A 55,605-nucleotide genomic window follows, 5' to 3' on the forward strand; every position below is an offset into this window, starting at 1 on the left:
CCGGCCTGTGCGGGACCGTCGGCGGCATGGATGCCGCCGAGGAGCCTACAGGGACGTATTCACGGCGTGTCCCGCACAGGCCGGGCTACCGGCTTCCCCCCACGGAAGCTTCCGTGCTTGAAACATGTATTCCCGTCGTGTCCCGCACAGGTTGGGGCCGTCGGTTTCTGCCTTCGTTTCACCCGCAGAAGCTTCCGCACTTGAAGGGATGTTTTCGCGCCGTGTCCCGCACAGGCTGAGCCACCGACTTCCCGGCAGAGGTCCTCTCGCATTTGTGGCGAATTTTTCTTTCCCGGCTTCGAGGTTCGGCTTCCCGGCGGTGCAGCATTCGCGGGGATGGCCATGATTCGGGGTTTCCCTAGCCGGGTTCGAACAGTTCCGGCTGTGCGGCCAGGTCGTCGGGGCCGGCGAATCCGGTCAGGCCCACGCCGACGAGGCGATAGCGCGTGCGCGAGGGCAGGCCGACGCGCTCGCGCAGGGCGCAAGCGATCTCGGCCAGCGCCTGCGCCGAGGCCGGCGGCTGCGGCGGCGTCAGGCTGCGGGTCAGGATGCGGAAATCGCCGGTCTTGAGCTTGAGCACCACGGTGCGCGCGATGCGCTCGGGATGCTGCATGCGCTCGCGCTGGTAGCCGGCCCAGTTGTGCTCGGCGAGGCGGCGGATGTGCGGCTCGGTTTCGGCCAGCAGCAGGTCGTGCTCGAAGGTGTCCTCGCTGGAGATCTGCAGCGTCGGGCGTCCGGACACGACCGGATGCTCGTCGATGCCGTACGCGAGCTCGTGCAGGCGCCGGCCCCAGCGGCCGAAGCGATGTTCCAGGTCCTCCGCCGCGAAACCGCGCAGGTCGGCGACCACGGCGACGCCGAGCGCGGCGAGCCTGCGTTCCATCACCTTGCCCACGCCCGGCAGCCGACCGACCGGCAGCGGCGCCAGGAACGCCTCGACCTGGTGCGGGCGGACCACGAACAGACCGTCGGGTTTGCGGAAATCCGACGCGATCTTGGCCACGAACTTGTTCGGCGCCACGCCCGCGGAGGCGGTCAGCCGGGTTTCCTCGCGGATCGCCGCGCGGATCGCCTTGGCGGCGGCGGTCGCGGAGGGCAGGCCGCTGGCGTTGGCGCTGACGTCCAGGTAGGCCTCGTCCAGCGACAGCGGTTCGATCAGGTCGGTATGGCGCGCGAAAATCGCGTGCACCTGGCGCGACACCGCCTTGTAGCGCACGAAGTCCGGCGGCACGAACACCGCCTGCGGGCACAGCCGTTCGGCGCGCAGCGCCGGCATCGCCGAGCGCACCCCGAACCGGCGCGCCTCGTAGGAGGCCGCGCATACCACCGAGCGCTTGCCGCGCCAGGCGACGACGACCGGGCGCCCGCGCAGCGCGGGATCGTCGCGCTGCTCCACCGATGCGTAGAACGCATCCATGTCGACGTGGATGATCTTGCGCTGCGGCGGAGTCACGCCACGATTCTAGCGGTCGGGCGGCGCACCGGACCGACCGCGCCGCATCGGCGCGCCCAGGACGGCATCGATCGTCGAGGGCCGTGGAACGACGCAGGCGGCGGCCATGTCGCCGGTGCGTTGCGCGACGACGGGCCCCGTGCCGCCGCGCCGGGCGCCGGCCGCGGCGCTCAGACCACGCCAGTCCCGTAGAACACGCCGATCACCACGAACACCGCCAGGGTCTTGATCAGGGTGATCGCGAACACGTCCTTGTAGGCCTGGCGGTGGGTCAGGCCGGTGACCGCCAGCAGGGTGATCACCGCGCCGTTGTGCGGCAGCGTGTCCATGCCGCCGGAGGCCATCGCCGCGACCCGGTGGAAGACTTCCAGCGGGATCCCGGCGGCGTGCGCATTGGCGATGAAGGTCTCCGACATCGCCGCCAGCGCGATGCTCATGCCGCCCGACGCCGAGCCGGTGATGCCGGCCAGCGCGGTCACGGTGACGGCCTCGTTGACCAGCGGGTTGGGGATCGCGCCGAGCGCGTTGGCCACGACCAGGAAGCCGGGCAGGGCGGCGATCACCGCGCCGAAGCCGTATTCGGACGCGGTGTTCATGGACGCCAGCAACGCGCCGCCGATCGCGGTCCGGGTGCCTTCGGCGAAGCTCCGCGTCACCGGCTTCCACGCGAACGCCAGCACGCAGGCGATGCCGAGCAGCAGCGCGCCCTCGACCGCCCAGATCGCGGCGACCTTGGACACCTCCTGCACCACCGGCGCGGCGTTGCCGACCACCGCCGGCGCGAACGCATGGCTGCTGCCGTAGAAGGCCGGGATCGCGTCGGTGAGCAGTTTGTTGGCCACGCCCACCAGCAGCAGTGGCGCGATCGCGACGGCCGGGTGCGCGAGCCGGCTGCCGGCGAACGGCGCCGGTTCGTTGACCAGCGCGGCCGGGTCGCCGTAGCCCTCGCCCTTGCGCAGCGCGACGCGGCGCCGCCAGTCGAGGTAGCTCATGCCCAGGATCAGGATGAACACCGCGCCGATCGTGCCCAGCCAGGGCGCCGCCCAGGCGTTGGTGCCGAAGAACGCCGCCGGGATGATGTTCTGGATCTGCGGCGTGCCCGGCAACGCGTCCATGGTGAAGGTGAAGGCGCCCAGCGCGATCGTGCCCGGGATCAGGCGCTTGGGGATGTCGCTCTGGCGGAACAGCTCGGCGGCGAACGGGTACACCGCGAACACCACCACGAACAGCGACACCCCGCCGTAGGTCAGCAGCGCGCACACCGCCACGATCGACAGCATCGCCCGCGAGGCGCCGAACAGGCGGATGGTCGCGGCCACGATCGACTTGGAGAAACCCGACAGCTCGATCACCTTGCCGAACACCGCGCCCAGCAGGAACACCGGGAAATACAGCTTCAGGAAGCCGACCATCTTGTCCATGAACAGGCCGGTGAACATCGGCGCGACCAGCGACGGGTCGGTCAACAGCACCGCGCCCAGCGCCGCGACCGGCGCGAACAGGATCACGCTGTGGCCGCGGTAGGCCACGTACATCAGGAAGCACAGCGCGGCCAGCACGATCACGAATGCCATCGGTTCGTTCCCCGGCCGCGACCGGCCTGTCCCGGGCTGGAAGTGTCGGCAACGCCGCCCGCACGGCCCATTGTCCGAAGGTACGATGCCGCGCCGCCGGCGCCCGCCCTAGGCTTGCGCCCCATCTGCGGCGCATGCCGTGCCTGCGATGTCCAAGGGGAGAGTCGATGAAGCGCAAGTATTTGAGCCTGGCGATCGGTGGCGTGCTGATGTCGTCGGTGCTGGCCTCGCCGCTGGCCGTGGCGCAGGACGCTCCGGCGGCCGCGATCACGCAGGACCAGACGCCCGCCCCTGCGGCACAGACCGAGGACAAGGCGCAGACGACGACGCTCGGCGCCGTCACCGTCACCGCGCGCCGCCGCGAGGAGTCGATCCAGGACGTGCCGGTGGCGGTCAGCGCGTTCGGCGAGGACCAGCTCAAGGACCTGCAGGCCAGCGACATCTCCGGCCTGCAGGGCGCCGTGCCCAACATGAACATCGTCCAGGGCCGCGGCTCGTCCAACAGCGTCAACGTCTTCATCCGCGGCATCGGCCAGCCCGACGCGCTGCAGACCTTCGACCCCGGCGTGGGCATGTACGTCGATGACGTCTATTACTCGCGCATCAACGGCGCGATGCTGTCGCTGTTCGACGTCGCCCAGGTGGAAGTGCTGCGCGGCCCGCAGGGCACGCTGTACGGCAAGAACTCCACCGGCGGCGCGATCAAGATCGCCACCAAGGATCCGTTCGATTATTCCGGCGGTTCGGTCGAAGCCACGGTCGGCAACTTCGGCCGCGTCGAGGGCCGCTTCTATTACGGCGACCGTTTCAGCGAGACGGTGGCGGGCAGCATCGCCGCGGCCTGGATCGGCAACGACGGCCACGTGCGCGACCCGGCCACCGGCCGGCGCTACAACGACGACGACACCCGCGCGGTGCGCGCCAAGCTGGCGTTCCGCCCCAGCGAGACGTTCGACGCCACCCTGTCGCTCGATTACACCCGCCAGGACGCGGCGCTGACCCTGGGCCATCCGACCGCCCCGTTCCTGATCACCGACCTCGTCACTGGCGCGTACTTCACCCCGGCGCCGTCGGCCGATTACGACTTCGAGACCCGTACCTCGTTTTCGCCGGACAAGGGCCAGGAGATGACCCACAAGGGCGCCTCGCTCAACATGGCGTGGACGCTCAACGACGCCTGGCTGCTGAAGAGCATCAGCGCCTGGCGCAAGCTCGACAGCGAGTCCTACATCGACATCGATGCCTCCGAATACGAACTCGGCGACGTGTTCGTCGGCTTCCACCAGGAACAGTGGAGCCAGGAGCTGCAGCTGCAGTACGACAACGGCAGCAACGTCAGGGCGATCTTCGGCGCCTACTACCTGGACGAGAAGGTGCCCTCGCACCAGGAAGCCTACGCCGACAGCCTGTTCACCAACGGCGGCGTCGCCGTGGACTTCCTGCGCACCATCGACGACGACCTGCACACCACCAGCAGCGCCCTGTTCGCCAGCGCCGACTGGGATTTCGCCCCGACCTGGACGCTCTCGGCCGGCGTGCGCCACACCCGCGAAAAGAAGGAATACTCGCGCACGACCAGCATCTTCTGGGATTCCACCTCGCTGTTCCTCGGCTTCATCCCGTTCCCGGCGCTCAACCAGGATCCGCAGGCGGTGATCGACGGCGCGCACAAGACCTGGAGCGCGACCACGCCGTCGATCAGCCTGAAGAAGGCCTTCAGCGACAACGTCACCGCCTACGCCTCGGCCAGCCGCGGCTTCAAGTCCGGCGGCTTCAACGGCCGCTCCAACACCCAGGCCGAGTCCGACAACCCCGAGTTCGATCCCGAGTTCGTCTGGACCTACGAGCTGGGCCTGAAGATGCAGTCGGCCAACCGGCGCCTGTCGGCCAACATCGCCGCCTTCCACAGCGAGTACGAGGACTTCCAGGCGCGCGTCTCCGAGGTGCTGGAATCCGGCGGCATCCCGTCGTTCAACTTCCCGGTGCTCAACGCCGCCAAGATGACCATCGACGGCATCGAGTTCGAAGTCCTGGCGCAACTGGGCGAGCGCACCACGCTGTCGGCGCAGCTGGGCTGGATGGACGCCGGCTACGACAAGTTCGTCGATCTGCGCACCTCGGACCCGACGCGGGTGGACTACAACCCGAACCTGCACGACCACGTGCCGTTCTCGCCCGAGTTCACCGGCCGCATCGCGCTGCAGCACGGCTTCTCGCTGGGCGACAACGGCACCCTGACGATCGGCGGCGACGCCTCCTACCGCAGCAAGACCTGGCTGTCGGTGGACAACCGCGAGAACCTGAGCCAGGGCGCCTACACCCTGCTCGGCCTGTACGGCGTGTGGGACTCGCCCGACTACGCCTGGCAGGTCCGCGCCGGCGTGCGCAACCTGACCGACGAGACCTACAAGACCGAAGGCCAGGAGTTCTCCAGCGTCGGCAACATCCAGACCGCCTACTACGGCATGCCGCGCAACTACTACCTGTCGGTGCGCTACAACTTCTGACGCCGCGGCAGCGTGCGAACCGTGCGGAAGATGGCGGCGGGCCCGGTCCCGTCGCCTTCTTTTTTGCCGGTAGGATTGGCCCATGAGCCGGGGGCCTGACCGATGCTGAGCGTTGCCGTGGTCGTGGCCGCGGCGACGCTGTGGCTGGGGCTGCTGTTCGCGGCCGGCCTCTACGGCGAACGCCGGCCGCAGGTGCTGGCCACGCACTGGCGCCATGTCTATGCGCTGTCGCTGGCGGTGCACTGCACCTCCTGGACTTTCTACGGCACGGTGACGCAGGCGGCGCGCTACGGCTGGCCGCTGCCGCCGACCTTCCTCGGCGCGATCGTGCTGTACGTGCTGGCGGCCGCATTCATGCTGCGGCTGGTGCAGCTGGCGCGCGAGACCAACGCCACCTCGATCGCCGACCTGATCGCCACTCGCCTGGGCAAGGACGCCTGGCTGGCGGCGACCGTCACCCTGGTCGCCGCGCTCGGCCTGATCCCGTACATCGCGCTGCAGCTCAAGGCGATGGCGATGAGCTTCGCGATGCTGACCACGCGCGGGGCGGGCGACGCCGCGCCCGCCTGGCAGGACAGCGCGCTGTACGTGGCGCTGGCGATGGCGGCGTTCGCGATGCTGTTCGGCACCCGCCGCGCCAGCGCCGCCGAGCACAACCGCGGGCTGGTGCTGGCGATGGCGGTGGAGTCGCTGTTCAAGCTGGCGGCGATGCTGGCGCTGGGCGCGTTCGTCTGGTTCGGGCTGGACGCGCTGCCGGCGGTGGCCGCGCGCGTGCCGGCGCCGCCCACGGCCGGCGGCTTCGCCCCGCTGGTGCTGCTGGGCGCGTTCGCAATGTTCATCCTGCCGCACCAGTTCCACATCGCCGTGGTCGAGTGCCGCGACGAGCGCCACGTGCGCACCGCGCGCTGGCAGTTCCCCCTGTACCTGCTGCTGATCGCGCTGCCGGTGCTGCCGCTGGCGCGCGCGGGCGAGGCGCTGCTGGGCGACAGCGTGCCGTCGGACCTGTACGTGCTGGCGCTGCCCTTGTCGCAGGGGCAGCACGGGCTGGCGCTGTTCGCGTTCCTCGGCGGACTGAGCGCGGCCACCGGCATGGTCGTGGTGAGCACGCTGACGCTGAGCCTGATGATCGGCAACCACTGGTTCGCGCCGGGGCTGCTGCGCGGGGCCTGGGCGCGCAACGACGGCAGCGACCTGCGCGGCAGCGTGCTGGCGCTGCGGCGTGCCGGCATCGTGGCGATCATGCTGCTGGCCTGGGGCTACAGCCGCGTGGTCGCCGGCAGCGAGGCGCTGGCCGACGTCGGCGCGGTGTCGTTCTCGGCGCTGGCGACGCTGGTGCCGGCGCTGGGCTTCGCGGTCTGGCGGCCGCAGACGCCGCCGCGCGCGGCGGTCGCCGGGGTGCTGGCGGGATTCGCGGTGTGGTGCTGGGTGCTGCTGCTGCCGATGGCGCTGGAACTGCGCGGGACGGCGCCGGACTGGCTGCTGCACGGGCCGTGGGGCTGGAGCTGGCTGTCGGCCGACGGCCTGTTCGGCCTGACCGGCTGGAGCCGGGTGGGGCGCGCGGTCGGCGCCAGCCTGTTCGTCGGCACCGCGAGCACGGTGCTGGTCGCGCTGTGGCGGCGCGAGGCCCCGCGGCGCGCGCGTCGCGGCCTGGATGCGCAGACCCTGCGCGACGCCGGCCAGCGTTTCCTGCCGCGCGAGCGGGTCGACGAGCTGCTTCGCGGGGCGCCGCCCGCCGGTGCGGTGCCGGTGTCGACCGAGGCGCGGATCGAGCGCGAACTGGCCGCGGTGCTGGGCTCGGCCTCGGCGCGGGTGCTGCTGGATGCGGCCCGGCGCGAGGCCGGGCACCTGGACACGGTGGCGGCGATCGTCGGCGAGGCCTCGCGCGACCTGCGCTTCAACCAGCGCGTGCTGGAAGCCGCGCTGGAGAACATGAGCCAGGGCATCAGCGTGGTCGATGCGCAGCTGCGGCTGGTGGCGTGGAACCGCCGCTATGTCGAACTGTTCGGTTATCCCGAGGCGATGCTCAAGGTCGGCATGCCGATCGCCGACCTGGCCCGGCACGCGCTGCAACGCATGCCGCCGCAGGGCGACATCGAGCAGGCGCTGCAGCGGCGCCTGGCGCACATGCGCGCCGGCACCGCGCACCTGACCGAACGCGTGTTCCCCGACGGCAGCATCGTCGAAATCCGCGGCAACCCGATGCCCGGCGGCGGCTTCGTCGCCACCTTCACCGACGTCACCGCGTTCCGCAGCACCGAAGCCGAGCTGCTGCAGGCCAAGGGAACCCTGGAGCAGCGCGTGGAAGAGCGCACCGCCGCCGCCGAGGCCGCGCGCCGCGAAGCCGAGCGCGCCAACGACGCCAAGGGCCGCTTCCTCGCCGCCATCGGCCATGACCTGCTGCAGCCGCTGCATGCCGCGCACCTGTTCACCGACGCGCTGGCCGGGCAGGTGCCGGAGACCGCGCGCGAGTCCGTGCGCCAGGTGCGCGGCGCGCTGGATTCGACCACCGGATTGCTGACCGACCTGCTCGACCTGTCGCGGCTGGAAGCCGGCGGGCTGGATCCGCAGCCGCGCGACTTCGCCCTGGCCGAAGTGCTGGAACCGCTGGCCTCGGAGTTCCGCGTGCTGGCGGCCGAGCGTGGCTTGAAGTTCGACTACCTGCCCACGCGCGCGTGGGTGCACAGCGACCCGCAGCTGTTGCGGCGCGTGCTGCAGAACTTCCTTGCCAATGCGGTGCGCTATACCGCCAGCGGCCGCGTGCTGCTGGGCGTGCGCCGCGCGGGCGACGCGGTGCGCATCGAGGTCCACGACACCGGCCCCGGCATCGACCCGCAGGTGCAGGCATCGCTGTTCGAGGAGTTCCGTCGCGGCGAGGGCGCGGCGGGGCAGGGCCTGGGCCTGGGGTTGGCGATTGCCGATCGCATGGCGCGGCTGCTGCATGCGCCCCTTGGCCTAGACAGCCGCCCCGGTGCCGGCACGGTGTTCGCGCTGACGCTGCCGCGCGCCGCCGCCCAGGCCGTGCCGCTGGCGACCACGCAGCCGCGCCACGGCCTGGCCGGTACGCGCGTGCTGGTGCTGGACAACGAACCCGTCGCCCGCGCCGGGCTGCGCCAGCTGCTCGAAGGCATGGGCTGCATCGTCGTGGATGCCGGCGATGGCGAGGGTGCGCGGCGACAACTGCAGGCCATGCCGGCCGACCTATGGCTGCTCGACTACCACCTCGACGACGGCGACACCGGCGTGCAGGTGCGCGCGCGATTGGCGAGCGAGTTTGGTGCCCGACCGGCAGTGATCCTCAGTGCTGATGCGGGGGTCGAGGTGCGTGCTGCGGTGCACGAGGCTGGCCTGCCGCTGCTGATGAAGCCGTTGAAGCCACTAGCACTGAAGTCGGTGCTGGATCGGTTGTTGGTGGCGCGGGGGATGGGGTAGGGCTACTTTCGACCCAAAAGCCGACCGCCGGTTTCATTCACAATAGCCCTTGGGGTAAGACATCGAGTGCCGCACGGCAGGCGCACTTTTCCACAGAACCTCGGGCATGAAAGCCAAATTTCCAGCGGGATCGAGGGGTTCTGTGAAGCACCCAAACCAGTTACGGCTGGCGGGAAGTCCGCCGCGGCTGGTGGGGCAGTACTTCAACCGGGTATTACTTCGGCCGCGCGACCTGACTTGCTTAAGCGTCGTGTGGGCGCGACAGTGTCCCAAAGGCTATGTGCTCGCAACAACTGCGCGGTGGAAGCTTCACGGAGATAAAAGGGGTGGGTCTTGTCGATTGTCCTGAACGCATTTCCGCTGAAAGTCCCTGAGTTAGAGATTGAAGTCCTCCAGATTCCGTACGGCAAGGAAACCTTGGAGGACCTTCGAGACCGTTACAGAGCGACACATGCCTTCCGCAGGCAGGGTGACAACATTCTGATTTTTTCGGGGGACGGCACGTTCCCGACCTCTGGCAGGCCGCAGACAATCGCGCTTAAGGAGAACTTCGGCATCTTCTGCTCGCTGGTCAAGGACGGGCTGATTCGGCATCTCGCCGGGCTGGGCCGTAACCCGTCTGGTTTCAATCCTATCGAGTTGGTGAGCGCCAAGTCGGAAGACAATCTTCTGGTCTCGATTCTTGGGGACGCGTACCCGTTCAAGGTCTGCGCCAAGTACTCAATTGACACCCGTACAATCCAAGGCCGTCCATGCCTTGTTATTGATTGCACAACGCGCCGCGTGCTCAAAGAGAACGGCCTGTTCTTTCTGAATGCCGGATTCGATCTCATGGGCCGCTATGTCGTCATTGAGCAAGAGGATGGATACAGAAGGCTCTTGGGCTCGGTGAGCAGCTGCAAGGGTGGAACGCTCGATGTTGCGCAGCCCGACGGCCAAGTCGTTCAGACCGAAGCGAAAGACGTTTATCTGGAGGCTAGTCGGACAAACTTCGACGACTACATTTTTCACACGCACGGAGCGCAAAAAGACGTTATCGTCGAGCGTATCCGGCAATCCGTTTCCGCATTCAATCGAGGCGAGAATAAGAAGGCGCGCATCGACACGCTCAAGAAGTACATCCAGTCGAGGGCTATCCCCCTGATCGGCGGAACGCGCATTGAGATCGAGGATTCACCCAATATCCAGAAGCATTGCGGGCAAATGCAGAAGCCGGTGTTCATCTTCAACGACAGTGTCGAAGCAGATTGGGCCGAGAAGGGTCTGACACAGAGTGGCCCCTATACGAAGCGCACCTTCGATAGGAACGATCCGTCGATCTGCGTGATCTGCGCCCAGCATGACAAGGGGCGTGTCGAGCAATTCGTTCGCAAGCTACTGAAGGGCATCTCCAGCAGCAAGTACTTCAGCAACGGCCTTGAAGGCAAATTCACGCTCGGAACCAGCCGCGTGGAGGTGTTCGCGACAGCCACCGATAGCGTGGAGGGATACAGGAACGCAATCGAGGCCGCGATCCGGAAGAAGGCGGATGATGGCGGGCGCTGGGACTTGGCCCTCGTGCAAGTCCGACAGTCCTTCAAGAAGCTCAAAGTCACGGAGAATCCGTATTATCTCGGTAAGAGCCTTTTCTTCCTGCATCAAGTTCCGGTGCAGGATTTCACGATAGAGCTTCTTGCTCAGCCCGATTATTCGCTTGGGTACTCGCTCAACAATATGGCCTTGGCCTGCTACGCGAAGATGGGTGGCGTCCCTTGGCTTTTAAAATCCTCACCGACTCTATCGCACGAACTCGTGATCGGTATCGGTAGTGCGAATATCGGACAGGAGCGGGGTGTCGATAATCAGCGGATTATGGGCATCACCACCGTCTTCTCCGGCGACGGCAGCTACATCGTCTCGAACACCTCGAAGGCTGTCGTACCGGAAGCTTACTGCGAAGCGTTGACCACCGTTCTCGGAGAGACGATAGAAAAGATTCAGAAGCGGATGAACTGGCAGAAAGGCGACACGATCCGCCTGATCTTTCATGCGCAGGTCAAGAAGTTCAACAAAGAAGAGATCGAAGCCGTTCGCGCTGTGATCGACAAGTACCATGAATATCAGATCGAGTACGCCTTCCTGAAAATCTCGGAGGATCACGGGCTGCATATGTTCGACTCCGCGACGGCCGGCGTGAAGAAGGGGCGACTGGCTCCGCCGCGTGGGAAGACGTTCAAGCTTTCCAAGCACCAGATGCTTGTCTACCTGATTGGCCAGCGCGAACTGCGTCAAGACACAGACGGACATCCGCGCGGCGTGATCCTTGATGTTCACAAGGACTCGAGCTTCAAAGACATCACGTATTTGAGCGCCCAGCTATACAGCTTCGCATCGCATTCCTGGCGCAGCTACTTCCCCAACCCGATGCCGGTAACTGTCAGCTATTCTGACCTGATCGCCCGGAATCTTGGATGGCTGAACCAGCTTCCGGGCTGGAACGACTCGGTGATGATCGGAAAGATCGGGCAATCCCAATGGTTCCTGTAGAGAAGGAAAACGCGTACCAATTGCGCGAGTATTTGCATCGCAAGGTGAGCGAGAGTGCGCATGCTGATCCTTTCAAATCTTCTTTTCTGTGTTTTCTGGGGTTGTCGAGGGATGGTGTTTCCTCCTTCGATTTTGCGATGCTCTCCTTGTATCAGCGGTGCTCAATTGCAGGTCTCGGCGTCCTGGACGAAACCGTTTCGACCCTGGATGTCTCTCGCCTGCTCGGCCAAGCCGCCAAGATCGACTCCACACCGCGCCCATGGGTCTCCGACATGTTCGGGGTCATGGCGGTGAAATGGCTGGTCGGACAGATGAACAACGCACGCATCGCCCGCGAGTTCGAGAATTGGATTTCAGGGTTTTTGGCTCAGCAGATCAGCAGCGATCATCTCAATCTCTTCGAGAAGGATATCGCTGCGTATATCCGCAGCAGCGATTCCGCGGTCTACGCGAGCGCATGTGTTCCGCTCTTTCTTCATTATCGGCGGATACGGCGAATCGACGATCACCAGCTCCGCCTTTCTCTAATCGGCTGTTTTATGGCTGAGTTCCGAGCGCAGGCGCAAGCGCAAGAAGACAATTCGACGGCACTGTTGAGCCTGATGGTTTACGTCTTCGACCAGGTCAATCAGGACGTGGCCGTAGTGCCGCCGAAAGGCTGGAGTCTCAACGATCTTTTAGGATTTCTGGAGCATATCCCCGTCGGCCTCAAGCGGTGGACATGGGAAGACGCGGGGCGCACGAGAGGCGCGGAACCCGTCAAGTGGCAGGTAGAAAACGAATACCATGTCCAGAACTTGCTCTATGTCTTGCTTGCGCCGATCTTCAACGACATCGCGGACGAAGTGAACCTTCAGCCTGTCGGGCAGAAGAACCCGCGCATTGATCTCTACCTACCCTCGCTGCATACGATCATCGAGGTCAAATACCGGAAAGACGAGAAGAAGTCCTTTCAGGCTCTCATTGGCGAGATCGCCGAAGATGCGTCTCTCTATCGTGCCGACACGAATTACAAGGGCGCGCGGATCGTCATCTTCCTGTGGGACTGCACACGCGCGACACAGGAGCATGCAAAATTCAAGGAAGGTGTCTCCAAAATCGATGGAATTGATGGGTGCGTTATAACTAGCGCACCCTCCACAATGAGTTGGTAGGCGCCGTGCGCTAGTGGCGGGGCTGCGTATTCCTAATGGCCGCAAGGGGACATCCCCTGGATGGCGGCTTCTGGCCGATTCCGGCCCTTGCAGCGCCCGGCTATAACTGCCTAGCCGGATCACTCAACTCCAGCTCCCGCAACACCACGCTGGCCTGCGTCCGGTTCCGCACCCCGAGCCGCTCGAAGATCGCCGTCAGGTGCGCCTTGACCGTCCGCTCCTGCACGCCGAGCCGGTCGGCGATCTGCTTGTTGAGCAGGCCTTCGGCCACCAGCGCCAGCACCCGGAACTGTTGCGGCGACAAACTCGCCAAGCGCGCCGCCAGCTCCGCATCGCCGGGCAGGGACCGGGCGCCATCGACTGCATTGCGCAGCGACGGCGGCAGCCATTGCTGCAGCCCCAGCACGGCGCGGATCGCCTCGCGCAGGTCTTCCAGCCCGGTGCTCTTGGGCAGGTAACCGGCGGCGCCGTGGTCCAGCGCGCGGCGGATCACCCGCGGGTCGTCGTTCGCGGACACCACCACCACGGCCACGCCGGGATGTTGCGCGCGGATCGCGGCCAGGCCGGCAAGGCCGTGGTTGCCGGGCATGTGCAGGTCCAGCAGCACCAGGTCGATGCCGGGTTCGGCCTCGAGCGCGGCGAGCACGCCGTCCAGCGAATCGGCTTCGCGCACCTGCAGGTCGGCGACCGCATCGGCGGCGGCGCCGCGCAGCGCGGCGCGGAACAGCGGATGGTCGTCGGCGATCAGCAGGGTCGGCATGGCAGCGGCCGGTTACGCGGGCGGGCCGGACGGCACGGCGCGACCGTCGCCCCGTCCCCTCATTGAACCGTCCAGCCGCCGTCCACTTCCAGGGTGTGGCCGGTGATGTTGCGCGCCGGCGGCGAGATCAGGAATGCGGCGATCCCGGCCAGTTCGTCGAAGCCGATGAACACGCCCTTGGGCATCGGCTTGAGCATCACCTCGCTGACCACCTGCGCCTCCGGGATGCCGCGGGTGCGCGCCTGGTCGGCGATCTGCTTGTCCACCAGCGGGGTCTTCACGTAGGTCGGGCAGATGGTGTTGATGGTGATGTCGGTGTCGGCGGTTTCCAGCGCGATCACCTTGGAGAACCCGAGCAGGCCGTGCTTGGCGGCGACATAGGCGCTCTTGTACGGGCTGGCCACCAGCGAGTGGATCGAGCCGATGTTGACGATGCGGCCGAAGCCGCGCTCGCGCATCCCCGGCAGCAGCGCGCGGGTGAGGCGGGCGACGCCGACCAGCATCACCTGCACCAGGAAGTCCCACTTGGCGATCGGGAATTCCTCCAGCGGCGCGACGTGCTGCAGGCCGGCGTTGTTGACCAGCACCTCGACCGGGCGCGAGACCGCGGCCAGGGCGGCGGCAACGCTGTCGTCTGAGGTGACATCCAGCACCAGCGCTTCGGCCGAACCGCCGGTGCCGCGGATCTGCGCGGCGACCGCTTGCGCGGCCTCGCGGTTGACGTCGGTCACGACCAGGTGGTGGCCGGCTGCGGCCAGTTCGGTGGCGATGCCGGCGCCGATGCCGCTGCCGGCGCCGGTGATCAGGATGCAGCGCGTGGCCATGGGCCGCCTCGCGGAGTGGGGAGATCGCTAGCCTAGCAGGGGGCGGCCGGCGGCGAGGTCGGACCAAAGTACGATGCCGCGGTCATCGCGGCTTGCTAGGGTTGCGGCATGAACGCCTCCCGCCCTGCCGTCGCTGCCGCGATGCTGCTCGTCCTTGCGGGTTGCGCATCGGCGCCGCGTGCCGACGCACCCATCGCCGTAGCGGACGCCCACATGTCGACTCCCGCCGCCTTCACCGCATCGCACGCCAGCACGCATCGCGACGGCGACGACCTGCTGACCGCGGGCCTGGGCCTGGCCGGATTGCAGTCCGCGCTGCCGCCGGCCTTTGCCGATGCGACGCGCCCGACCGCCGCCGAGGCGCGCCGCCGGGCGATCTGGAGCAACTGGCGCGGGATCGCCGACCTGGCGCCCGGCGGCGGCTACGGCAGCGTGTACGGCAGCACCGCGACGGTGCCCGGGCGCGAGTTCTCGGCGCTGGCCACGTTGCCCGGCGCGCGCCAGCCGCACCGGGTGCTGGTGCAGGTGCCCGATGGCTTCGACCGCGCCCGGCGCTGCCTCGTGGTGGCGCCGGCTTCCGGCTCGCGCGGCATCTACGGGGCGATCGCCGTCGCCGGCGCCTGGGGCCTGCCCCGGGGCTGCGCGGTGGCCTATACCGACAAGGGCGCGGGCAGCGACTATTTCGATCTGGACGCGGGCATCGGCGTGCGCGTGGATGGCACCCCGGGCGCCGCGGCCGATGGCGGGCTGGCCTTCGTCCCGGAGGCGCCTGTCGGGGCAAAGGGCGTCGCCTTCCGCCACGCGCATTCGCAGGACAATCCGGAAGCCGACTGGGGCCGCCATGTGCGCCAGGCCGCGCAGTACGCGCTGCAGGTGCTGGCCGAGGCGCTGCCCGACGCCGCGCCCTTCACCTTCGACAACACCCGGGTGATCGCGGTCGGCATCTCCAACGGCGGCGGCGCGGTGCTGCGCGCGGCCGAGCTTGCGGACAGCGGCACCGACGGCGACTGGCTGGATGCGGTGGTCGCCGGTGAGCCGAACATCTACGTCGAGGCCGGCGGCCGCGCGCTCTACGACTACGCCACCGAAGCGGCGCTGCTGCAACCCTGCGCGTTGCTGCATCTGGATCCGGCGTCGATGGCGCAACCGCCGATGCGGGCCACGGTCGAGCGGTGGTGGACGCTGCGTTGCGCGTCGTTGCAGGCCGCCGGCCTGGTTTCCGGCACGACCGTCGCCGCACAGGCGCAGTCGGCTTACGACGCGCTGCGCGCCAGCGGCTGGACCGACGCCGCGCTGCGCTCCGGCGCCGCGTCCAGCGGCTTCGACCTGTGGCGGTCGGTGGCGGCGACCTACGCGTCGGCCTATGGCCGCTACGGCGTCGGCGAGCATCCCTGCGGCTACGGCTTCGCCGCGCAGGCCCCGGACACGAGCCTGCGCCCGGCCACCGATGTCGAGCGCGCCGCGTGGTGGTCCGACGCTGCCGGCATTCCGCCGGGCAACGGCGTGAACCTCGTCGACAGCAAGCTCGCGCCGCCGGACTTCACCCTCGCCGGCCTGCAATGCCTGCGCGCTTTGTGGGACGGGCAGGGCGCCGATGCCGACCGCGTGCGCGCAGGCATCGCCGAAACCCGCGCCGCGCTGCCGCGCACCGGCCTGCCGGTGGTGGTGGTGCACGGCCTCGACGACGGCCTGGTGCCGCCGGCCTTCAGCAGCGCGCCCTACGTCGCCGCCGCGCAGGCGGCCGCGCGCGAGGTGCGCTACTGGCAGGTGCGCAACGCCGAGCACTTCGACGCCTTCCTCGGCTTTCCGGACTACGCCGCGCGCTACGTGCCGATGCTGCCGTACGTGTATGCGGCGCTGGATCGTGTCGATGCCTTCCTCGATGGCACGGGTGCCTTGCCGGCCGATGCGGTGATCGCGACGAAGCCGCGCGGGAGTGCCGCCTTGACTGCCGACGATCTCGCTATCCCGTAGCCGCCGTCACCCTCGCCCCGCATCACGGCCCACCCTTGCCCCGCGGCCCGGCTCACCCTCGCCCCGATTGCGGGGAGAGGGACAGGTTCGCGCAGCGAACCAGGGTGAGGGGTGCGTCCTGGCAACCCATGCCGCGGAACTCCGCAGTTGCCGATTTCACGCCGGCTTTGGCACCCTGTCGCCGTCGTCATGCCCGGACCGCCGATGCCCAAGCGCCATTTCTCGATGCTGCGCGAGTTCCAGCTCGCCGACTGGTTCACCCTGGGCAACGCTTTCTGCGGCACCGGCGCGATCTTCGCGGCGATGCGCTTTTTGCAGGAGGGCATCGTCGCCGATTTGCTGTGGGGGATGGCGCTGATCCCGCTGGCGTTCGTGTTCGACGCGCTCGACGGCCGCATCGCGCGCTGGCGCAAGGTCGCCTCTACGCTGGGGCGCGAGCTGGACTCGCTGGCCGACGTGATCTCCTTCGGCGTCGCCCCGGCGGCGCTGGGTTACGCCTGCGGCCTGCAGGGCGGCTGGGACTGGGTGGTGCTGTCGTACTTCGTCGGCTGCGGCGTCAGCCGGCTGGCGCGCTACAACGTCACCGCCGAGTCGCTCTCGGGCGAGGAAGGCAAGGTGAAGTATTTCGAGGGCACGCCGATCCCCACCAGTGTGGTGATCGTCGGCTTGCTGGCGCTGGCGGCTTTCTCCGGCCGCCTCGGCGCCGACCTGTGGTTCGGCGAATTCCGGCTCGGGCCGTGGCTGCTGCATCCGCTGGTGCTGGTGTACGCGCTGTCGGGCTCGCTGATGATCAGCAAGACCCTGCGCATCCCGAAACCGTAGGGCGGGTTGCGGGCGGCCGTCCGGCCCGCGAGGCGGTCGGATCCGCAGGCCCCGGGCGGGCCTGATCGACCAGCGAACGCATCGACACGGATCGGGTCCTGCATCCCGCAGCCCCGCGCCGATCCGGCCTGCGACGTGGCAGTGCAACAGACGCGGCGCTAGCATGGGCGCAACCCAGGAGGATGCATGGCGAACACGCAGGGACCGGGCGATTTCGAAGCCCTGGCACGGCAGTACTGGAATGCCTGGGGCGAGGCGATGCGTCGCGGCCTGCCCGGCGCCCATGCCGACGCCGCCGGCGTGCCCGGCTGGCAGGACGCGATCGACTGGTGGAGCCAGCTCGCGCACGGCGGCCGCACCGAGGCCAACGCCGCGGTCGAGCGCTTCAACGCGCAGGCACGGAGCTGGTTCGGGCAGATGCAGCAGCTGACGGCGCAGTTCGCCGGCCAGCCGGCCGGCGCCGCCGACATCGCCGCGGAATGGAAGCGGGCCCTGGGCGCGATCGGCGACAACCCGTTCCCGGAGCTGTTCCGCGCCATGCGCGGGCGCGGCGCGCAGGGCCTGGAGCAGTGGATCGAGGACGCCACGCCGTACCTGGAAGCGATGCGCCGCGAGGCCGGCAGCTGGCTCGGGCTGCCGGCCTTCGGCCTCGGCCGCGAGCACCAGGAGCGGCGGCAGCAGCTGCTGCAGGCGCAGCTCGATTACCAGCAGCGCAACGCCGCCTACAACGCGCTGATGTTCAAGGCGCTGCAGCGCGCCTTCGAAGTGTTCGAAAGCAAGCTCGCCGAGCACGAGGAACCTGGGCGGCAGCTGAGCTCGGCGCGCGCATTGTTCGACCTGTGGATCGACGCCGCCGAGGAGGCCTATGCCGGGATCGCGCTGTCGCCGGAGTTCCGCGAGGTCTACGGCGCCCTGGCCAACGCGCAGATGCGCCTGCGCCAGGGCGTGCAGCGCGAGGTCGAGCAGGCCGGCGCGCTGCTGGGCATGCCCACGCGCAGCGAGGTCGATGCCGCGCATCGCAAGATCGCCGAACTGGAGCGGGTGGTGCGACGGCTGCGCGCTGCGGCCGCGGACCCGCAAGCGTCCGCCGCAGCGCAGGCGGCCGGCCGCGGCCGTCGTGCCGACAGCTCCGGGTCCGGCGGTGAGAGTGCCGTGGCTGCGGTCGCTCCGCCGGCCGGTCGCGCAGATGCCAAGCCGGCAAGTCGTGCAGGTGCCAAGTCGGCAAGTCGCGCAGATGCCAAGCCGGCAAGTCGCACCGGCGCCAGATCGGCAAATCACGCGGATGCCAAGCCGGCCGGGCACGCGCGTGCGACACCGGCCGCGGCCAGCGCCGCGACAGGCGCGGCGCGCAAGGTCACGGCGAAGAAAGCCTCGGCGAAGAAAGTGCCGGCGACGAAGACGCCGTCCAAGAGGACCCCGCGATGACCGGCCCGCTCGACATCACCCCGCAGACGCTCGCCCGCGAAGCGCTGCAACTGCAGGCCAAGCTCGGCGCCGGCCTGGGCACCCTGCGCGAGGTCGAGGGCGTGGACTACGGCGCCACCGTGCGCGAGGAGGTCTGGCGCGACGGCAAGGTCGTGCTGTACCGCTTCCGCGGCGACGGCAAGCCGACCGCCAGGATCCCGCTGCTGATCAGCTACGCGCTGGTCAACCGCCCGTACATGGTCGACCTGCAGGCCGACCGCTCGATCGTCAAGGGCCTGCTGGCGCGCGGCGAAGACGTGTACATCATCGACTGGGGCTACCCGGACCGCTCCGACCGCTACCTGACGCTGGAGGACTACATCGAGCGCTTCCTCGGCGGCGCGGTCGATCACCTGCGCCAGGCCTTCGGCCTGGATGCGATCAACCTGCTGGGTATCTGCCAGGGCGGCGCGTTCTCGCTGTGCTACGCGGCGCTGCACCCGGACAAGATCGCCAACCTGATCACCATGGTCACGCCGGTGGATTTCCAGACCCCGGACAACATGCTGTCCAACTGGGTGCGGGAGCTGGACGTGGACCTGTTCGTCGACACGCTGGGCAACGTGCCGGCGGACCTGATGAACTACAGCTACCTGATGCTCAAGCCGTTCCGGCTGAACCTGCAGAAGTACGTCGGCCTGATCGACATCCTCGACGACAAGCGCGCGGTCGAGGACTTCCTGCGCATGGAGAAGTGGATCTTCGATTCGCCCGACCAGGCCGGCGAGGCGTTCCGCGAGTTCATCAAGCAGTTCTACCAGGGCAACGGCTTCGTCAACGACGACATCGCCATCGGCGAGCGCCGGGTGCACCTGCGCGCGGTCGCGATGCCGGTGCTCAACATCTACGCCGAGCAGGACCACCTGGTGCCGCCGGCGGCGTCGCAGGCGCTCAAGGGCCTGATCGGCAGCCGCGACTACACCGAGCTGTCGTTCCGCGGCGGCCACATCGGCATCTACGTCTCCAGCCGCGCCCAGACCCAGGTGCCGCAGACCATCCACGACTGGCTGGCGCAGCGCGCGCGCTGAGCGCGCCCTGCGCGGCCGAACCGCGATGCCGTGTGCCCGCCGGGAGCGACGCCGGCCGCCGCAACGCAGGCGCAGCAATGTGGCGCGCAGCCGCAGGCGGCGTCAGCCCTGTGGCTTGTCGGGCGGACGGTCCGGCCCGCCGGACCGCGCTAGACTGGCGCCGCGTCCCGATGCGGAACCCTCGCGCATGAGCCCTTCGCGTCCCTTCACCCGCTCCCGTACCGACCGCGTCCTGGCCGGCGTGATGGGCGGCATCGCCCAGCGCTTCGGCTGGAACTCGACCCTGCTGCGCGTGATCTACGTGATCGTCTCGATCGCGTCGGCCGCATTCCCCGGCATCCTCGTGTACCTGATCCTGTGGCTGCTGATGCCCGAGGAATGAATCCGCTGTGGCGGGCGCTGCGCGTGCTCGGCGTGCTGTGGACCGCGCCCAACACCGCGCTCGGCCTGGTCGCCGGCGCCCTCGGCCTCGCGTTCGGCGCACACGCGCATCTGCGTCCGCACGACCTGGCGCTCGTGTTCCACCGCATGCCGTGGGGTCCCGGCGGCGCGCTGACCCTGGGCAACGTCATCCTGCACACCGGCGACACGCTGGACTCGCCGTGCGCGACCTACGCGCACCGCGACGGGCACGCGCAGGAGGCGCCGATCGTGCTCGCCGACCACGAGCGCGCGCACGTGCTGCAGTACATGGCGCTGGGGCCGCTGTTCCTGCCGCTGTACCTGCTCAGCGGCGGCATCAGCGCGCGCAACCGCTTCGAGCGCGCGGCCGACCGCTACGCGCAGTCCGGCCGCGGCTGGTGGCCCTGGAGCGGCCGCGACCACCGGCCGACGAACGGTCGTTGCTCTTGACGCGGGAATAACAGGCACCGCGCTAGGGTGCGGCCGTCGGAGAAAAAGAGGTCAGCAAAGGCGGACCAACGGCGCAAGCCGGAGAAAAGCCGGCGCAGGTCTCAACAGCTCCGACACGAAGGCTCAGCCGACCGAGGGAAACCTCGGGAGACTGGGCCTTCACTTTTGTGGGGGAACCCAACGCTATCGGGCTTGCGTGCGGGCGGCGCACACGATGACATCGTGGCTGATCGCATCACAGCGCGGCATGCCTTCCCGCAGTCGAGTCAGCAGCATGACGGCGCGGGATTTGCATTCGCAACTCGGTGCGTTGCGGGATCGACGTGGACAGAAACGAGGCTTCTCCCGCGAGCGGGAACTTCCGCGGGGGGAAGCCGGTAGCCCGGCCTGTGCGGGACACGCCGTGAATACATCCCTGTAGGCTCCTCGGCGGCATCCATGCCGCCGACGGTCCCGCACAGGCCGGGCCACCGGCTTCCGGGCAAGTGAGTCGGCGCTTGTAGAAATACCCGAAGCGACAAACCTCCAACCTCGCGCAGTCGCCGGCCGGCGGGCTGGGGGGCCCAGTGCTGCTGAGGGAGCTGCAGGACTTCCGCGTGCGGTTCACCGACTCGGGCAATGCCACGTTCAACGCTCGGGAGGGCGCTCACGATGACCTGGTCTTGGCGTTGGCCCTTGCGGTCTTTGGGCTGAGTCGGCCGGAGACTGTGCGGGAGCTAGATGTGGTATGGGTCCGATAAGTAATTTTGGACGTATAGGTAACGTCACAAGTTAGGGAATAAGAAGATTCATAAGTCATTGATACATAAGGGCATCAAAGTGCGACTGAGGACACATAAAGTGTAGAAGCAAGTTGTCTAAACATAGGACGCAGGGTTCGGCATACGTCTCGTAACGCCAAGATAGATAGGAATTCCTAAGTACCTATGTAGTCTCAAAGCATGAGAATTGGCGCTAAACAAGGTGTTTACACTTCACGTGGAACATCTATGTTTCACGTGAAGTCGTTTTTGGCGTATTGACAAACGCGCCGCCCCGGTTGACACCGGACGACGCGGCCCTCATGATCCACACCGTAGGCATCCCCGCCTTCGGAGATATGTCATGGAAACAGGGTCCCTGGTCCCCGTTAAGCCGAAGAAAACTGCGCGCCCTCGCAGCGCGGTGTCCTTCCCTTACTACAGTCTCGACTCGGCTATCGAAGTCGCTGAAGTAATCCACCAGAAGGCGGGCGGTAGCTGCACGCGCGAGCAACTGGCTCCGATGCTGGGGTACAGCGGCGTGAAGAATGGCGGCTTCCTTTCAAAGCTCGGCGCTGCACGTATGTTCGGGCTCGTGGAAGAGATGGGGGGAATGCTCCGGCCTACGCAGCTCGCGTCGAGCATCTATGCACCGGTACACGCGTCAGACGCGCAGCGCGCGAAGGCGCAAGCGTTCCTGAATGTCGAGTTGTTCGAGAAGGTCTACGAACGGTTCAAGGGGCAGCCGCTGCCGACCAACGAAGGCCTGGAAAATCTCCTTCGGGTCGGCTTCAAGGTGGTGCCCGCGCAGGTCAAGAACGCAATCCGCACAATGCAGGAGTCGGCCGAAAGCGCTGGATTCTTCGACGCAGCCGGGCGCGGGCGCTTAGTTCTGCCTCTGGCAGCGAATGCCAAGTCGTCGACTTCTTCACCGGCTCAGGGGGCATCGGCCACTGGTGATCACGCTAATAGTGCGCTCCCTCCGCTCCCTCCGCTTCCGGTGGTCACTTATGCTGGAGGCGGGCGACCTGCGGAAGACGCAGAGATTCCACCTGCAATCTACGGGCTGATTCGCGACCTGCCCCCTGAAGGGACGGGCATGACTGCTGCGAAGCGCCAGCGGCTGATCAAGGCGTTCGAGGCGAGTATCAACTGGCTTTACCCGGATGACAGCGAGGAGGTCGCCAATGAATAGGAGGGTTCACGGCCCCTGATTTCGCCATCTGCCCGAACGGGGGCCGGCTGAACGAAGAAGGCCACAACAGCGGCGACTCCTGGACAGAGAACGCTGTTGTGGCCGTGGTAGATACCACTGTGGCCTAGGGCGTAAGCCTTGTAAGCCCGCCCTAGACCACTCCTATATTACCTCAAGCGTTTACGGGGCGTGTTAACGCCAACCCCCGTGGCGCCAGCGGCTATGCCGTGTAGGAGAAAGAAGATGGCTACTGTTACGTACCCGTGTTACTGGCAAAAGAAAGACTCTAGCGGTCAGTGGTATTGGATCTACTACGCGTCGAATGGGAAGGCCATCGCGCGGAGTAGCGAGTCCTATGTCGCTCGTAGTGACTGTACGCGTTCGATCCAGATTATGAAGGGATCTAGCGGCGGTCCGGAGTTCTACGACCTGTAGCTGCGAGAGTCGTCTCACCCTCCAACCCGGTTTCGGGTTGGAGGTTTACGGGTGATCTGCCACCACTCGCAATCGATCAAGTCGAATGCACCCCCCGCCGTAGCGTTCTAGTTCTACGACCTCCCAATCACCCCACAGACGAAGCAGGCCCTTAGTCCTTGCTACGTAAGTAGATCCGTCGGCTCGGTTCACCTCTACCAGAGTGCCGACAGGGTGCGCCGCGTTCCAGGCATCAACTTCGGACGGGGTCATCATTGGGCCAGCATCGGCCAGCTAGATCGCACGGACGGAGACCACAGGTAGCGGCCCGCGCCAGCGGAGTACGATGCCCGACAAGGCCACACAGGGAGCGTGGAATGCTGCTGCTAACTCGCAAGTCGGGTAGGGCGCTGGTCATCGGGGGCGACGTAACGGTCACGGTCGTCAGCGTCGAAGGGGGCCGGGTGGTGCTAGGGGTGCAAGCGCCGCGCGCTGTGGCCGTGCGCCGCGACGACGCCCGCAAGGTACCCCGCAGGGCCAGCGAGGCCCGTAGCACCCTATAGCGCGCCCTACGGGCCGTGTACGGGCCGCAGGCCGACAAGCTAAAGGCAAAGGGCCTGCGATTGCTCGCAAGCCCTTGTTTTTATTGGTGCCGGAGGAGGGACTCGAACCCTCACGGTGTTGCCACCGGCGGATTTTGAGTCCGCTGCGTCTACCGATTCCGCCACTCCGGCGCGGCGGCAAAGTATAGCCGAGCAGTCGTCGGGCACGCCGGGCAGGGGGCGCGCGGCCACGCCATCAGCTTGCGCGCGGGCTGCAATCAGCTTGCCTGGGGGCGCGATTGTGGCCGTCGCCGGCAGGCGCGGCCGCGCCGGCCGCGCCGGGGCACCGCGGCACTAGCCTTGTTCGTCGGCGTCGTTGCGGTGGAAGCGGAAGCGGCAGACGTTGCCGCCGCGGGCCATGCATTCCTGGTGGTCGACGCGGCGGCCGGTGTAGGCCGACAGCATCGCCAGGTCGAACTGGCAGATGTCCGGGTCCTTCATCGCCAGGGTGTGGAAGATGCAGTTGCTGGCTTCGATCGTCGGGGTGTCGGCGTCGGTCCCGGTATCCCTGGCGCTGTAGCCGAGCCCTTCCATGATCCCGGTCAGGGCCGCGACCGCCTGTTGCGGGGTCTTCGACTCCGCCCCCTGGCCGCGCAGGCGCCGGCCGACCCGGGCCCCCAGCGCCTGCAGGCGTTGGCGCAGGCCGGGGGCGCCGGCGTCCTGCTTGATCGAGTCCACGATCAGTTCCGCCAGCCAGGCATAGCCGCGGGGGAACTGCTCCTTGCCGGCTTCCGACAACACGTAGAGCTGCTGCGGGCGACCGCCGGAGGCGCGGTGGGGGCCGGTGGCGACCAGCCCGCCGCTGCCGAGCGCCGCCAGGTGCTGGCGCACGGCGGTGCGGGTGATCCCCAGCTGCGTCGCGAGCTCTTCCGTGGTCAGCCCGGCCTTGTGTTCCAGCAACAATCGGAGCAGGGCCTGCTGGCGGGTTCCGAGGGTGCCCAGCATCGGATTCCTTGGTCATGCCGGCGGCGGAGAGCCGGGCGGACCGGGACAGGGTAGCGCAGGTCCCCCCTTTAGACATAAAGCAATTTCATATATTTCGCGGGTGCCCTAGCGTCCAGTCTCCGACGGAGGAGGGCGTATGAGCACACACAGCAGGGTTTCGAGTTCGATTTCCACAGCGTGCGATGCCGGTGGTGGGGGCATCCAGGCACGCGGCGCGGGCCAGCCGCGCGGGCGCGGTGCGGTCCGCTGGTTACTGCCCCTGGCGGCGGGCGCGCTGCTGGCCGGCTGCGGCGGCGATGGCAATGGATTGGGCGGGCTCGTCACCCCGCCGGCCCCGCCGACGGTCACCGCGACCGTGCCGGCGGCCGATTCCAGCGACGCGTTGAACACGGCGGCTATCAGCGTGAGCTTCGACCGCTCGATGGACGCGGCCTCGCTGACCGCGACCAGCTTCACCCTGGCCTGTCCGGAGGGCACGCCGGTGACCGGCACGGTGACCTACACCGACGCCAGCCACACCGCGACCCTGACTCCGGACGCGATGCTGCCGGCCGCCACCACCTGCACCGCGACGGTCACCACTGCGGCCAAGGACAGCATGGGCGTCCCCCTGGCCGGCAACTTCAGCTGGAGCTTCAGCACCACCGTCGATCCGGCCGTGGCCGCCGAAGGCCAGCAGATCTTCCGCTACGACACTTTCGGCGACGAGACGCAGTGGAGCGACACCCTGCGCATGCACGAGGTGATCGCCGCGGCGGTCGATCCGACCACGGCGCTGAGCGTCGGCCTGAAAGTCGACGCCGAGGCGCTGCCGGCGGCGGTCGTCGCGGGCATCCAGGACGGCAGCATCAGCCTGACCAGCACCGACACCACCATCGCGTTGCTCAAGCTCAACGCCGTGGTCGGCGTCAAGGGCACGGTCGAGAGCGTCAACGGCAAGGACACGCTGACCCGCGTCGGCATCACCTGCGCGCTGTGCCATTCCACCGTCGACGACTCGTTCGCGCCGGGCATCGGCAAGCGCCTGGACGGCTGGCCCAACCGCGACCTCGATCCGGGCCTGATCATCTCGCTGTCGCCGGCGCTGACGCCCGCACAGAAGGCGGTCTATGCCTCCTGGGGCAAGGGCAAGTACGACCCGCGCTTCAACTTCGACGGCATCAACGGCCCGCAGGTGATCTCGCCGGCCTTCGGCCTGGCCGGGATCCACAAGGTCACCGCCACCGGCGACGGCGACGAGATCGCCTACTGGAACCGCTACGTCGGCGTCACCCAGATGGGCGGGCACGGCACCTTCACAGAGCCGCGTCTGGGCATCAGCGTCACCAACGGCACCGACGACCTGATCAGCAGCAAGCTGCCGGCCCTGCAGGCTTACCAGCTGACGCTGCTGGCGCCGCCGCCGCCCGCGGGCAGCTTCGACATGGCGGCCGCGGCACGCGGCGAGGCGCTGTTCAACGGCAAGGCCGGTTGCGTGGGTTGCCACAGCGGCCCGGAGTTCACCGACGCCAACGAGCGCCTGCACGACCCGAGCGAAGTGGCCAGCGAGCCGGAAGCTGCCGGTGTGCCGAGCTATGCCTCGCGCACCGCGACCAAGCAGTACCGGACCGCGCCGCTGCGCGGCGTCTGGCAGCACCCGCCGTACTTCCACAACGGCTCGGCGGCGACGCTGGCCGATGTGGTGGCGGCCTACAACAGCAAGAAGTCGCTCGGCCTGACCAGTGCCGAGATCCAGGATGTGGCGCAGTACCTGAAGTCCCTGTAGTTGCGGTGGTGGTTGTGGTTGATGTTGTTGTTGCGTTTGTTGCAAGTCGTTGTGGTTGCAGGCAGGCACGCACGGATCGCGGCAGCGGTCCGTGCGTGCGGTTCGATCCACCCGCCCCGGTATCCCCGCGGGGCAGGTGGGGCCTTTCCCGGACCGGGTTGCGGTCCGGGAGAGGTCGCTGCATTCGCCATGCCGGTGCGTGCGGGGCGTGCTGCGGATGGCGCAAGCCCCGCGCGCCGCGCGCCCTGCCGCACGGGCGGCATCCATCCATCGCAGACGTCCGCACGGACCCGAGGCCATGATCCGTCCCATCGACTCCCTGCAGCGCCTGCCGCAATCCCCGGTCGCCGCGCTCTGGGCGCTGCGCCTCGCCGCCGCGCTGGTGGTGGTGTTGCTGGCGCGGCTGCTGGTGCTGGCGGTCAGCGAGGCGCAACTCCCCCTCGTCGACGCGCCGGGCGCGACGATCGCGGTCGCGAGCGCGCCCGAACCGCTCGCCAGCTGGCATCTGTTCGGCGTGTCCGGCGGCGACGGGCAGATCGCGGCGACGACGCTGGCGCTGACCTTGCGCGGCATCGTCGGCAGCACGGTTCCCGGCCTGGCCACCGCGGTGATCGCCGGCCAGGAGCAGCAGGATGTCGGTTACCACGTCGGCGACACCTTGCCCGGCGGCGGCGTGCTGGACGCGATCCATGCCGACCATGTGGTGATCCGCAATCAGGGCCGGCGCGAGTCGCTGGCGCTCAGCGACAAGCGTGCCGCGGCCGCGGATGCCACCGGCGCGCTGGCGCCGTCGCAGCCGGCATCCGGACCATCGTCGGCGGCAGCGGCGCTGTCCGCGCCGGCAGCCGTACCTGCGCCGGCCGCTACGCCCGCGCTGGCGGCGCCGGGCACGGCGGCGGTCGGGATGGCGCTGCTGGCCAGCCAGGCCAACATCCTGCCGGTGCTCGAGAACGGCCGCGTCGTCGGAGCGCGGATTTCGGCGCCCGACGTGGCCCTGCTCGAACGCGTGGGCCTGCGGCGCGACGATGTCGTCACCGCGGTCGACGGCCACCCGGTCGACGGCCCCGGCTTCGATGCCGCGCTCCAGGCTGGCCTGCGCGACGGCGGCGCCACCCTGGTGCTGCGCCGCGACGGTCGCGAGCAGACCGTGCGTGTGGGCCGGTGAGCGCGCGATGAGGCGCTTGCTGTCCGGCGGGTTGCTGGCCCTGGCGCTGGCCCTGGGCATGCTCGCGGCGGGCGTGCCGGGGACGCTGCACGCGGCGGAGCCGACCCGGGCGACGCTCAACCTCAAGGACGTCGACATCAATGTCCTGGTGCAGGCGGTCAGCGAGATGACCGGCCGCGGCTTCATCGTCGATCCCAAGGTCCAGGGCAAGGTCACCGTGGTCGCCGCCAGGCCGATGTCGCAGGACGAGATCTGGAGCGTGTTCACGTCCGTGCTGAACGTGCATGGCTATGCGGTGGTGCCTTCCGGCGGCATGTGGAAGGTGCTGCCGGAAGCGGCCGCCGCCGTCGACGGGCGCGCCGCGCTGTCCGCGGGGCCGGACGCGATCGTGACCCGGGTGGTCGAGCTGCGCGAGGTGTCGGCGACCGAGCTGGCGGCGTTGCTGCAGCGGTTGATCTCGCCCGGCGGGCGCATTTCCGCGCAGGGCAACCGGCTGCTGGTCACCGAGCGCGCGGCCAACGTCGAGCGCCTCGCGCGGCTGATTGCGCGCATCGACACGCCGTCCGGCAACGAGGTCGAGGTCATCACCCTGGAGCACGCCAATGCCGCGGACATCGCGCGCACGCTCGCGCAGCTGGAGGCGCCGGCCGCGGCCGGCGGCGGCGACGGCGCGCCTCGGCTGGTCGCCGACGCGCGCAGCAATTCGGTGCTGCTGTCGGGCAACCCGGGCCAGCGACTGCGCCTGCGGACCCTGGTCGCGCACCTGGACACGCCGATCACCGACGGCGACTACACCCAGGTGATCTACCTGCACAACGCCAAGGCGGCCGAGCTGGCGCCGCTGCTGGAAACGGTCGCGGCCACGCTGACCGCCGGCGGCGACAAGGACGGCGCCAAGGCCGCGACGATCGGCTTCCACAGCGAGACCAATGCGCTGGTGATCGCCGCGCCGCCGGCGGTGTTCCGCGATCTCGCCTCGGTGGTGCGGCAGCTCGATGTGCGCCGCGCGCAGGTGATGGTGGAGGCGGTGATCGCCGAGGTCTCCGACGAGCTGGCCGACGAGCTGGGCGTGCAGTGGCAGGCGACCTCGGCCGACAACGCCGACGGCAGCCTCGGCGAGGGCGCGATCGGCGGCACCAACTTCCCCGGCCGCGGCGGCGTCGGCGGCATCCTCGGGGCGATGGTCAATCCGCTGAACGTCGGCCCGGGACTGAACCTGGGCTACGTTGGCGGCACGCTGAAGATCCCCGGCCCCAACGGCACCACGCTGGACGTGCTGCAGATCGGCGCGCTGGTCCGCGCGCTGCGCGGCGATGGCCGCGCCAACATCCTGTCGCAGCCCAGCGTCATCACCCTGGACAACCAGCCGGCCGAGTTCAAGGTCGCGCAGGAAGTGCCGTTCCTGACCGGCGCCTACGCCAGCACCACCGCCCCCGGCGCCGGCAACAACGTCCCCACGCCGTTCCAGACGATCGAGCGCAAGGACGTCGGCCTGATCCTCAAGGTGACGCCGCACGTGGACGCCGGCGGCAGCGTGCGCATGGAGATCGTGCAGGAAGTTTCGTCGCTGTCGCCGACGCAGTCGGCCGGCGCGGTCGATCTGATCACCAACAAGCGCGAGATCAGCACCACCGTGCAGGTCGCCGACGGCAGCCTGCTGGTGCTCGGCGGCCTGTCCTCCGACGAGGTCACCGAGTCGGTGCAGGGCGTGCCGGGCCTGTCGCGGATCCCGCTGCTGGGCGGATTGTTCAAGTCGCGCCAGGCCAGCCGCAGCAAGCGCAACCTGATGATCTTCCTGCGCCCGATCATCCTGCGCGACGACGCGGCGGGGGCGGCGTTGTCCAGCGCCCGCTACGACGGCTTGCGCCTGCAGCAGCTGCAGGGCCGCGCGCGCTACGACGGCCGTGTGCGCGGCGGCGCCTTGCCGTTGCTGCCGCCGCTGCCGGCCGCGGCCGCCGCGATCCCGGCAGCCGCGCCGCAGGCCGCGCCCGCACCGACCGCGGCCTCCACGGCCGCAAATGCGCCCGCAGCCGCAGCCACGCCGGCGGCGCCATGACCGACGCACTGCCGCCGCGGCCGGGGTTCGCCTTCGCCAAGCGCCACGGCGCCACGCTCGCCGGCTGGGAGGAGGGCGCGGCGCGGATCGCGCACCGGCCGGGGGTGGCGCCGGAAGTGTTCGCCGAGTTGCGCCGGCATTGCGGCGTGCCCCTGCGGCTGGACGGCCGTTCCGCCGACGCCTACGAGACCCTGCTGCGCGAGCTCTACGGCGACGGCGACGACGCCCGCGCGATCGCCGTGGACATGGATGCCGCCGGGCTCGGCGCACTCTCCGACCACCTGCCCGAGCCGCAGGACCTGCTCGAGAGCGAGGACGACGCGCCGATCATCCGCCTGCTCAACGCGCTGTTCACCGAGGCGATCCGGCAGAACGCGTCCGACATCCACATCGAGCCGTTCGAGAGCCGGCTGGCGGTGCGCTTCCGCGTCGACGGCGTGCTGCGCGAGGTGCTGGCGCCGCAGAAGGCGATCGCGCCGGCGGTGGTGTCCCGGGTCAAGGTCATGGCCCGGCTCGACATCGCCGAGAAGCGGCTGCCGCAGGACGGGCGCATCTCGCTGCGCGTGGCCGGGCGCCCGGTCGACGTGCGCGTCAGCACGATCCCGGTCGGCGCCGGCGGCGAGCGCGTGGTGCTGCGCCTGCTCGACAAGCAGGCCGGGCGCCTGGATGTGGATGCGTTGGGCCTACCGGCGCAGCTGCGCGCGCAACTGGACGGATTGATCCACCGTCCGCACGGGATCCTGCTGGTGACCGGCCCGACCGGCTCGGGCAAGACCACGACCCTGTACGCCGCGCTGCAGCGGCTCAACGACGCCAGCCGCAACATCCTCACGGTCGAGGATCCGATCGAGTACTACCTCGACGGCATCGGCCAGACCCAGGTCAACCCGCGCGTGGACATGAGCTTCGCCCGCGGCCTGCGCGCGATCCTGCGCCAGGACCCGGACGTGGTGATGATCGGCGAGATCCGCGACCTGGAAACCGCGCAGATCGCGATCCAGGCGGCGCTGACCGGCCACCTGGTGCTGTCCACGCTGCACACCAATTCCGCGGTCGGCGCGGTGACCCGCTTGCGCGACATGGGGGTGGAGCCGTTCCTGGTGTCGGCGGCGTTGCTGGGGGTGCTGTCGCAGCGCCTGGTGCGCACGCTCGACCCGGCGCAGTCGCAGGCGTATCCGCCGACGCCGGCCGAGTGCGCCTGTTTCGGCAAGCCCTGGAGCGCCGAGCTGCGCTTCCGCCGGCCGCTGCCGGGAGCCGAACGCGGCGCCGGTTACCGCGGCCGCACCGGCCTGTACGAGATGCTGGTCGTCGACGACGCCTTCCGCCGCGGCATCCACGAAGGCGCCGACGAGGTCGCCCTGACCGCGCTGGCGCGCCAGCGCGCGCCGGGGCTGGTCGAGGACGGCTGGAACAAGCTGCGCGCCGGCCTGACCTCGGTCGAGGAAGTGCTGCGCGTCACCCGCGAGGAATGAGCGCATGCCCGCCTACGAATTCCAGGCGCTGGATGCCGACGGTCGGGTACGCAAGGGTGTGCTGCAGGCCGACACCGCGCGCGGCGCGCGGGTGCAGTTGCGCGAGCGCGCGCTGGCGGCGCTGGCCGTGCACGAGGTCGACGGCGCCGCGGCGGGGCGCCGGCAGCCGCGGCTCGGCGCCAGCGGCCGGGTGCTGCTGACCCGCCAGCTGGCGACCCTGGTCGGCGCCGGCTTGCCGCTGGACGAGGCGCTGGCGGCGCTCGCCGACGGCGTCGAAGGTCGCGCCCGGGTGCTGGCGATGGCGTTGCGGGCGCGGGTGCGCGAGGGCGCGACGCTGGCGTTGGCGCTGGGCGACTTCCCGGGCACGTTCGATGCGCTGTACCGCGGCTCGGTCGCCGCCGGCGAGCAGTCCGGGCATCTGGCGCCGGTGCTGCTGCGCCTGGCGCAGCACCTGGAGAGCCGCGAGGCGCTGCGCCGGCGGCTGCTCGGCGCGCTCGCCTATCCGGCGCTGCTGTTGCTGGTCGCGTTGCTGGTCGTGGCCGGCCTGCTGCTGTACGTGGTGCCGGAGGTGACCGCGGTGTTCCTGCGCAGCGGGCAGGCGCTGCCGTTGCCCACGCGGCTGCTGCTCGGTGCCAGCCGCGTGCTCGGCACGCAGGCGTACTGGGCGGGGCCGTTGCTGCTGCTTGGGGTGGCGGCAGTGGCCGGCGGCTGGCGGCGCCCCGGGTTCCGGCGCTGGCGCGATGCGCGTTTGCTGGCGTTGCCGTGGCTGGGGCGGTTGCTCATCGCGATCGACTGCGCGCGCTTCGCGCGCACCCTGGCGATGCTGGCCGCCAGCGCGGTGCCGCTGCTGCAGGCGCTGCGGCTGGCCACCGACACGGTCGGCAACAGCCTGATCCGCGCCTCGCTGGAGCGCGTCGCGGTGCAGGTCCGCGCCGGCGCGCCGCTGGCGCAGGCGCTGTCGCGCGACACGCGCTTCCCGCCGGTGGCGCTGCGCATGATCGCCAGCGGCGAACGCGTGGGACGCGTGGATTCGATGCTGGACGAGGCCGCCGCGCAGCTGGAGCGCGAACTCGACCTGACCGCTTCGGTGGCGATGGCCACGCTGGGGCCGGCGGTGATCCTGCTGGTGGGCGCGCTGGTGCTGTTCATCGTGCTGGCGATCCTGCTGCCGGTCTTCGAAATGAACCAACTCGTCGCATGAGGTGCGCACAGCCATGAACAAGACAACCGAGTCGCCGGCGGCCGGCTTCACCCTGGTCGAGGTGCTGGTGGTGGTGGTGATCCTGGGCATCCTCGCCGCGGTGGTGGTGCCGCGGGTGATGAGCCGCCCGGACGATGCGCGCGCGGTGCGCGCGGCCCAGGACGTGGCCGCGATCGTCGCCGCGCTGGACATGTACCGGCTCGACAACTACGCCTACCCGAGCAGCGAGCAGGGCCTGGCGGCGCTGGTGACGCGGCCGTCCGCGGCCTCCGGCTGGCGCGAAGGCGGTTACCTGGCGACGCTGCCGCGCGATCCGTGGGACCGCGAATACCAGTACCTCAATCCGGGCCGGCACGGCGAGATCGACGTCTGGACCCAGGGCGCGGACGGCAAACCCGGCGGCGAGGGCATCGATGGCGATGTCGGCAACTGGCAGCGGTAACCGCGCGCGCGGCGGTGCGCGCGGCAGCACCCTGATCGAACTGCTGGTCGGGCTGGCGATCGCCTCGGTGCTGCTGGGGGCGGCGACACTGGCGTTTCCGCGGACCGATGCGCGTCGCGCCGAGCAGGCCGCGGCGCGCGCGCAGGCGCTGGTCGCGCTCGCCTGCGAGCGCGCCGAGCTGAGCGGCGAGGACATCGGCATCGCGGTGGAGCAGGACCGGCTCGTGTTCGGCCGCTACGGCGACGGCGCCTGGCGGGCGTTCGCGGACGCGCCGCACGAAGCGCTGCGGCCGCGGCGGCTGGATCCGGAGGTGACGCTGGAACTGCGCGTCGAGGCGCCGCTGCCGGCGCTGCCGGAGGATGGCGCGACCGGCGCACAGGCGCTGTGCCTGGCCGGCGGCGGACTGACGCCGTTCGTGCTCGAACTGCACGGGCCTGCACGCCGGCACTGGTCGCTGCACGGCGACAGCGCCGGGGACTTGCGGCTGGAGAGCGACGATGCGCGCTGAGGTGTCCGGCTTCTCGCTGCTGGAAGTGCTGGTGGCGCTGGCGGTGCTGGCGCTGGCGATGGCGGCGCTGATCCGTACCGCGGGCCTGCAGGGCGCCGGCCTGGTCGATGCGCGCCAGCGCAGCTGCGCGCAGTGGGTGGCGGCGAACGTGATTGCCGACGCGCGCCTGGCCGGCGCGGTACCGATCGAGGGCACGCGCAATGGCGAGATGGAGATGGGCCGCGTGCGCTGGCGCTGGCGGCTGACAGTGACGCCGACCCCGGTGCCGGGCGTGCGCCGGCTCGCGGTCGAGGTCGCCCATCCGCAGGGCCGCCGGGTGCTGACGCTCGACGGTTTTTCGGGGGCGCCGTGATGCCGGCCATATCGCTCGCCAGGGGCGTTGCAGCGCGCGCGAACCGGGGCTTCACCCTGCTGGAGCTGCTCGTGGCCGTGGCGATCTTCGCCGTGGTGGCGTCGCTGGCCTGGGGCGGGCTGGATGCGATCGTCCGTGTCCGCCGCACGTTCGACGTGCAGGCCGCGCAGCTGGCGCGGCTGCAGCGCGCGATGGCGCGTTTCGAACGCGATCTGGGCGCGGCCCTGCCGCGATCGATCCGCGACGAGCGCAACCGGCGGCAACCGGCGCTGGCAGGCAGTGCGGAGCGGCTGGAGGTCAGCGCCTGGTTGCCGGCGCCGGGCATGCCCGCCGCCGCGCCGACGCCGCAGCGCCTGGCCTGGACCTGCGCCGACGGCCAGTTGCGACGCACGCGCTGGGCTGCGCCGGACCGCACCGCTGCGACCGCGCGCGAGGACGCTGTCGTGCTGGAGCAGGTCAGCGATTGCCGCCTGCGTTATCTCATGGGCGACGGCACCACCACGGCGCGCTGGCCGCTGCCGGAAATGCCGGCGGACGCGTTGCCGCGCGGGGTCGAGCTCGACTTCCGGCTGCAGGGGCAGGGCCGCTTCCGGCGCGTGATCGAGCTGGCGCAGGCCGCGGGGACCGCGCCATGAGGCGGCAACGCGGCGTGGCCCTGGTAGTCGCCTTGCTGGTGGTGGCGCTGGCGATGCTGCTGGTGGCGGCGCTGCTGGATGCCGGGGAACTCACCCGGGCGCGGTTGCGCAATGGCTGGCGCGCGGAACAAAGCCGGCAATTGCTGGGCGGGCTGGAAGCCTGGGCCGCCGCGGGCCTGCTCGCCGACCTGCGCGCGAGCGGGCCGGTGGACGGCTTCGGCGAAGCCTGGGCGCGGCCGATGCCGCCGCTGGAACTCCCCGGCGCGCGCATCGAGGGCCGCCTGCGCGATCTGGGCGGCTGTTTCAACGTCAATGCGCTGGCGCCCGGCGGCAGCACCGATCCTCGGGCGCTGCGCCGCTTCGCGCGGCTGTTGCGGGCGTTGCAGTTGCCGCGCGCGCTGGCGTCGCAGGCCGCCGACTACATCGATGCCGACGCCAGCGTGCAGGACGGCGGCGCGGAAGACGACGCCTACGCTGGCGCCCGCACCGCCAATGCCGCGCTGCTGGACGCCGGCGAACTGCGGCGCCTGCCGGCGATGACCGGCGACGCCTGGCAGGCGTTGGCGCCTCTGCTCTGCGCGCTGCCGACGGACCAGCGGCTCAACCTCAATACCGCCCCGGCAGTGCTGTGGCTGACCCTGGACGATGCGATCACGCCGGCGATGGCGCAGCGGCTGGCGCGCGGCGACGGCGCCATGTATCCGGACCTGGCGGCGGTGCGCCGGGCGCTGCAGCGCGAAGGCGCGCCGGTGCCGGACCTGTCCGCCTGCGCGGTCGGCAGCCGCTACTTCCAGGCCGAGGCGACGATCGTGGCCGACGGCATCGCCTTTGGCTACCGTAGCCAGTTGCAGCGCCTGCCGGACCGGGTGCGAGTGATCGCGCGTACGCGCGGCGGCCTGCGCCGGGAGCCGCGGCCATGAGCCGGCTCCTGCTGCGGCTGCGGGCCGACGGCGGCAGCGAATGGCTGGATGCCGACGGCGTCGTCCACGCCGGTTGGCCGGCGCCGCGACGCGAGGATCGCGTGCTCGTGCTGGTGCCGGCCCCAGCCGTGCTGCTGCTGGACCTCGCGCCGCCCGCCGGCAACGAACGCCAGTGGGCGCAGGCGTTGCCGTTCCTGATCGAGGAGCAGCTGGTGGCGCCGATCGAGTCGCAGCACGTGGCCTGGGCGCGCAGCCACGACGGCACGCGGCTGTGCGTGGCGGTGGTCGCGCGCGCGCAACTGGACGACTGGCTGGCGCAGCTGCGCGAAGCCGGGATCGAGCCGGACGCGCTGTCGTCCGAAGCGCTGGCCTTGCCCTGGCAGCCGCCGCGACCGGCGCTGCTGGTCGATGGCGGGCAATGCGTGCTGCGCCGCGCGGAAGCCGGCGCGCTGGCCGGGGAGGGCGACGAAATCGCTGCGCTGGCCGCGCTGGACGCCAGCCTGGCGGACGTGGAGACCTGGCTGGTGGGCGACAGCCGATCGCCCGTGCCGGCGCAGACGTCGCACGTCGTGACGCATGCCCTGCAGGCCTTCGCCGCGCAGGCAACTGTGCCGCAACCGAATCTGCTGCAGGGCGCGTACGCCCCGCGCCGGCGCACCGACGGCCTGGTCAGGCGCTGGCGCAGGGCCGCCGTGCTGGCGGCGGCGGCGTTGCTGCTGGCAGGATTGCATCCGCTGCTGGATCGCCACAAGCTGGCGACCCGGGTCGCCGCGCAGCGCGCCGAAATGGCGCAGCTCTATCGTCGCGCGGTGCCGTCGGCGGGCGCGGTCGAGGATCCGGCGCGGCAACTGCAGGCGGCGCTGGCGGCCCGCGGCCTGGGGCCTGGCGATGGCGTCCTCGGCCTGCTGACGCGTCTGGCGCCGGCGCTCGCGGCCGACGCCGGCCTGTCGCTCGAATCGCTCGAGTACCGCGAACGCCGCCTGGAGCTGGTCGTGCAGGCCGGCAGCGTCGCTGATCTCGATGCGCTGCGGCAGCGACTGGCGCGCGCCGGGCTGAGCGCGGAGATCGCCGGCACCACGCCGGGATCGCGCGGTGTGCAGGGCCGCCTGCGGCTGGGAGCGGCGCCGTGACCGCGCGCTGGCGTGGACTGTCGCCGCGCGACCGCCGGGTCGCGGCGGTCGGCACCGTGGTGGCCGCCGGCTTGCTCGGCTGGGCGCTGCTGTGGGTGCCGCTGGCCGCCTCGCGCACGGCACTGCGCGAGGAGGCGATGGCGAACGCGGCGGCGCTGGCGTGGATGCGTCCGGCCTCGGCGCGGTTGGCGGCGCTCGGTGGCGCGCCGGCGCGGGTGCGGGACACGCGTTCGCTGCTGGCGCGGGTGGATGCCAGCGCGCGCGAGGCCGGCCTCGGCGGCAGCCTGGTCGCGATCCAGCCGCAGGGCCCGCAGCGGGTCAGCGCGCAATTCAGCGGGGCCGATTTCGATGTCCTGGCCGGCTGGTTGCAGCAGCGCGCGGCCGAAGGCCTGCGCATCGAGGAGCTTTCGCTGCAGCGCGCCTCCGGCGCCGGGCGCGTGGATGCGCGGGTGGCGTTGCTCGCAGGCGACGCATGACGCGCTGGCTGTGGTTCGCGGCAGCCTGCGCGCTGTTCGCCGGCACGGTGCTGGCGACGCTGCCGGCTTCGTCGCTGCTGGCCTGGGGGCGACCCGGGGGGGCTGCGCTGGCGCTGGAAGACGTGCGCGGGACCTGGTGGCATGGCCGCGTGGCGCAGGTGCGCTGGCGCGGACGCGAGCTCGGGGCGCTGACCTGGACGTTGCGGCCGGCGGCGCTGCTGCGCGGCCGGCTCGCGTTCGACCTGCGGCTGAGCGGCGCGGGGACGGCCACGGTGCGGTTGCTGCGCGGCCCGCGGCGGACCGAGCTGCGCGACCTGCGCGCCACGCTGCCGGCCTACTGGTTTCGCGGCCGGGTCGGAGTGCTGCAACCGCAGGGGCGGGTGCGGATAACGATCCCGCGGGCCGTGTTCGCCGATGGCCGCATGACCGCGCTCGCCGGCGAACTGGCCTGGCAGGAGGCGGCGCTGCGCGGCGCGACCGCGCTGGCCCTGGGAGAACTGCATGCGAGCTTCGCGCTGGCCGACGATCGGCGGGTGCATGGCCGTGTCCGCGATCAGAGCGGCCCGCTGTCGGTGTCCGGCGATTTCGTGATCGATGGGCCGCGTCATCGCGTCCGTCTGTTGCTGGGCGCGCGCAGTGCCGCGGCCGTGCCCCTGCTGCAAATGCTGGGCGACCCGCTGCCCGACGGTCGCCGGGTACTGGTTCTGCGCGGCGGGGGGCCGGGTCTCGTTCCGCTCGGCCGGCACGCGGCGGACGCTGGCACGGGCGGCGATGAGCGGCGCGGCGCCGGCGGGCGCCGGGGGCAGGACGCGGGCGGTCGGCTTGCCGGGCGCGGCGGGATGCCGTCGGCTAGGGGACGCGGGGATTGACGCCGTTACGCCGCGGCGTCGGTCGCCAGTGTCTTGGGAGCGCGCAGGTGCCACTCGCCCTGCTGCGGCAGGAACATCGAGCAGCACGCCATCTCCGCCTGGTAGATGTGCAGCGAGATCGCGATGGCGTCGGCGCTGGGGTTGCCGATGGCGTGGTATTCGTGCGGCGGGATCAGGCTGCCGGCGCTGCCGGGGCCGGCGTGGATGCCGCCGGCGGCGCGGAAGCGGAAACGCTCGCCGTCGCGCTCCAGCAGCTCGTACTGGGTGATCTCCAGCTCGCCGGCCCACACCCCTTCCACGCACCACAGGCCGCTGTGGTCGTGGATCGGCGTGCCCTGGCCCGGCCCCCAGGTCATGGCGACCACGCTGTAGCCGTGCGCGGGGCTGCGGTACAGCTCGCGGCGGGCGTAGTGGTCGGCGACCGGCTCGTGCACGCAGGCGGGCAGTCGCACGTCGCGGTCGCCGATCAGCTCGCACAGGGCGATGCGCAGCGCCGCGGTGACCGCGTGCAAGTCGTCGCTGCCGGCGACGGCGGCATCGAGGGCCTGGACCAGCTTGTCGCGGCCGGGGAAATCGAGGTCGGGTCGGCTGGCGTCGTTCATGCCCGGATTCTAGCTCGGGCCGGCGTACCCCGGCCGCCGCCGCCTTGCGGGCCCGGATTTCCCCCGCCCGGGCGGCACAACGGACCGCCCGGAAGCGCCACTACAGCGTGGCGAGGAACTCGCCGACCGCCGGTCCGAAGCGGGCCATGTCCACCAGGAAGGCATCGTGGCCCTGCGGCGAGTCCAGCGGCAGGAAGCGGGCGTCGGCGCCGCCGGCGCGCAGGCCGTCGGCGATCTGCTGCTGTTGTTGCAGCGGGAACAGGATGTCGGTGGTCACGCCGATCGCCAGCGCCTGGTCGACCCGGATCCGCGCCAGCACCTGCAGCACGTCGTTGCCGCGGTCGCCGCAGGGCGTGCCGCAGTATTCGGCCAGGTCGAACCAGTCCATCGAGCGGCTGAGGTAGAGGTAGCAGTTGGGGTCGAACTTGCGCACGAAGCGGCGCGCGTGCGCCTCCAGGTAGCTTTCGACCTCGAACTCGAGCCCGAACGGGTCCTCGTCGTCGCGGCGGTCCGAATCCAGGCGCACGCGGCCGAAACGGCCGTCCCATTCCAGCGCCGAGCGGTAGGTGATCACGCCGAGCTTGCGCGCCATGCGCATGCCGGACTCGGGGTAGTGTTGCTCGTCGTAGTCGCCGTGGTTCCAGTCCGGATCCAGGCGGATGGCCTCGCGCTGCAGCGAGCGGATCGCGATCGAGAACGGCAGTGCGTGCGCGGCGCCGGAAATGTTGATGTGCGCGCGGGCGGCGCCCGGGTGCAGCAGCAGGTAGGCGAGCGCGGCCATGGCGCCCATCGAGTTGCCGATCACGCACGCCAGCCGCGCGATGCCCAGCGCCTGCATCACGTGGAAGGCGGCGTTGGCGCCGTCCTCGAGCGAGAGCTCGGGAAAGTCCAGGCGATAGGGGCGGCCGCAGGCCGGGTCGATCGAGGCCGGGCCGGTCGAACCCTTGCAGCTGCCCAGCGAATTGACGCAGACCACGAACCAGCGCGTGGTGTCGATCGGCTTGCCCGGGCCGAGCATCGCCTCCCACCAGCCGGGCGCGGGATTGTCCGCGCTGGCGGCGGCGTGGGCGTCGGGCGACAGCCCGGTGAGGATCAGGATCGCGTTGCCGCGCGCGGCGTCGAGCGTGCCCCAGGTCTCGTAGGCGATGCGCGCGCCGTGCAGCACGCCGCCGCGCTTCATCGCGAACGGCGAGGGCAGGTCGAGGAAGCGCGTGCCGGGTGGAATGAATTCGGTCATGGCGCACAGTTTAACGGGCGGCGGCCGCCGGTCCGGGAAGGCGTGCGTGGAGTCCAGGCGCCGCCGGCTGTCCGGCGCCTCTGTCGGTCCGCCGAAAACCGTTGCGCAAATGCGGCGTCAGCCGCGACTGTCTTGCGGTATCCGGTCCCGAAGCATCGGGGCTCGCGTGGCGCCTACGACCGGCGCGGGCTCACGGCGGATCCTGGCCGATGACCAGTTCGACCGGCGCGGTCGCCGGCAGGCGCACGCGCACCGGTGCGGACAGCAGATCACCGTCCTGCGCGCTGGCGTCGCCGCTTTGCGACAGCCGCGCCAGCACTTCCACTTCCGCCAGCGCTGACAACTTCTGCGTCGGCATCAGGCTGTCGGCGTCGTCGAGGGTGGTGGTGAAGGGCAGTTCGGCGATGCCGTGCTTCTCGGCCGCGACCGGCATCGGCGGGCCGTCGGGCGCACGCGCGATCACGAACACGCTGGCGTCGCCGCGCAGACGCAGGCGCGCGGCGAGCGCAGGGTCGAGCCGTACCCGCACCTGCAGGCCGGGGCCGGCCGCAGCCGCGGGCGCGGCCGGCAACGGCGCCAGGCCGGCCTCGACGCGGGCCGCGTCGATCTGCGCGCGCAGCGAGGCCGCGGTGGCTGCGTCGACCTGCGCCAGCAACGGTTCCCAGGTCTGCGCCGCGTCCGCCGGGTGGCCCTGCTGGCGCTGGCTGATGCCCAGGAACCAGCGCGCGCGCTGGTGTTGCGGCTGCAGCTGCAGCGCACGCTGCAGCAGGGCCAGGCCTTGCGCATCGAAGCGGTGCTGCGGGTCGGCCAGCGCCCGCGCCTCGGCGGCCTCGACCAGCACGTCGGGATCTTCCGGCGCCAGTTGTGCGGCGCGGGCGAAGGCCTCGCGCGCCTTCTGCAGCTGTTGCCGGGCGGCGTAGGCGCGTCCGAGCAGGCGCCAGCCGTCGCGTTGTTGCGGCTCGCGCTGCAGTTGCGCTTCCAGCTGCGCGACCGCGTCCTCCAGCGTGGCCGGCGCGCGGCGTGCGGCCGGATCCAGCGCGGCCGGCGTGCCGACCAGCCGGTACAGGCCGAACGCCGCCAGTGCCAGCGCCGCGACGATGGCGACCACGGCCAGGCGCGCGGAACGCTCGCGCCACAGCGGCCGCAGCACGTATGCCAGCACCAGCAGCGTCAGGGCGCCGGCGAGGGCGACGAAAACAGCATCGTTGCCGGTCATCACCACTCCTGCTTGCGGTCGTCGTCGGCAGCGTCGGCGGTGGTCTGGCCCGCCGCGGCCGCGGGAGCACTGCCGGCGTGCCGGCGCACCACGCGCGCGACCGCCAGCCCGCCCAGCAGCAGCAGCAGCGCCGGCCCGAACCACAGCAGCCAGGTCTTCGACTCGACCCGCGGCTGGTACAGCACGAACTCGCCGTAGCGCGCCACCAGGAATTGCTTGACCTGGGCGTCGGTCTTGCCCTGGCGCATCAGCGTCAGCACCTCGCGGCGCAGGTCGTGGGCGATCTGCGCGTTGGAGTCGGCCAGCGACTGGTTCTGGCACATCACGCAGCGCAGATCGCTGGCCAGTGCGTGGAAGCGCGCTTCCTCGGCGCGGTCGTGGAACTGCAGCGGCGCCGGGTCGCCTCCCGCCTGCGCCAGGGCGGCCAGCGGCGTCAGCGCGAGCAGCAATGCGAGCAGCCAGCGCGTCATCGGCCGGCCTCCGCGCGGGCCAGCGCCGGCAACAGCTCGTCGCGCACGGTGGCGTCGGTCAGCGGGCCCACGTGCTTCCAGCGGATGATGCCGGCGGCGTCCACCAGGTAGGTTTCCGGTGCGCCGTAGATGCCCCAGTCGATCGCGTAGCGGCCTTCGTAGTCGGTCAGCACCATCCAGAACGGATTGCCGAACCGCTCCAGCCAGCGCTTGGCGTCGGCGGGCTCGTCCTTCCAGTTGTAGCCGATCACGCGCACCCGCTTGCTTTCGGCGAAGCGGGTCAGCACCGGGTGTTCCTCGCGGCAGGACGCGCACCAGCTGCCCCAGACGTTGAGCACGAACGGCGCACCCTTGAGTTCGTCGCGCGTGACCAGGCGCCCGGGCTCGTGCAGCAGCGGCAGCGCGAACGCCGGCGCCGGCTTGCCGATCAGCGGCGAGGGCAGCGCCTCGCGGTTGGGCTTGCGGCTCAGCCACACGCCCGCGCCCAGCAGCAGCACCAGCGCCGCGAACGCCGCCAGCGGCAACCAGCGACCGGCCCGGGCAGCGTTCATGCGGCCGGCTCCCGGCGCCGGAAACGGCGGTCGGTGGCGGCGACCAGGCCGCCCAGCGCCATCAGCGCCGCGCCCAGCCAGATCCAGCGCACGAACGGCTTGACGTGCACGCGCACCGCCCAGGCGCCGTCGCCCAGCGGCTCGCCGAGGGCGACATAGAGGTCGCGCAGGAAACCGGCGTCGATCGCCGCCTCGGTCATGATCTGGCCGCCGGCGGCGTAGCTGCGTTTTTCCGGATGCAGCGTGTTGACGGCGCGTCCCTCACGCAGCACCTGCACGGTGCCGTGGTCGGCGATGTAGTTGGGGCCTGGGCGACGCTGGACGCCATCGAACCGGAAGTCGTGTCCGGCCAGCGTCACCGACTGCCCGGGCGCCAGCGCCAGCTCGCGCTGCACGCTCAGGCCTTCGGTCAGCAACGCGCCGACCAGGAACACACCGACGCCGGCGTGCGCCAGGGTCATGCCCAGCATTTCGGCGGTGTAGCGGCTGCCCGCGCCGCCGCGCAGCCGGGTCCAGACGAAGCGCGCGGTGCCGGCCAGCACCCAGGCGGCGCCGGTCAGCCCGGCCGCGGCCTTCCAGGCGCCCTGCGGCGCGAGGAAGAACGCGGCGACGCCGATTCCCAGCGCCAGCCCGGCCCACGGCAGCAGCAGCGCCAGCGGGCGCGAGGCCTGCTCGCGCTGCCAGCGCGTCAGCGGGCCGAACGGCAGCAGCAGCACCATCGGCGCCATCAGCAGCACGAACAGCAGCGCGAAATACGGCGGGCCGACCGAGATCTTGCCCAGCTCCAGCGCATCGGCCAGCAGCGGGTACAGCGTACCCAGCAGCACCATCGCGCAGGCCGAGGTCAGCAGCAGGTTGTTGAGCAGCAGCAGGGTCTCGCGCGAGGCGACGGCGAAGTACTGCTTCGGGTCGGGCGTCTGCGCCGCGGTGCCCGGCGCGCGCAGCGCGTACAGCAGCAGCGAGCCGCCGATGACGATGCCCAGGAAGATCAGGATGAACAGCCCGCGTGCGGGGTCGGCGGCGAAGGCGTGCACGCTGGTCAGCACCCCCGAGCGCACCAGGAAGGTGCCCAGCAGCGACAGCGAGAACGCGGCGATCGCCAGCAGCAACGTCCAGCCGCGGAAAGACCCGCGCTTCTCGGTCACCGCCTGCGAGTGCAGCAGCGCGGCGCCGGCCAGCCACGGCATGAAGCTGGCGTTCTCCACCGGGTCCCAGAACCACCAGCCGCCCCAGCCGAGCTCGTAGTAGGCCCACCAGGAGCCGATCGCGATGCCGCAGGTGAGGAACGCCCAGGCCACGTTGGTCCACGGCCGCGTCCAGCGCAGCCAGCGGGCATCGATGTTGCCGTCCAGCAACGCCGCGATCGCGAACGCGAACGGCACGCTGAAGCCGACGTAGCCCAGGTACAGCATCGGCGGATGCGCGATCATCCCCGGGTCCTGCAGCAGCGGGTTGAGGTCGTGGCCTTCGGCCGCGGCCGGCAGCAGGCGCTCGAACGGGTTGCTGGTGAAGAGCAGGAACGCGAGGAAGCCGACCGCGACCAGTCCCATCACCCCGAGCACGCGCGCCACCACCACATCCGGCAACCGCCGCGAGAAGCGCGCCACCGCGCCGGTCCACAGCGCCAGGATCAGCGCCCACAGCAGCAGCGAGCCCTCGTGCGCGCCCCACACCGCGGTGTAGCGGTAGAACCAGGGCAGCAGCGAGTTGGAGTTCTGGGCGACGTAGCGCAGCGAGAAGTCCTGCGCCACGAAGCCGTAGGTGAGGATGGCGAAGGCGCCCGCCACCAGCAGCAGCTGCGCATACGCCGCCGGGCGCGCGACCGCCATCCACGCCCGGTTGCCGCGCTGCGCGCCGACCAGCGGCAGCAGCCCCTGCAGCGCCGCGACCAGCAGCGCCAGAAGCAGCGCGACCTGTCCGAGTTCGGGTAGCACTTACTGCGCGTCCGTCGGGGTGTCGGCGGACGCCGGCACGTCGTGCTTGCGGTGCGCGGCCTGCATCTTGTCGGCGACTTCCTTGGGCATGTAGGTCTCGTCGTGCTTGGCCAGCACCTGTTCGGCGACGAAGGTATCGCCGCGCATGCGGCCGGTAGCGACCACCGCCTGCTGCTCGCGGAACAGGTCGGGCAGGATCCCGGAGTACACGACCGGCAGCCGCGCGTCGCCGTCGTCGACCTCGAAGTGCGCCTCCATCGAACCCGGTGCGCGCCGGAACGAGCCGGCCGCGACCATGCCGCCGAGGCGGAAGCGCGCGTGCGCGCCGGCTTCTCCGCGCAGCACCTCCGAGGGCGTGTACAGATAGGCGACGTTGCGCTGCAGGGCCAGCGCCACCAGCGTGGTGGCGATCGCGGCGGCGGCGATCAGCGCCAGGATCAGCAGCAGGCGGCGTTTGCGGGTCGGGTTCATCGGGGCGTCTCCGGATCGACGTTGGCGGACGCGTCGCCGCGGCGGCCGGCCTGCAGGCGCGCCGCCCGCAGGCGCGCGGCGCGCAGCTGCTGGCGGACGGCCAGGCGCGGGGCGACGAAGTCCCACAGCAGTACCGCGGCGAACACGAGGTAGGCGGCGAGCACATAGTTCTGGTAGCTCATGGCGCGGCCTCCGCCTGCCGGCGGACCCAGTCCTTGGCGGCCTCGCGACGCAGGTTGTCGGCGCGCGCGCGCGCCAGCAGCGAGCCGACGAACCAGGCGTGGGTGCCCAGCGCCATCCACCACAGCGGCGGCAGCATGCTCGGGTCCATCGCCGACTCGCCGAGCAGCCGGATCGTCTGGCCCTGGTGCAGCGAATTCCACCACACCACCGACCAGCGGATCACCGGCAGCAGCGCCACGCCGACGATCGCCAGCAGGCCGGCGGCGCGCGCGGCGGCGCGGCGGTCGTCGATCGCGTGGTACAGGCCGATCACGCCCAGGTACAGGAACAGCAGGATCAGCTCGGTGGTCAGGCGCGGATCCCAATCCCACCACGTACCCCACATCGGCTTGCCCCAGATCGCGCCGGTCGCCAGGGTGATCAGGGTGAAGGCGGCGCCGATCGGCGCGCAGGCCATCGCCAGGATCTCGCACAGCTTGATCCGCCAGATCAGGGCGATCGCGGCGTAGGCGGCCATCAAGGCGTATATCGCCGTGCTCATCCAGGCGCTGGGCACGTGGATGTAGAGGATGCGGAAACTGTCGCCCTGCTGGTAGTCGGCCGGCACCAGGAACAGCGCGCCGTACAGGCCCCAGGCCATCGTCGCGAGCGCCAGCAGGTAGGCCCACGGGGCCCAGCGCGCGGCGAAGCGGTCGAAGTAGGGAGGCGAGCCGAGTTGGTGGAACCAGCGGACGACGGGATTCATGCGTGAACGCGCGCCCTCGGGCACGAATGCAGGGGCGCCATTGTCTCATGCGCCGCGGCGCGACAGGTGCGGCATGTCTTAAGGGAGTGCGGATCGGACCTGCGGCTGCTGCGGTCCGGCCGGGATCGGGTCGCGGTGCGGTTGCGCCCGGACGGCGGCGCGCGACGGCACGACTGCACGCGCTGCCATGTACCTGAATGCCGCAGGGCACGCGAGCGCCCGCCGTGGCGGACGTCCGCGTGCCGGATTGCCGCGGCAAGCGCCGTTACTGGACGGCGATGCTGCCCTTCATCATGGCCGAGTGGCCGGGGAAGGAGCAGAAGAACTCGAACGGACCCGCACCCTGCAGCTTGGCCACCGGGAAGGTGACCGAGGTGCTTTCGCCGCCGCCGATCAGCTTGGTGTGCGCGATCACGCGCGCGTCGTCGGCCTTGACGTAGTCGCTGGCCGCGCCGGCGGCGACGCCGTCGGCGAGCACGCCGGCCATGTCGGCCTGGCTGGAGATCACCAGGTTGTGGCCCATCGCCCCGACCGGCATCGTGCCGGTGTGCTTGAGGTTGATGGTGAACTCGGTGCAGGAGGCCGGGACCGCGATCGAAGCGGCGTTGTACTGCATGGCGTCGGTGCTTTCGATCGTGGTGCTGCAGTCGGCGACGACCGCGGCGGCGCCGGCGGCGGGCGCCTCGGCTGCGGCCGGCGCTTCGGCGGCAGGCGCTTCGGCCGCTGCGGCCGGGGCTTCGGTCGCGGGGGCGGCGGCCGGTGCGGCCGGCGCTTCGGACTTGTCGGCGCAGCCCGCCAGCGCAAGTGCGCAGGCCGCAGTCAGCATGGTCAGTCGGATGTTCATCGATGAACCTCGTCGAAAAAATGGGAATGAGAAAGGGTAAGGTCGCGGTCGCGGCGGCATCACGCGTCGCCGGGTCGGACGGCCTCGTGCGAATTTTGCGCCTATTGACCTGCCGGATGCATGATCTGGCTCAAGTGCTGGCGATCCGGATCGCGGCCGCGGCCGCCAATGGTGCCAGCACCAGCGCCAGCGCCAGCCCGGCGCCCAGCAGTAGCAGCGCACCGGTCGGGTCCAGGCCTTGGGCCGCGGCGGCGACGCTGCCGGCACCGAACACCAGCACCGGCACGTACAGCGGCAGCGCCAGCAGCGCGACCAGGATGCCGGAGCGGCGCATGCCCACCGTCAACGCGGCGACCACCGCGCCGAGCAGGCTCAGCAGTGGCGTGCCCAGCGCCAGCGAGGTCAGCAGCACCGGCAGTTGCGCGCGCGGCAGGTGCAGCAACTCGGCCAGGAACGGCGTGGCCAGCAGCAGCGGCAGCGCGGTACTCGCCCAGTGCATGCCGGTGCGCACCAGCACCAGCCAGGCCAGCGGCACCGGCGCCAGCATCCATTGCTCCAGCGAGCCATCCTCGGCATCGCCGCGGAACAGCGTGTCCAGCGCCAGCAACCCGGCCAGCAGCACCGCCAGCCACAGCACCGCCGCGGCTGCCCGCGCCAGCGCCTGCGCCTCGGCGCCCAGCGCCAGCGCGAACAGCACCACCACCAGCAGCGCGAACAGCGCCGGCTGCAGCGCGTCGCCGCGCCGCCGCCACAGCAGCCGCGCGTCGCGCGCCAGCAGCGCGCGCCCGGCCTGGGCCAATCCCGGATCGGCGTCCACGGCTAGCCCGGCTCCGGCAGTGCGGCCGTCTGCGCGCCGCCGCCCAGGGTCAGCATCCGCGTGCGCACCGGCGGCGCCGCATAGGCGCCGTGGGTGGTCAGCAGGGCCGCGCCGCCGCCGCGCAGATGCGCCTGCACCATGCGGTTGACCAGGGTGATGCCGTCCAGGTCGAGGTTGGCGTAGGGCTCGTCCAGCAACCACAGCGGCGTCGGCATCAGCCACAGCCGTGCCAGCGACAGGCGCCGCTTCTGCCCGGCCGACAGTTGCCGGACCAGGGTGTCCTCGTATCCGGCCAGGCCAACCATGCCCAGCGCGTTGCCCGGCAGCTGGCCGCGGCGACGGCCGAACAGGCCGCAGGAAAAGTGCAGGTTCTCCAGTGCGGTCAGGTCGGCCTTGAGCGCCGGCAGGTGGCCCAGGTAGGCGATCGCGCGGGCCCGCAGCGAGGCGCCGGCGGGCTGGCCCTCGATCGCGATCTCGCCGGCATCGGCCGGCAGCAGGCCGGCCAGCACCCGCAGCAGGGTGGTCTTGCCGGCGCCGTTGTCGCCCTGCACCAGCAGCGCCTCGCCGGCGTCGACGCTGAAATCCAGCGGGCCGAACACCGGGATCTCGTTGCGGGCGAAGCTCAGGCCGCGGACGGCGAGCAGCGGTGGCGGCGCGGCGCCGGGCATCAGCCTGCGACCGCCGGCAGCCAGTCGACGAAGGCCGCTTCCAGCGCCAGCGGACGGGCGTGGTACATGCGCAGCCGCAGCGGCTCGCCACGCCGGCAGTACAGGTTGGCGAGCTGCCCGAAGCGGCGGCCGAGCGCGTCCAGCTCGGCCAGCGGCAGGTCCACCGTCAGCCAGCTGGGCTCGCGCCAGCTGCGGTTGCGGGCCGAGGAGAACGCAGGCCGGTAGACGGCGCCGCTGGCGCGCAGCGCGGCGTGCAGCGCGGTGTCGGCGCTGCGGTTGGCTTCCTCGGGCTGCACCATCGAATGCGGATTCCAGGCCGAGACCAGGCCGAACTCGCGGCCGTCGGGGAAGGTCGCCTCCAGGTCCGGCACCGGCGCCCCGGCCCGCAGCGGATACCACTCCCCGCCCCATTCCCAGCGGTACTCGGCATCCAGATAGGCCCGCATCAGGGCAATGACGCGGACATCGTCCAACGCGAACCTGCTCACCGGCGACGACCTGCAACCGTGCTACAAAGGCCGGCATTGTAACGACTCCGTCATCGCCGATGCCCGACGCCATGCCTTTTCCCCCGACCAAGCTGCCCAGGGTCGGCACCACCATCTTCAGCGTGATGTCGCAGCTGGCGACCGAGCACCGGGCGGTCAACCTCGGCCAGGGGTTCCCCGATTTCGCGGTCCCGCCGCGGCTGGTCGAGGAGCTGGACCGCGCCATGCGCGCCGGCCACAACCAGTACCCGCCGATGACCGGAATTCCGGCCCTGCGCCGGGCGATCGCGGCCAAGACCGAGCGCTGCTACGGCTGGCGTCCGGACGCGGACGCGGAAGTCACGGTCACTTCCGGCGCCTCCGAGGCGATCTTCGACGCGGTCCACGCCGTGGTCCGGGCGGGCGAGGAAGTGATCGTGCTGGACCCGTGCTACGACTGCTACGAGCCGGCGATCGAACTGGCCGGGGCGACGGCCGTGCACGTGCCGCTGGGAGCGCCGGGCGGCGGTCCGGCGAGTTTCGCGCCCGACTGGGACAGGGTGCGCGCCACGATCACGCCGAGGACGCGGATGCTGATGATCAACAGCCCGCACAACCCGTCCGGCGCGACGCTCGGCGCCGGCGACATGGCCGCCATCGCCGGGCTGCTGGCGGGCACGGACATCGTGCTGCTGGCCGACGAGGTCTACGAGCACATCGTGTTCGACGGCGCGCGCCACGAAACCGTGTTGCGGTACCCGGAACTGCGCGAACGCGCGTTCGTCGTCTCCAGTTTCGGCAAGACCTACCACTGCACCGGCTGGAAGCTCGGCTACTGCATCGCGCCGCCGGCGCTGAGCGCGGAGTTCCGCAAGGTCCACCAGTACAACACCTTCTGCAGTTTCGCGCCGGCGCAGCACGCGTTCGCGGCGATGATCGACGCCGAGCCGGAGCACTACGAGCGCCTGGGCACGTTCTACGAGGCCAAGCGCGACCGTTTCCGCGCGCAGCTGCTGACGACGAAGCTGCAGCCGCTGCCGGTGCCGGGCGGCTATTTCCAGCTGGTGGACTATTCGGCGGTCAGCGATCTGGACGACCTCGCGTTCTGCCGCTGGCTGACCGTGGAGCACGGCGTCGCCGCGATCCCGCTGTCGCCGTTCTACCGGACCCCGCCCGCCGGCCAGCGGCTGGCGCGGCTATGCTTCGCCAAGAACGAGGCCACCCTGGATGCGGCGATCGAGCGCCTGCAGAAGCTGTAGCCGCCCGGCGCGAGCGGCTGCGGCGGACGGCTTTGCAGGAGTCGCTTTGCCGGAGCCGCTTTGCAGGAGCGGCCTTGCAGGAGCGACGTGAGCCGCGATGGATTCCCCCGCGCAGCGCGCCCTGGCCGCGCCTGCGCCCGACAAGAAGGCAACGAGGCGACACATGCAGGACCTGCGCATCTCCCTGGTCCAGGGCAACACCCGTTGGCACGACCCGGCGGGCAATCGCGAGTACTACGCCCGCCTGATGGCGCCGCTGCGCGGCAGCACCGACCTGGTACTGCTGCCGGAAACCTTCACCAGCGGCTTCAGCAACGAGGCCATCCACGACGCGGAAACCATGGACGGCCCCACCGTCGCCTGGTTGCGCGAGCAGGCGCACCGGCTGGATGCGGCGATCACCGGCAGTGTGCAGATCCGCGCCGACGGCGGCGTGTTCAACCGCCTGTTCTTCGCCACTCCCGATGGCGAGCTGCGCCACTACGACAAGCGCCACCTGTTCCGTTATGCGCGCGAGCACGAGCGTTACGCCGCCGGCCGCGCGCGCCTGACCCTGGAGTGGCGCGGCTGGCGCATCTGCCCGCTGGTCTGCTACGACTTGCGCTTCCCGGTGTTCTCGCGCAACCGCTACGACGTCGAGCGCCCGGGCCAGCCGGACTACGACCTGCTGCTGTACGTCGCCAACTGGCCGTCGGCGCGCAACCACGCGTGGAAGACGCTGCTGCGCGCGCGCGCGATCGAGAACCTGTGCTTCGTCGCTGGGCTCAACCGCGTCGGCACCGACGGCAACGGCCATCATTACTCCGGCGACAGCGCGGTGGTCGACTTCCTCGGCCAGCCGCTGGACGAATGCGCCGACCGGGAAGTCGTGGTCACCACCACACTGCCGGCCGCGGAACTGCGGGCCCACCGCGAACGCTTCCCGGCGATGCTCGACGCCGACGCCTTCGCCCTGCGCTGAGCACCCGGCACCGGGGCCTGTGGCCCGCCAGCGTACGGCCGGGTGCTGGCTGCTGCGCGTGCCGCCGCGCGGCAGGGCGGGATGCGGGGCAAACCCGCACGCCGCGCGCGCCGTCGCGGACGCGCTCAGAACGCCACCGTCGCCAGCAGCGGCGCGTGGTCGGACAGGCGGGACCACGGCGGCGCCGACAGCACCCGCGGCTGACGCGCGCTGGCGTTGCGCAGGTAGATGCGGTCCAGCGGCAGCAGCGGCCAGCGCGCGGGAAAGCTCGCCGCCAGGCGGCCGTGGGCCTGGACGAAGGCTTCGCGCAGGCCGCTGTCGCGCAGCAGCGCGTGGCCGCGGCCGCGCCAGTCGTTGAAATCGCCGGCCACGATCAGGGGCGCGGTTGCCGGCACTTCCTCGTGCATCAGCGCGCGCAGCAGCTGCAACTGGCGCCGGCGGTGCGCTTCGCGCAGCCCCAGATGCACGCAGACCGCATGCAGCGCCGGTCCATCGCCGGGGACATCGAGCACGCAATGCAGCAGTCCGCGCTGCTCGTGTCCGCGGACCGAGACGTCGTGGTTCGCGTAGTGCAGGATCGGGTAACGCGACAGCAGCGCGTTGCCGTGGTGGCCGTGCGGGTAGACCGCGTTGCGGCCGTAGGCGTATTGCGGCCAGAGGCTGTCGGCGAGGTATTCGTATTGCGGGGCGGCGGGCCAGCCGGGATGGCGCCGGGCATGCCGCGCGTGCGCGCCCAGGACTTCCTGCAGGAACACCAGCTCCGCCGATTCGGCGGCGATCGCATGGCGCAATTGCGGCAGCACGAAGCGCCGGTTCGCCAGGTCGAACCCCATGTGGATGTTGAGGGTCAGGACGGTGATCGCCGGCATGCGCGTGCGGGGTGGCCGAGTGGGGGATCCTCCATCGGCGGGATCCGGCGCGGCGTGAGGGCCGGGGATCCCGGGCGGGGCGGGGTTGCGGCGCGCGCCCGCGGCCGGGATGACGCCGCCGGCCCGGCGCCGAAAAACACGAAGGGGGCGATCGCCCCCTTCACGTCTCAGCGATGGCCGCCCTGCGGGTTGCGATTGCCGCCGCCCGGGCGACCACCGCCGCGCGGGCCTCCCGCACGCGGGCCGCCCGGACGCGGACCGCCCGGGCGCGGACCACCGGGCCGGGGCCCGCGCTTGCCGGCGCCGGGGCGCGGGCTGCCGGGGCGCTCGCCGTAAGGGTTGTAGCTGCCCGGGTTGGCGTGGTCGGAGGGGAAGCTCGGTGCATTGCCGGGATGCCCGTACAGGTACGGAGCACGTTGCCCGCGGCCGGGGCCGCCGCCGTTGGCGCGCTCGCCGCGCCCGCCCTGGGGTCGGTTGCCGCCGCCGGGACCGCGGCTTGCCGGCTTGCCGGCGTAGGGTTTGCGGGCGCGGCCGCCCTCGGGGTTGCGATGGCCGGCCGGGCCGGTGTCCACGCCCTCGGGCACGTACCAGGTACGGAAGGCACCCGGGGTGCCGGCATCGCGCTGCTCGCCCGGTCGCATGCGCTGGCCCTGCTGGCGCGGCCCCTTCGGCTTGAAGCCCTTGCGCGCCTGCTTGGCCGCGGCTTCGCCGCTGACGGTCAGGGCGCCGGGCTTGCGCGGGCCGCCGCGGCCGCGGCCGCGGTCCTCGCGGACGTTGTCGAAGCGGCGCAACTCGCGGCCTTCGTCGGCGAGGTTGTGGCCGCCGACGTAGCCGGGCGCGCGCGGCTGGCCGCCGACGTGCACGGTCGCCCTGGCCGCCTTGCGCTGGCCGATCACCGGCTGCAGCGTCAGCGCCGACGGCGCGCCGTCCTCCAGCCCGAGCTGCTTGCGCAGCGCCTCGACCCGGTCGGCCGGCAGTTCCTGCGACTGTCCGCGCAGCAGCGGCTGCGGCAGCACGATATCGCCGTAACGGGTGCGCTTGAGCCGGCTGACCTGGCAACCCTGCGACTCCCACAGCCGGCGTACCTCGCGGTTGCGGCCTTCCTTGACCACCACGCGGAACCAGTCGTGCCGGCCCTTGTCGGGCGTGTCGGTGCCGCCGATGCGCTCGACCTCGTCGAACTTCGCCGGGCCGTCCTCCAGCGCGACGCCGCGGCGCAGGCGGTCGACCAGCTTGTCGGACACCGCGTCCTCGCCCTCGGGCGCGCGCACGCGGCAGACGTACTCGCGCTCGACTTCGTGGCTGGGGTGCATCAGCGCGTTGGCCAGCTCGCCGTCGGTGGTCAGCAGCAGCAGGCCGGTGGTGTTGATGTCCAGGCGCCCGATCGCGATCCAGCGCGCGCCCTTGAGCGCGGGCAGGGCCTCGAAGATCGTCGGCCGGCCTTCGGGATCCTCGCGGGTGGTGACCTCGCCCTCGGGCTTGTTGTACATCAGTACCCGCGCCGGTTCGGTCAGCGCGGTGGCGACGAAGGTGCGGCCGTCGATCTCGATGCGGTCGCCGCCCTTGACGCTGGAGCCCAGCTGCGCGGTGTCGCCGTTGACCTTGACCAGGCCGTCGGCGATGCGCTGCTCCAGCGCGCGCCGCGAGCCCAGCCCGGCCTGCGCCAGCACCTTGTGCAGGCGTTCCTCCAGGCGCGGGGTTTCGGCGCTCTGGCCGCGTTTGAGCGACAGCTTGCGGCTGCCGGGGGTGGATTGTTCGCTCATTCCGTCTGCTCCGACGAGACCCGCTCCGGCTGCAACGCCGTGGCCTCGTCCTGGGGTTGTGTCGGGTCCGCAACATCGGGGGCGGAGTCGGCTCCGGCCCCGGTCGATCCGGATTCCGTGGTGGGCGGGCCGGACATCGACTCCGATCCCGGTGCCGCCGGCATTGCGAGGTCGCCGACCGGCAGCGCGTCGCCGGCGGCGTCGGCGGCGAATGTCAGTTGCGGCTCCAGCTCGCCGATGTCCTTGAGTTCGGACAGCGGCGGCAGCTCGTCCAGGCGCTTGAGGCCGAAATAGTCGAGGAAGGCCTTGGTGGTGGCCAGCAGCTCGGGCTTGCCGGGCACGTCGCGATGGCCGACGACGCGGATCCAGTCGCGCTCCTCCAGCGCCTTGATGATGTTGCTGTTGACCGCGACCCCGCGCACCTGCTCGATCTCGCCGCGGGTGATCGGCTGGCGGTAGGCGATCAGCGCCAGCGTCTCCAGGGTGGCGCGGGTGTACTTGGTCTGGCGTTCGGTCCACAGCCGCGCCACCCACGGGTGGACGTCGGCCTTGACCTGGAAGCGGAAGCCGGAGGCCAGTTCCACCAGTTCCACGCCGCGCTCGGCGCAGCCCTCGCGCAGCGCCTCCAGCGCGCGTTCGACGCTGCCGTCGGGCGCCGGTTCGTCCAGCGGGAACAGGCCGTGCAGCTGTGCCAGCGTCAGCGGCTGGTTGGCCGCCAGCAGGGCGGCTTCCACGATCCGGGTGATCAGTTGTTGGTCCATGCGGGATCTGTCGGATGGGCGGCGGGGCGGGGCCCCGGCCGCGGTCAGTCGGGTTCGTTGGCGGCGTCGGGTTCGTCGTCGAATTCGCTGGACAGCTCCAGCGCGCGGGCGCCGCCCTCGTCGGCGGCCAGCGACTTGACGTAGATGGGCGCCAGCGGTGCCTCCTGCACGATGTCGAGCAGGCGCTCCTTGGTCAGTTCCAGGATGCCGAGGAAGGTGACCACCACCCCGAGCCGGCCTTCGCGCAGCTCGAACAGCGACTCGAAGCGATGGAAGGCGCCGTCGCCCAGCCGCGCCAGCAGCTCGCCCATGCGCTGGCGCACGCTGAGCGCGTCGCGCTTGATCGCATGCTGGGTGTACAGCTCGGCGCGCTTGAGCACGTCGTGCAGCGCCAGCAGCATCTCGCGCAGGTCCACCGGCGGCGGCAGCCGCACCGCGGCGCGGTCGGGGACGAAGGCGCTCGCGGGGCTGGTGTCGCGGTCCTGGCGGGGCAGGGAATCCAGGTCCTCGGCCGCCTGCTTGAAGCGTTCGTATTCCTGCAGCCGGCGCACCAGCTCGGCGCGCGGGTCGCCCTCGGCGTCCTCCTCCATCTCCGAGCGCGGCAGCAGCATCCGCGACTTGATCTCGGCCAGGATCGCGGCCATCACCAGGTACTCGGCGGCCAGCTCGAAGCGCATCTCGTGCATGGCCTGGATGTAGTCGACGTACTGGCGGGTGATCTCGGCCACCGGGATGTCGAGGATGTCCAGGTTCTGCCGGCGGATCAGGTACAGCAGCAGGTCCAGCGGCCCCTCGAACGCATCGAGGATGATCTCCAGCGCGTCCGGCGGGATGTACAGGTCCTTCGGAATCTCCACCACGGGCTGGCCGAGCACCATCGCCAGCGGCATCTCATGCTGTTGCGGAGCATGCTGCTGCGGGTGGGCGCTGGTGCTGTGGTCGACGGTCGCGTCGGACACGGGGCCGCTAGGGGTTTGGGTCATCGGGATCACTTGGCAGCCCCTCCCGGGGCCGCGCGGTCTTGCGGGGGCGCGCACCGGAGGTGCGGCCGGGACACTCTGTGCAACGTCGGGTACGGCGATCTGGCGGGCGAAGCATGTTCCGGACGCCGCAGGCGGAGCGCGCCTCGCGTGCTGCGGGGCGGACGAACGGAGAGGTCGTCGGGTGCGGGCTCAGGGAGCGGCGGAGCGGCCGCGGCGGTGGCGCGGGCAGCGTCCCGCCAGGACATCTGCAGCATTCGCCGCCGCTGCATCCGGCCTCGGCAATGGCGCACAGGTTACGGGCTGTGCCGGAGCCTGTCCAGCATCCGGGCTGAACGGCCGCGGCGGCTACAATCCCGGCAACGACAACGTGGATGCGGGCGATGTGGTACGCGATCGAGGGACACGACGGCGCCGACGTGCTGGCGCGACGGCAGGCCGCCCGCGCCGGGCATCTGGCGCGATTGCATGCGCTGCGCGATGCCGGGCGCCTGTTGCTGGCCGGGCCATGCCCGGCGATCGATGCCGAGGATCCGGGTCCGGCGGGGTTTTCCGGCAGCATCGTGATCGCCGAGTTCGCGTCGCTGGAGCAGGCGCGTGCCTGGGCCGAGGCCGATCCCTACGTGTCCGCCGGGGTCTACGTCCGGGTCGACGTGCGGCCGTTCAAGCCGGTGCTGCCGTGAGCGTGCCGGCCGCCAACGCGCAGCGCATCGCGCGCATGCGGCAGCTGCTGACCCAGGCGTTCGCCCCGGCCGCGCTGGAGGTGAGCGACGACAGCCACCGGCATGTCGGCCACGCCGGCGCGCGCGACGGGCGCGGGCATTTCACCGTGCACATCGTCAGCGCCGCGTTCGCCGGGATGGCGCCGCTGGCCCGGCACCGCGCGGTCTATGCGGCGCTGGGCGCGATGATGCAAAGCGACATCCACGCGCTGGTGATCCAGGCGCGGACGCCCGACCGGGGCTGAGCCGGACCGGCGGATGGCTGCTGCGATGCAGCATGCGGAGCCGCAAGACCCAATCCGCGAGCCGCGCAAAAACGCGGAAAACAAGCCACAACGGCCATCGGGATCCCGCCACGGTCCGGGAAACGGTTTACGGACGTCCGCGGACCCGTTACTTTCGGCACCCTGCTCCGGCCTTGCCCTTGGCTCCGTTGAACGGTCCCGGTGTCACCATCAAGGATGTCGCGCGCCTCGCCAACGTGTCGGTGGCGACGGTGTCGCGCGCGCTCAACGGCCACGAGAACGTCGCCGCGGCGGTGCGCGAGCGGGTGCTGGCGATCGCCAGCTCGCTCGACTACTGCCCGCACCACGCCGCCCGCGTGCTCAGCAGCCGCCGCACCCGGACCGTGGGCGTGGTCCTGCCGGACCTGCCTTGCGAGTACTACGCGCGGCTGATGTGCGGGATCGACCTGGCCGCCCGCGAACGCGGCCTGCAGTTGCTGGTCTCCGGCCACCACCAGTCGGAGCAGGCGCAGGGCGCCGCATTGCGGAGCATGCGCGGGCGGGTCGACGGCATCATCGTGATGTCGCCGCATGCCGGGGTCGACGT

52 protein-coding genes, 1 tRNA gene and 1 pseudogene (1 of these 54 only partly in view) are annotated in these 55,605 nt (G+C 70.7%); 31 read left to right on the forward strand and 23 right to left on the reverse strand.

The window, feature by feature from the left end:
• Nucleotides 1-358: 358 nt before the first annotated feature.
• Both dinB and D0Y53_RS08550 read right to left on the reverse strand, forming a co-directional pair.
• A complete protein-coding gene (gene dinB / locus D0Y53_RS08545) occupies nt 359-1,453 on the reverse strand; it encodes a DNA polymerase IV (RefSeq protein WP_117202812.1) in 1,095 nt (364 codons plus the stop codon).
• Between the two features lie 170 nt (nt 1,454-1,623).
• Entirely contained in the window at nt 1,624-3,027 is a 1,404-nt protein-coding gene (locus D0Y53_RS08550; protein ID WP_117202813.1) for a GntP family permease, read from the reverse strand.
• Nucleotides 3,028-3,194: 167 nt separating this feature from the next.
• Here D0Y53_RS08550 and D0Y53_RS08555 point away from each other — a divergent pair, with 167 nt between their 5' ends.
• From D0Y53_RS08555 to D0Y53_RS08570, 4 genes are all read left to right on the forward strand, one after another.
• Nucleotides 3,195-5,534, forward strand: coding sequence for a TonB-dependent receptor (locus tag D0Y53_RS08555; protein WP_117202814.1), 2,340 nt, complete (start codon nt 3,195-3,197; stop codon nt 5,532-5,534).
• Between the two features lie 102 nt (nt 5,535-5,636).
• On the forward strand, nt 5,637-8,963 hold the full coding sequence (locus tag D0Y53_RS08560) for a hybrid sensor histidine kinase/response regulator (protein ID WP_117202815.1): 3,327 nt from the start codon (nt 5,637-5,639) through the stop codon (nt 8,961-8,963).
• Nucleotides 8,964-9,296: 333 nt separating this feature from the next.
• On the forward strand, nt 9,297-11,489 hold the full coding sequence (locus D0Y53_RS08565; RefSeq protein WP_117202816.1) for an argonaute/piwi family protein: 2,193 nt from the start codon (nt 9,297-9,299) through the stop codon (nt 11,487-11,489).
• Nucleotides 11,414-12,643, forward strand: coding sequence for a PD-(D/E)XK nuclease domain-containing protein (locus tag D0Y53_RS08570; protein ID WP_199492035.1), 1,230 nt, complete (start codon nt 11,414-11,416; stop codon nt 12,641-12,643). Before D0Y53_RS08565 ends, D0Y53_RS08570 begins: the two co-directional genes overlap by 76 nt.
• Nucleotides 12,644-12,743: 100 nt before the next feature.
• Here D0Y53_RS08570 and D0Y53_RS08575 read toward each other — a convergent pair whose 3' ends face one another.
• Both D0Y53_RS08575 and D0Y53_RS08580 read right to left on the reverse strand, forming a co-directional pair.
• On the reverse strand, nt 12,744-13,403 hold the full coding sequence (locus D0Y53_RS08575) for a response regulator (protein WP_117202818.1): 660 nt from the start codon (nt 13,401-13,403) through the stop codon (nt 12,744-12,746).
• 59 nt (nt 13,404-13,462) lie between these two features.
• Entirely contained in the window at nt 13,463-14,227 is a 765-nt protein-coding gene (locus D0Y53_RS08580; protein ID WP_117202819.1) for a 3-hydroxybutyrate dehydrogenase, read from the reverse strand.
• 213 nt (nt 14,228-14,440) lie between these two features.
• Between D0Y53_RS08580 and D0Y53_RS08585 the strand changes: the two genes are divergently transcribed.
• The 9 genes from D0Y53_RS08585 to D0Y53_RS08620 all read left to right on the forward strand — a co-directional run bounded on the left by D0Y53_RS08585 (nt 14,441) and on the right by D0Y53_RS08620 (nt 23,279).
• Nucleotides 14,441-16,201 carry a 3-hydroxybutyrate oligomer hydrolase family protein gene (locus D0Y53_RS08585; protein WP_158550624.1) on the forward strand — a complete coding sequence of 587 codons (1,761 nt, stop codon included), beginning with the start codon at nt 14,441-14,443 and terminating at the stop codon, nt 16,199-16,201.
• A gap of 204 nt (nt 16,202-16,405) precedes the next feature.
• The gene (locus D0Y53_RS08590; protein WP_117202821.1) at nt 16,406-17,023 is read left to right on the forward strand and encodes a CDP-alcohol phosphatidyltransferase family protein; all 618 of its coding nucleotides are present in this window, start codon (nt 16,406-16,408) and stop codon (nt 17,021-17,023) included.
• Nucleotides 17,024-17,209: 186 nt separating this feature from the next.
• Nucleotides 17,210-18,448 carry a class III poly(R)-hydroxyalkanoic acid synthase subunit PhaE gene (phaE, locus tag D0Y53_RS08595; RefSeq protein WP_117202822.1) on the forward strand — a complete coding sequence of 413 codons (1,239 nt, stop codon included), beginning with the start codon at nt 17,210-17,212 and terminating at the stop codon, nt 18,446-18,448.
• Nucleotides 18,445-19,515 carry a class III poly(R)-hydroxyalkanoic acid synthase subunit PhaC gene (locus tag D0Y53_RS08600; RefSeq protein WP_117202823.1) on the forward strand — a complete coding sequence of 357 codons (1,071 nt, stop codon included), beginning with the start codon at nt 18,445-18,447 and terminating at the stop codon, nt 19,513-19,515. The genes phaE and D0Y53_RS08600 overlap by 4 nt, the downstream gene beginning before the upstream one ends.
• A gap of 187 nt (nt 19,516-19,702) precedes the next feature.
• The gene (locus D0Y53_RS08605; RefSeq protein ID WP_117202824.1) at nt 19,703-19,897 is read left to right on the forward strand and encodes a PspC domain-containing protein; all 195 of its coding nucleotides are present in this window, start codon (nt 19,703-19,705) and stop codon (nt 19,895-19,897) included.
• Entirely contained in the window at nt 19,894-20,367 is a 474-nt protein-coding gene (locus D0Y53_RS08610; RefSeq protein WP_117202825.1) for a hypothetical protein, read from the forward strand. The genes D0Y53_RS08605 and D0Y53_RS08610 overlap by 4 nt, the downstream gene beginning before the upstream one ends.
• Before the next feature lie 1,104 nt (nt 20,368-21,471).
• A complete protein-coding gene (locus D0Y53_RS12700) occupies nt 21,472-22,302 on the forward strand; it encodes a hypothetical protein (protein ID WP_147319046.1) in 831 nt (276 codons plus the stop codon).
• A gap of 243 nt (nt 22,303-22,545) precedes the next feature.
• A complete protein-coding gene (locus tag D0Y53_RS13270; RefSeq protein ID WP_117202826.1) occupies nt 22,546-22,737 on the forward strand; it encodes a YegP family protein in 192 nt (63 codons plus the stop codon).
• A 356-nt stretch (nt 22,738-23,093) separates the two neighbouring features.
• Nucleotides 23,094-23,279: a carbon storage regulator gene (locus D0Y53_RS08620; protein WP_117202827.1), complete on the forward strand. Its 186-nt coding sequence runs from the start codon at nt 23,094-23,096 to the stop codon at nt 23,277-23,279.
• An 84-nt stretch (nt 23,280-23,363) separates the two neighbouring features.
• Here D0Y53_RS08620 and D0Y53_RS08625 read toward each other — a convergent pair.
• Together D0Y53_RS08625 and D0Y53_RS08630 are read right to left on the reverse strand one after the other, a co-directional pair.
• Nucleotides 23,364-23,450: transfer RNA gene (locus tag D0Y53_RS08625), tRNA-Leu, on the reverse strand.
• Between the two features lie 162 nt (nt 23,451-23,612).
• Nucleotides 23,613-24,263, reverse strand: coding sequence for a helix-turn-helix transcriptional regulator (locus D0Y53_RS08630; RefSeq protein ID WP_117202828.1), 651 nt, complete (start codon nt 24,261-24,263; stop codon nt 23,613-23,615).
• Nucleotides 24,264-24,399: 136 nt separating this feature from the next.
• Here D0Y53_RS08630 and D0Y53_RS08635 point away from each other — a divergent pair, with 136 nt between their 5' ends.
• The 13 genes from D0Y53_RS08635 to D0Y53_RS08695 all read left to right on the forward strand — a co-directional run bounded on the left by D0Y53_RS08635 (nt 24,400) and on the right by D0Y53_RS08695 (nt 37,254).
• Nucleotides 24,400-26,028 (forward strand): Ig-like domain-containing protein, encoded by a 1,629-nt coding sequence (locus D0Y53_RS08635; RefSeq protein ID WP_117202829.1) that lies wholly within the window; start codon nt 24,400-24,402, stop codon nt 26,026-26,028.
• 298 nt (nt 26,029-26,326) lie between these two features.
• The gene (locus D0Y53_RS08640; protein ID WP_158550625.1) at nt 26,327-27,193 is read left to right on the forward strand and encodes a type II secretion system protein N; all 867 of its coding nucleotides are present in this window, start codon (nt 26,327-26,329) and stop codon (nt 27,191-27,193) included.
• A gap of 7 nt (nt 27,194-27,200) precedes the next feature.
• Entirely contained in the window at nt 27,201-29,249 is a 2,049-nt protein-coding gene (gene gspD / locus D0Y53_RS08645) for a type II secretion system secretin GspD (protein ID WP_158550626.1), read from the forward strand.
• A complete protein-coding gene (locus D0Y53_RS08650; RefSeq protein WP_117202832.1) occupies nt 29,246-30,721 on the forward strand; it encodes a GspE/PulE family protein in 1,476 nt (491 codons plus the stop codon). The genes gspD and D0Y53_RS08650 overlap by 4 nt, the downstream gene beginning before the upstream one ends.
• 4 nt (nt 30,722-30,725) lie before the next feature.
• Nucleotides 30,726-31,922 (forward strand): type II secretion system F family protein, encoded by a 1,197-nt coding sequence (locus D0Y53_RS08655; RefSeq protein ID WP_117202833.1) that lies wholly within the window; start codon nt 30,726-30,728, stop codon nt 31,920-31,922.
• 13 nt (nt 31,923-31,935) lie between these two features.
• Complete coding sequence (gene gspG, locus D0Y53_RS08660) at nt 31,936-32,364, forward strand: type II secretion system major pseudopilin GspG (RefSeq protein ID WP_117202834.1); 429 nt, start codon at nt 31,936-31,938, stop codon at nt 32,362-32,364.
• Nucleotides 32,336-32,872 carry a pilus assembly FimT family protein gene (locus D0Y53_RS08665; RefSeq protein ID WP_117202835.1) on the forward strand — a complete coding sequence of 179 codons (537 nt, stop codon included), beginning with the start codon at nt 32,336-32,338 and terminating at the stop codon, nt 32,870-32,872. Before gspG ends, D0Y53_RS08665 begins: the two co-directional genes overlap by 29 nt.
• On the forward strand, nt 32,862-33,224 hold the full coding sequence (gene gspI / locus D0Y53_RS08670) for a type II secretion system minor pseudopilin GspI (protein WP_117202836.1): 363 nt from the start codon (nt 32,862-32,864) through the stop codon (nt 33,222-33,224). Before D0Y53_RS08665 ends, gspI begins: the two co-directional genes overlap by 11 nt.
• Nucleotides 33,224-33,859, forward strand: coding sequence for a type II secretion system minor pseudopilin GspJ (gene gspJ, locus D0Y53_RS08675; protein WP_117202837.1), 636 nt, complete (start codon nt 33,224-33,226; stop codon nt 33,857-33,859). Before gspI ends, gspJ begins: the two co-directional genes overlap by 1 nt.
• Nucleotides 33,856-34,779, forward strand: a complete 924-nt coding sequence (gene gspK, locus D0Y53_RS08680; protein WP_117202838.1) for a type II secretion system minor pseudopilin GspK — start codon at nt 33,856-33,858, stop codon at nt 34,777-34,779. Before gspJ ends, gspK begins: the two co-directional genes overlap by 4 nt.
• Nucleotides 34,776-35,909, forward strand: coding sequence for a type II secretion system protein GspL (gspL, locus tag D0Y53_RS08685; RefSeq protein WP_117202839.1), 1,134 nt, complete (start codon nt 34,776-34,778; stop codon nt 35,907-35,909). Before gspK ends, gspL begins: the two co-directional genes overlap by 4 nt.
• Nucleotides 35,906-36,385 (forward strand): type II secretion system protein GspM, encoded by a 480-nt coding sequence (gene gspM / locus D0Y53_RS08690; RefSeq protein WP_158550627.1) that lies wholly within the window; start codon nt 35,906-35,908, stop codon nt 36,383-36,385. Before gspL ends, gspM begins: the two co-directional genes overlap by 4 nt.
• Nucleotides 36,382-37,254, forward strand: coding sequence for a type II secretion system protein N (locus D0Y53_RS08695; RefSeq protein ID WP_117202841.1), 873 nt, complete (start codon nt 36,382-36,384; stop codon nt 37,252-37,254). Before gspM ends, D0Y53_RS08695 begins: the two co-directional genes overlap by 4 nt.
• A gap of 5 nt (nt 37,255-37,259) precedes the next feature.
• Here D0Y53_RS08695 and D0Y53_RS08700 read toward each other — a convergent pair whose 3' ends face one another.
• The 13 genes from D0Y53_RS08700 to D0Y53_RS08760 form a co-directional block, all read right to left on the reverse strand.
• Nucleotides 37,260-37,856, reverse strand: coding sequence for a cysteine dioxygenase family protein (locus D0Y53_RS08700; protein ID WP_117202842.1), 597 nt, complete (start codon nt 37,854-37,856; stop codon nt 37,260-37,262).
• Between the two features lie 100 nt (nt 37,857-37,956).
• Nucleotides 37,957-39,093: a homoserine O-acetyltransferase MetX gene (metX, locus tag D0Y53_RS08705; protein WP_117202843.1), complete on the reverse strand. Its 1,137-nt coding sequence runs from the start codon at nt 39,091-39,093 to the stop codon at nt 37,957-37,959.
• A gap of 190 nt (nt 39,094-39,283) precedes the next feature.
• Nucleotides 39,284-40,309, reverse strand: a complete 1,026-nt coding sequence (locus D0Y53_RS08710; RefSeq protein ID WP_117202844.1) for a tetratricopeptide repeat protein — start codon at nt 40,307-40,309, stop codon at nt 39,284-39,286.
• Nucleotides 40,309-40,779 (reverse strand): cytochrome c-type biogenesis protein, encoded by a 471-nt coding sequence (locus D0Y53_RS08715; RefSeq protein WP_117202845.1) that lies wholly within the window; start codon nt 40,777-40,779, stop codon nt 40,309-40,311. The genes D0Y53_RS08710 and D0Y53_RS08715 overlap by 1 nt, the downstream gene beginning before the upstream one ends.
• Nucleotides 40,776-41,330 carry a DsbE family thiol:disulfide interchange protein gene (locus D0Y53_RS08720; RefSeq protein ID WP_117202846.1) on the reverse strand — a complete coding sequence of 185 codons (555 nt, stop codon included), beginning with the start codon at nt 41,328-41,330 and terminating at the stop codon, nt 40,776-40,778. Before D0Y53_RS08720 ends, D0Y53_RS08715 begins: the two co-directional genes overlap by 4 nt.
• Entirely contained in the window at nt 41,327-43,264 is a 1,938-nt protein-coding gene (locus tag D0Y53_RS08725) for a heme lyase CcmF/NrfE family subunit (protein ID WP_117202847.1), read from the reverse strand. The genes D0Y53_RS08720 and D0Y53_RS08725 overlap by 4 nt, the downstream gene beginning before the upstream one ends.
• Entirely contained in the window at nt 43,265-43,735 is a 471-nt protein-coding gene (ccmE, locus tag D0Y53_RS08730) for a cytochrome c maturation protein CcmE (protein WP_117202848.1), read from the reverse strand.
• A complete protein-coding gene (ccmD, locus tag D0Y53_RS08735) occupies nt 43,732-43,917 on the reverse strand; it encodes a heme exporter protein CcmD (protein ID WP_117202849.1) in 186 nt (61 codons plus the stop codon). The genes ccmE and ccmD overlap by 4 nt, the downstream gene beginning before the upstream one ends.
• Nucleotides 43,914-44,663 carry a heme ABC transporter permease CcmC gene (ccmC, locus tag D0Y53_RS08740; RefSeq protein WP_117202850.1) on the reverse strand — a complete coding sequence of 250 codons (750 nt, stop codon included), beginning with the start codon at nt 44,661-44,663 and terminating at the stop codon, nt 43,914-43,916. Before ccmC ends, ccmD begins: the two co-directional genes overlap by 4 nt.
• A 265-nt stretch (nt 44,664-44,928) precedes the next feature.
• Nucleotides 44,929-45,507, reverse strand: a complete 579-nt coding sequence (gene azu, locus D0Y53_RS08745; protein WP_117202851.1) for an azurin — start codon at nt 45,505-45,507, stop codon at nt 44,929-44,931.
• Nucleotides 45,508-45,637: 130 nt separating this feature from the next.
• On the reverse strand, nt 45,638-46,324 hold the full coding sequence (ccmB, locus tag D0Y53_RS08750; RefSeq protein WP_117202852.1) for a heme exporter protein CcmB: 687 nt from the start codon (nt 46,322-46,324) through the stop codon (nt 45,638-45,640).
• 2 nt (nt 46,325-46,326) lie between these two features.
• Complete coding sequence (gene ccmA / locus D0Y53_RS08755) at nt 46,327-46,992, reverse strand: heme ABC exporter ATP-binding protein CcmA (RefSeq protein ID WP_117202853.1); 666 nt, start codon at nt 46,990-46,992, stop codon at nt 46,327-46,329.
• Complete coding sequence (locus tag D0Y53_RS08760; RefSeq protein ID WP_117202854.1) at nt 46,992-47,438, reverse strand: DUF3293 domain-containing protein; 447 nt, start codon at nt 47,436-47,438, stop codon at nt 46,992-46,994. The genes ccmA and D0Y53_RS08760 overlap by 1 nt, the downstream gene beginning before the upstream one ends.
• Nucleotides 47,439-47,551: 113 nt before the next feature.
• Between D0Y53_RS08760 and D0Y53_RS08765 the strand changes: the two genes are divergently transcribed.
• Nucleotides 47,552-48,718, forward strand: a complete 1,167-nt coding sequence (locus D0Y53_RS08765; RefSeq protein WP_117202901.1) for a pyridoxal phosphate-dependent aminotransferase — start codon at nt 47,552-47,554, stop codon at nt 48,716-48,718.
• 163 nt (nt 48,719-48,881) lie between these two features.
• Nucleotides 48,882-49,679 (forward strand): amidohydrolase, encoded by a 798-nt coding sequence (locus tag D0Y53_RS08770; RefSeq protein WP_117202855.1) that lies wholly within the window; start codon nt 48,882-48,884, stop codon nt 49,677-49,679.
• 125 nt (nt 49,680-49,804) lie between these two features.
• Here D0Y53_RS08770 and D0Y53_RS08775 read toward each other — a convergent pair whose 3' ends face one another.
• The 4 genes and pseudogenes from D0Y53_RS08775 to D0Y53_RS08790 all read right to left on the reverse strand — a co-directional run bounded on the left by D0Y53_RS08775 (nt 49,805) and on the right by D0Y53_RS08790 (nt 54,055).
• Complete coding sequence (locus D0Y53_RS08775; protein ID WP_117202856.1) at nt 49,805-50,548, reverse strand: endonuclease/exonuclease/phosphatase family protein; 744 nt, start codon at nt 50,546-50,548, stop codon at nt 49,805-49,807.
• A gap of 167 nt (nt 50,549-50,715) precedes the next feature.
• Nucleotides 50,716-52,311 carry a pseudouridine synthase gene (locus D0Y53_RS08780; protein WP_117202857.1) on the reverse strand — a complete coding sequence of 532 codons (1,596 nt, stop codon included), beginning with the start codon at nt 52,309-52,311 and terminating at the stop codon, nt 50,716-50,718.
• Nucleotides 52,312-52,519: 208 nt separating this feature from the next.
• Nucleotides 52,520-53,072: pseudogene (gene scpB / locus D0Y53_RS08785) on the reverse strand (SMC-Scp complex subunit ScpB); the annotation flags it as partial.
• A 44-nt stretch (nt 53,073-53,116) separates the two neighbouring features.
• Nucleotides 53,117-54,055, reverse strand: coding sequence for a segregation and condensation protein A (locus D0Y53_RS08790; RefSeq protein ID WP_117202858.1), 939 nt, complete (start codon nt 54,053-54,055; stop codon nt 53,117-53,119).
• A gap of 380 nt (nt 54,056-54,435) precedes the next feature.
• Between D0Y53_RS08790 and D0Y53_RS08795 the strand changes: the two genes are divergently transcribed.
• The 3 genes from D0Y53_RS08795 to D0Y53_RS08805 form a co-directional block, all read left to right on the forward strand.
• Entirely contained in the window at nt 54,436-54,735 is a 300-nt protein-coding gene (locus D0Y53_RS08795) for a YciI family protein (RefSeq protein WP_117202859.1), read from the forward strand.
• A 35-nt stretch (nt 54,736-54,770) separates the two neighbouring features.
• Nucleotides 54,771-55,019 (forward strand): BolA family protein, encoded by a 249-nt coding sequence (locus D0Y53_RS08800; RefSeq protein ID WP_117202902.1) that lies wholly within the window; start codon nt 54,771-54,773, stop codon nt 55,017-55,019.
• 179 nt (nt 55,020-55,198) lie between these two features.
• Nucleotides 55,199-55,605, forward strand: the start of a protein-coding gene (locus D0Y53_RS08805; RefSeq protein ID WP_386724501.1) for a LacI family DNA-binding transcriptional regulator. The gene runs 664 nt beyond the window's last position; 407 of the gene's 1,071 nt are visible here — the first part of the coding sequence; its start codon is at nt 55,199-55,201; its stop codon lies beyond the right edge, outside the window.

The organism is Cognatiluteimonas weifangensis (assembly GCF_003416885.1).
Classification (GTDB): domain Bacteria; phylum Pseudomonadota; class Gammaproteobacteria; order Xanthomonadales; family Xanthomonadaceae; genus Cognatiluteimonas; species Cognatiluteimonas weifangensis.

Excerpts from the sequence above, each read along its gene's own strand:
- D0Y53_RS08550 (WP_117202813.1), bottom strand. The coding sequence starts at position 3,027 with ATGGCATTCGTGATCGTGCTGGCCGCGCTGTGCTTCCTGATGTACGTG.
- D0Y53_RS08555 (WP_117202814.1), top strand. The coding sequence starts at position 3,195 with ATGAAGCGCAAGTATTTGAGCCTGGCGATCGGTGGCGTGCTGATGTCG.
- D0Y53_RS08560 (WP_117202815.1), top strand. The coding sequence starts at position 5,637 with ATGCTGAGCGTTGCCGTGGTCGTGGCCGCGGCGACGCTGTGGCTGGGG.
- D0Y53_RS08570 (WP_199492035.1), top strand. The coding sequence starts at position 11,414 with ATGGCTGAACCAGCTTCCGGGCTGGAACGACTCGGTGATGATCGGAAA.
- D0Y53_RS08575 (WP_117202818.1), bottom strand. The coding sequence starts at position 13,403 with ATGCCGACCCTGCTGATCGCCGACGACCATCCGCTGTTCCGCGCCGCG.
- D0Y53_RS08580 (WP_117202819.1), bottom strand. The coding sequence starts at position 14,227 with ATGGCCACGCGCTGCATCCTGATCACCGGCGCCGGCAGCGGCATCGGC.
- D0Y53_RS08585 (WP_158550624.1), top strand. The coding sequence starts at position 14,441 with ATGTCGACTCCCGCCGCCTTCACCGCATCGCACGCCAGCACGCATCGC.
- D0Y53_RS08590 (WP_117202821.1), top strand. The coding sequence starts at position 16,406 with ATGCCCAAGCGCCATTTCTCGATGCTGCGCGAGTTCCAGCTCGCCGAC.
- phaE (WP_117202822.1), top strand. The coding sequence starts at position 17,210 with ATGGCGAACACGCAGGGACCGGGCGATTTCGAAGCCCTGGCACGGCAG.
- D0Y53_RS08600 (WP_117202823.1), top strand. The coding sequence starts at position 18,445 with ATGACCGGCCCGCTCGACATCACCCCGCAGACGCTCGCCCGCGAAGCG.
- D0Y53_RS08605 (WP_117202824.1), top strand. The coding sequence starts at position 19,703 with ATGAGCCCTTCGCGTCCCTTCACCCGCTCCCGTACCGACCGCGTCCTG.
- D0Y53_RS08610 (WP_117202825.1), top strand. The coding sequence starts at position 19,894 with ATGAATCCGCTGTGGCGGGCGCTGCGCGTGCTCGGCGTGCTGTGGACC.
- D0Y53_RS12700 (WP_147319046.1), top strand. The coding sequence starts at position 21,472 with ATGGAAACAGGGTCCCTGGTCCCCGTTAAGCCGAAGAAAACTGCGCGC.
- D0Y53_RS13270 (WP_117202826.1), top strand. The coding sequence starts at position 22,546 with ATGGCTACTGTTACGTACCCGTGTTACTGGCAAAAGAAAGACTCTAGC.
- D0Y53_RS08620 (WP_117202827.1), top strand. The coding sequence starts at position 23,094 with ATGCTGCTGCTAACTCGCAAGTCGGGTAGGGCGCTGGTCATCGGGGGC.
- D0Y53_RS08630 (WP_117202828.1), bottom strand. The coding sequence starts at position 24,263 with ATGCTGGGCACCCTCGGAACCCGCCAGCAGGCCCTGCTCCGATTGTTG.
- D0Y53_RS08635 (WP_117202829.1), top strand. The coding sequence starts at position 24,400 with ATGAGCACACACAGCAGGGTTTCGAGTTCGATTTCCACAGCGTGCGAT.
- D0Y53_RS08640 (WP_158550625.1), top strand. The coding sequence starts at position 26,327 with ATGATCCGTCCCATCGACTCCCTGCAGCGCCTGCCGCAATCCCCGGTC.
- gspD (WP_158550626.1), top strand. The coding sequence starts at position 27,201 with ATGAGGCGCTTGCTGTCCGGCGGGTTGCTGGCCCTGGCGCTGGCCCTG.
- D0Y53_RS08650 (WP_117202832.1), top strand. The coding sequence starts at position 29,246 with ATGACCGACGCACTGCCGCCGCGGCCGGGGTTCGCCTTCGCCAAGCGC.
- D0Y53_RS08655 (WP_117202833.1), top strand. The coding sequence starts at position 30,726 with ATGCCCGCCTACGAATTCCAGGCGCTGGATGCCGACGGTCGGGTACGC.
- gspG (WP_117202834.1), top strand. The coding sequence starts at position 31,936 with ATGAACAAGACAACCGAGTCGCCGGCGGCCGGCTTCACCCTGGTCGAG.
- D0Y53_RS08665 (WP_117202835.1), top strand. The coding sequence starts at position 32,336 with ATGGCGATGTCGGCAACTGGCAGCGGTAACCGCGCGCGCGGCGGTGCG.
- gspI (WP_117202836.1), top strand. The coding sequence starts at position 32,862 with ATGCGCGCTGAGGTGTCCGGCTTCTCGCTGCTGGAAGTGCTGGTGGCG.
- gspJ (WP_117202837.1), top strand. The coding sequence starts at position 33,224 with ATGCCGGCCATATCGCTCGCCAGGGGCGTTGCAGCGCGCGCGAACCGG.
- gspK (WP_117202838.1), top strand. The coding sequence starts at position 33,856 with ATGAGGCGGCAACGCGGCGTGGCCCTGGTAGTCGCCTTGCTGGTGGTG.
- gspL (WP_117202839.1), top strand. The coding sequence starts at position 34,776 with ATGAGCCGGCTCCTGCTGCGGCTGCGGGCCGACGGCGGCAGCGAATGG.
- D0Y53_RS08695 (WP_117202841.1), top strand. The coding sequence starts at position 36,382 with ATGACGCGCTGGCTGTGGTTCGCGGCAGCCTGCGCGCTGTTCGCCGGC.
- D0Y53_RS08700 (WP_117202842.1), bottom strand. The coding sequence starts at position 37,856 with ATGAACGACGCCAGCCGACCCGACCTCGATTTCCCCGGCCGCGACAAG.
- metX (WP_117202843.1), bottom strand. The coding sequence starts at position 39,093 with ATGACCGAATTCATTCCACCCGGCACGCGCTTCCTCGACCTGCCCTCG.
- D0Y53_RS08710 (WP_117202844.1), bottom strand. The coding sequence starts at position 40,309 with ATGACCGGCAACGATGCTGTTTTCGTCGCCCTCGCCGGCGCCCTGACG.
- D0Y53_RS08715 (WP_117202845.1), bottom strand. The coding sequence starts at position 40,779 with ATGACGCGCTGGCTGCTCGCATTGCTGCTCGCGCTGACGCCGCTGGCC.
- D0Y53_RS08720 (WP_117202846.1), bottom strand. The coding sequence starts at position 41,330 with ATGAACGCTGCCCGGGCCGGTCGCTGGTTGCCGCTGGCGGCGTTCGCG.
- ccmE (WP_117202848.1), bottom strand. The coding sequence starts at position 43,735 with ATGAACCCGACCCGCAAACGCCGCCTGCTGCTGATCCTGGCGCTGATC.
- ccmD (WP_117202849.1), bottom strand. The coding sequence starts at position 43,917 with ATGAGCTACCAGAACTATGTGCTCGCCGCCTACCTCGTGTTCGCCGCG.
- ccmC (WP_117202850.1), bottom strand. The coding sequence starts at position 44,663 with ATGAATCCCGTCGTCCGCTGGTTCCACCAACTCGGCTCGCCTCCCTAC.
- azu (WP_117202851.1), bottom strand. The coding sequence starts at position 45,507 with ATGAACATCCGACTGACCATGCTGACTGCGGCCTGCGCACTTGCGCTG.
- ccmA (WP_117202853.1), bottom strand. The coding sequence starts at position 46,992 with ATGCCCGGCGCCGCGCCGCCACCGCTGCTCGCCGTCCGCGGCCTGAGC.
- D0Y53_RS08760 (WP_117202854.1), bottom strand. The coding sequence starts at position 47,438 with ATGCGGGCCTATCTGGATGCCGAGTACCGCTGGGAATGGGGCGGGGAG.
- D0Y53_RS08765 (WP_117202901.1), top strand. The coding sequence starts at position 47,552 with ATGCCTTTTCCCCCGACCAAGCTGCCCAGGGTCGGCACCACCATCTTC.
- D0Y53_RS08770 (WP_117202855.1), top strand. The coding sequence starts at position 48,882 with ATGCAGGACCTGCGCATCTCCCTGGTCCAGGGCAACACCCGTTGGCAC.
- D0Y53_RS08775 (WP_117202856.1), bottom strand. The coding sequence starts at position 50,548 with ATGCCGGCGATCACCGTCCTGACCCTCAACATCCACATGGGGTTCGAC.
- D0Y53_RS08780 (WP_117202857.1), bottom strand. The coding sequence starts at position 52,311 with ATGAGCGAACAATCCACCCCCGGCAGCCGCAAGCTGTCGCTCAAACGC.
- D0Y53_RS08790 (WP_117202858.1), bottom strand. The coding sequence starts at position 54,055 with ATGACCCAAACCCCTAGCGGCCCCGTGTCCGACGCGACCGTCGACCAC.
- D0Y53_RS08795 (WP_117202859.1), top strand. The coding sequence starts at position 54,436 with ATGTGGTACGCGATCGAGGGACACGACGGCGCCGACGTGCTGGCGCGA.
- D0Y53_RS08800 (WP_117202902.1), top strand. The coding sequence starts at position 54,771 with ATGCGGCAGCTGCTGACCCAGGCGTTCGCCCCGGCCGCGCTGGAGGTG.